Consider the following 42,524-nt stretch of genomic DNA (forward strand, 5'->3'; position numbering starts at 1 on the left):
ACAGTTGAAATGATCGATGAGAGAATAGTAACAACAACTACTACGACCTCAACAACAACGACCACAACAACTACAACAACGACTACCACCACAACAACTACTACCACGACTACAACTACAACATCTACAACAAGCAAGACAACTACGACAACAACATCAACAACTACTGCATCGACAACTACAACAGTTATAACAACAGCTGTTGTAAAGATCGACAAGCAGGATATCCTTGGTGAAGAAGTCGAAGGTGCTGAGCTTACACTTACAGGTGTTGACAAGGACGGTCATAAGGTAGAATTCGATGAAGGCGTTATTACAGCCGGACAGGGTGCTAAGGTTGAAAAGTCTCACGGCGATTCACTCGTTTGGATCTCAGGACAGACAGCCACAAAGGTAACTCTTGAGGACGGTCAGTACGTACTTCACGAAGTAGCTGCTCCTACAGGCTACGAAGTAGCAACAGATATGAAGTTCACAGTTACTGACGGTAAGCTTGTATCTGTTGACGGAGTTGAGACAGATTCAGATACAGTTGTAATGATCGATGAGAAGATAGTTACTACAACTACAACAACGACTACAACTACTACGGCAACAACAACTACTACAACAAATCCGAGCGATGTAATGGGTCAGGAAGTATCAAATACGACCAGTGTTACACAGGGAGGTATCGAGTTCTCAGTAACTTCAACTTCCACAACAACAACTACTACATCGACCACTTCCACAACTACAACATCTGAGACTACTACAACAGATGTTACTACCACAACAGCAGAAGAGACAACAACAACAACTACAACTGCTGCTGTAACAGGTAAGACAACAGCAAAAACAACTACTAAGGCTAAGAGCACAACAACTAAGAAGACAACTGATGCACCTAAGACAGGTGTTGAGGGAGCAGGAGCAGCGTTAGCAATACTTGGTATTGCAGCAGTTTGCGCTTTCGCAGCTCGTTCAAGAAAGAAGAACGATGATCAGTAAGGCTTTCAAAGATGAATAAGTGATCGAAGCACAAAGAGCTGTCGGACAATTGTCCGGCAGCTCTTTTTTTCAAAAAAATACTTGTAATCGGTGTTGAAATTTGGTATAATAAAGTTATATCTTGATTATGGAGGTGCATTATGAGTTCTGACCCTTATGGGAATTTGAATAATATTCCATGCTTCGGCAGACGATAATAATGCTCTCGTCCTTTTGCCGAAGTTAATCTCGGCGAAAGGAGCAAGGCTTTTCCGCTATGGAACAGCCGAAATGATATGATAAACTTTTACTGCTATGAAAACGGTATCCTGAAACAGTGCGATGCTCCGAAAGCAGGCTGCTGGGTATCGGTGGTAGACCCGACTCCCCAGGAGGTCAGGGAGCTTATAGAGGATTACGGTCTTGACAGCGGATTTGTAAAGTCCGCCATAGATGAGGAGGAGTCATCACGTATCGAGCGCGAGGACGACCAGACTCTCGTTATCATAGATACTCCTGTATCTGCAATTGACGATGACAAGACCAAGAACTTCTACACTCTTCCAATGGGCATCATCGTTACGGACGAATACGTTTTCACTATCTCTATCAGAGAAACACAGATACTCAACGAAGCCGCAAGAGGCGGCATACGCAATCTAAGGCCTGATTTCAAGACAAGATTTGTGCTCCAGCTTCTTCTCAGGATCGCAGCACTCTTCCTTACCTATCTGAAACAGATAGATAAGATATCATCTGCTGCCGAGCAGGAGCTCCACGACGCTATGAAGAACGAGCTTCTCATGCAGCTGCTTGCTCTTGAAAAGTCACTGGTATACTTTTCCACTTCGCTCAAAGCCAACGAAGCCACTATCGAGAAGATATTCCGCGGCAGAGTAATAAAGCTCTACGATGAAGATCAGGATCTTCTTGAGGACGTTCTTATCGAGATGAAGCAGGCGATCGAGATGTCGAGTATATACACGGGTATCCTGTCCAGTATGATGGACGGCTTCTCATCAATAATCTCGAATAATCTGAACCTTGTAATGTGGAGACTTACTATCGTCACCATAGTTCTTCAGATTCCGAACATCATGTTTGCTTTTTACGGTATCAATACAGGAGATATACCGTTCAACTATACATGGGTCGCGCTTGCACTTACGGGATTTCTTACGATAGTAACAGCGTTCGCGCTGCTTAAATGGAAGAAAAAATAAAAAAAGCCATGAACGTTATTTCGTTCATGGCTTTTCTGTTTTATCCGATTATATCCTTGCTGAAAAGGCGCATTACATCGAGTTTCAGCGGTCTGTTCTGCGGCTTTTCCAGGAGCGGATCATCGGCAAGGAGCTCCTTTGCGCAGGTCTGAGCGCGGTTCATAAGCTCCATATTGCAGGCGATATCCGCTATTTTCAGCGGCGGCAGACCGTGCTGAGCATTGCCGAAGAAGTCGCCGGGACCTCGCATTTTCAGGTCCTCTTCCGATATTTTAAATCCGTCAGTAGTCGAGGACATTATCTTCATGCGCTTTACGCAGTCCTCGGTGGTATTGTCGGTTATGAGTATACAGCTGCTCTCGAAGCTGCCTCGTCCCACACGACCGCGGAGCTGATGAAGCTGAGAAAGTCCGAAACGCTCGGCGTTCTCGATGACCATGACTGCCGCATTGGGCACGTCAACTCCGACTTCAACAACAGTAGTGCAGATAAGCACCTGTATCTCTCCGCTGCGGAATTTCTCCATTACCTTGTCCTTTTCGGCAGCCCTCATCTTACCGTGAAGAAGTGCGGTGGAATAGCCTTTGAGGTCACCCTTTGCAGCCTCATCGGCGTAGGTCTTTACGGCAAAAAGCTCGCTTTCGCTGTCCTCTATCATGGGGCATACAACGTAAGCCTGCCTGCCCTCGTCAAGCCGCTGACGAACAAAGCCGAATGCACGGCTGCGGAGTTTTCCCGTGACCGCGTAGGTCTTTACGGGCTTTCGGCCTTTAGGGAGCTGAGTTATGGCAGATATATCAAGGTCTCCGTAGATGATAAGTGCCAGTGTACGGGGGATAGGAGTTGCGGACATTACAAGTTTATGGGGAGCATCGCCTTTTTCGGCGAGAGCAGCTCGCTGAGCCACACCGAAGCGGTGCTGCTCGTCGGTAATGACCAGTCCGAGAGACTTATACTCCACATCTTTCTGTATTATGGCATGAGTACCGACAATGACATCAATTTCACCTGCTGCTATCTGTTCGCGTATAGCAGCCTTTTGCTTTGCGGTAGTTGAACCTGTCAGCAGGCACACCTTTACGCCGAAAGGTTCAAGGAAGCTGCTGAGGGTATTGAAATGCTGAGAAGCAAGTATTTCCGTAGGAGCCATAAGCGCGGACTGCACACCGTTCTGCGCAGAAAAATAGCAGGCTGCGGCTGCAACAGCAGTCTTGCCGCTTCCCACATCGCCCTGCAAAAGCCTGTTCATGGGGACATTTCTGCAAAGGTCACCGACTATCTCTGAAACAGCCTTTTTCTGGTCGTCAGTGAGTTCAAATGGCAGTCCTTCCGTGAACGCGCTCACATCAACGCTGCTGTCCATTTGAAACGCCGTATTTCTGCGGCTTCGGGACTTCATAACAGACATACCTATCTGTAGTTTGAGAAGCTCATCAAAGGCGAGTCTGCGCCTTGCAGTTTCGGCAGCAAGCTCACTTTCGGGGAAGTGTATATTTTCAAGTGCCCACATAAGGGGACAAAGGTCGTATTTCCGCAAAATATCGTCAGAAAGTGTCTCAAAGGGCTCATTGCGCATGAGTTCAAGAGCCTGCCGCATATTGGTGCGCACCATATTTACGGACAGCCCCTGAGTTAGGTGGTATTTAGGCTGAATGAGCACCTTTTCATCGGCGCGGATATAAACAGGGGAGCTTATCTCCTTGCGCATGAACGAACCTGCCACCTTGCCGTACATATAGTAAGTCTCGCCCTCTTTGAGAGCCTGAAAATAATACACGTTGTTATATACAACTATCAGTATATCGTTCAGTCCGTCGGTAGCAGCGGCTTTGCATATGACAAGTCCGCCTTTTATGCGCTGTGGCGGCATTTTCTTGTATACCGTCAGTTTCAGCACATTGTAGTCTCCGAGGACAGCCTGAGCAACAGGCACATGAGTGCGGAAGTCGAGGTAGTCACGGGGAATGTGGTATATAAGCTCATAGGGCGAATTTATGCCAAGTTTGCGGTACTTTTCGCCGCGAGCCTTTCCGACGCCCTTTAAGTATTCGATTTCGCTGAAAAGAGTAGTGGGCATAAGCTGCTCCTTAGAAAGAATTATAGTAAATGACAAAAATACAAACAGAAAGGGCGGACATAAAGTCCGCCCGATGATCCAAACCAATTATCTCTGCTCACAGATAAGCTTGATAGCGGTTCTCTCTTCGCCGTCGATCTGGATATTAGCAAATGCAGGAATGCAAATGAGATCAATACCAATTGGTGCAAGATATCCCCTTGCTATAGCTATAGCCTTGATCGCCTGATTTGCTGCACCCGCACCTACTGCCTGAACTTCGACAGCCTTCTGTTCTCTGATAACACCGGCAATAGCTCCGGCAACAGAATTAGGTGATGAGTGTGATGATACTTTCAGAATTTCCATTACAAAATAACCCTCCTGTTAAAAATATTTGTACGATAACTATGTCTTATATGCCTTAAGGCTATTCTATTGTACAATTGTATTATACCCTATAAATGGTAAAAAAGCAAGTACTTATTGCAAACTTTGTAGACTATCTTATAATTATTCTTTCTGTTTTGTGCGATTTGCCACTTTTTTCATCAAATTCGGTTATTGTTCCACAAAGAAAGCACGGAGCGTCCGCCTCGATGAAGCGCACAGGCATACGAAAGCGGAACATATTGATAACTGAGGCGAAATCCACACCGAGACAGGAGTGCTCGGGACCTGTCATGCCCACATCGGTAATATATGCGGTATGACCGCCCAATATACACTCATCGGCGGTCTGTACGTGGGTATGAGTGCCGAAAACGCCGCTTACCCTTTCGGTAAGATAATGACCCATAGCCTTTTTCTCGGAAGTAGCCTCAGCATGGAAGTCCACAAAGATGTTCGGGGTATCTATTTTACTAAGTATCTCGTCTATCTTGGTGAACGGATTATCCAGCGGATCCATAAGGGCAGTACCCATCATATTGATAACGGCTACAGAGTACGCTCCCATGTCGAGTATGCGGTATCCGCTTCCAACGCAGCCGCCCTCGGGATAATTTGCAGGTCGCACCATATATTCCTCGTCAAAGAGTTCAAGGGCTTCCTTGCGGCGGAAAGCGTGATTTCCCGTAGTTATGATATCCGCACCTGCTCTTATTATCATTTCCGCAGATGAACGGGTTATACCGTTGCCCTGCGCGGAGTTTTCGCCGTTTACGACAGTTATGTCGATATTGTTTTCATGTTTTATGCTGCTCAGCTTTGCCGAAAGGAACTCACAGCCTGCTTTTCCCACAACATCGCCGATAAAGAGTAGTTTCTTCATATTTCTCCCATTACTTCTTGCCTGTTTTCTTTTTGCCGCCGAGGTCGGTATCGTATGAGATACCCGTTCCCTGTAGGCTTACGGTAGCCTTTTTCTTATTGTTTACGGTAACTTTTACCTTTTTGCCTGCTATTTTCGGACCGTCAACGGATATGCTGCCGCCCTTCTTGTTTTTGTTGAACTTCAAAAAGCTGAATATCTTGAAGCTTTTTCTGAAATGAAACCCCATAGTAGACCTCCCTTTTTAGCTGTCAGCCCGACGGTCAATAGTGATGACCGCCGTAAATTCGCATTACATCTTTATTATAATACCACAAAACCCGCCTATAATCAATACAAATATTATATTTTTTTAATATGATAAGTATTTTTCCAAATATAATTTTTTATAGGTATTGTAAAAAGCAAAAAAGTGTGATATAATTGATTAGATATCGGTTAATATCAGACTTTATTTGCATTTTAACAAAAGGAGTGATGATCCATGGTAGGCTTTGAAAATCATATCGGAAAGATCACTATTTCTGAAAACTATCTCATTGAGATCGTAAAACACGCAGTCGTTGACTGTTTTGGTGTTGCAGGCGTATGCAGCGTGACTACGTTCCGTTCGGCAGTATCTGCACTTACAGCAGGCAAGGCGTTCAGAAAGAACAAGGGTATACTGCTCCGCACCGACAAGGACGGCGGACTTATCATAGATCTCCATATCAAAGTGACCTACGGCACCAATATCAATGCCGCTGTAAAGAGCATCACTCATAAAGTCAGCTTCGCAGTTGAAGAAGCTGCAGGTATAGATGTACACAAGGTCAACGTATTCGTTGATGACATGAACGCATAAGCGAGCAGTTACTACTGCATACAGAATTGGAGGACTTTACTGTGATACACGGTTCTTTACTCAGAGACGCTGTTATCTCCGCTGCGATAACTATCAATAACAGAAAGCGCGAAGTCGATGAGCTTAATGTTTATCCTGTTCCAGACGGCGATACAGGTACAAATATGTCCATGACAATAGGCAATTCCGTTGCCGAACTCAAGAGACTTGACTCAAAGGCTCCCGTATCTGAGGTAGCTTCCACAGCGGCTTCGGCATTTCTGAGAGGCGCAAGAGGAAACTCGGGCGTTATACTTTCACTTATATTCAGAGGCTTTTCAAAGGGGCTTTCAGGCTGCACAGAGGCAGGCTGCGAGAATTTCGCAGACGCTCTGCAATTCGGTGTAGATGCAGCATACAAGGCTGTAATGAAGCCTGTTGAGGGTACTATCCTCACTGTCGTAAAGGCAGCAGCTGCAAAGGCAAGAGAGATAGCAGCCGAGACTAATGACGAAGTCACTTTCTGGCAGGAGGTCTGCAAGGAAGCTGAGGCTATGCTGGAAAAGACTACGGATATGCTGCCACAGCTCAAAAAAGCAGGCGTTGTGGACGCAGGCGGCAAGGGACTCTGCATTATTTTCAGAGCTATGACAGACGTATTCGCAGGGGGCAAGATAGCCGAGCCTGCTGAGTCGGCAGCTCCACAGGACAGCTCCAATGACTCTTTCAGAACAGCTGTAAGCGAGTATGATGACGATATAACATATACTTACTGTACTGAGTTCATGCTGGAAAAGAACGATAACTGTCCCGATGTATCGAAACTCCGTGCATATCTTGAAACTATCGGCGACTGCGTGGTAGTCGTTGACGATGAAAAGATAATAAAGGTACACGTTCACACCGATAATCCGGGCAATGCTCTCCAGAAGGGACTTGAATTCGGCTATTTTATCAACGATCCTCGTCCAAAGATAGAGAATATGCGTATCCAGCACGAAAACAAGGTCAAGGACGCTCAGGCAGCACAGGAGGGACTTACTCCTGCCGAGCCCGAAAAGGAATTCGGCTTCGTTGCAGTTGCAGCAGGTCACGGTCTTGAAGCTATGTTCATGGATCTCGGTGCAGATGTAGTCGTAAAGGGCGGACAGACAATGAACCCGTCCACAGACGATATACTCCGCGCAATACTGAAAACACCTGCAAATACAGTATTCGTGCTTCCTAATAACAAGAATATCATCATGGCAGCAGAGCAGGCTGTAAAGCTCACAGACAGAAAGGTATGCGTACTCCAGACAAGGACCATACCTCAGGGTATCGCTGCTATGCTGGCATTTGACGAGAGCCGTTCTCTCAACGAGAACCGCATAGATATGACAAAGGCGTTCGAGAAAGTCTCAACAGGTCTTATCACATTTGCGGCAAGAGACTCCGAGTTTGAGGGACATCAGATCAAGGAAGGCGAGATACTGGCACTTGACAACGGCAAGCTCTCATTCACAGAGCGTGATATAAACAAGGCTACATACAAGCTTGTAAAGAAGCTTGCAAAGGGCGATGTAAGCTACGTTACCCTTATCCACGGCGCAGATGTGCCCGAGGAGAACGCAGAGGAGCTTCAGAAGTTCATACAGTCCAAGCTCAGCGACAAGATAGAGGTAATGCTCGTAAACGGCGGTCAGCCCGTATACTACTACATAATCTCAGTCGAATAATGAAAAGCTCACGTTAGTACGGCACAGATACAGAAGTTTTAAGCCATAGTATTTCCGATATTTTGTCGGACGTACTATGGCTTTTCTGCTGCCAAAGCAGAAGTGCTGTGCAATAATAATGCAAATTGCAATTTGCGTAGGGAGACAAAATGATAAAAGTACAATTTTATGATTATGGCTGCGGCGTATTGGATATTGAGAATGAACTTGGAATAACAGAAGATATAGAGGACTTTTTAATGAAAAATATCCCCGAACTTGAGCTTGAATGCAGCGACTGTATGTGCGATCTGGAAGATAATTTGATCTTATGGTTTACAGCGAAAGACGAAGAGAAATGTATGCAAAAAATACATGATCTTATAAAGCCCTGTATTTCGAGCCTGTCACATATGCAGTATTCGGTCAAACTAACTTCTGATTATTCATGGTATGATTGACACAATGCCCCTGAGTGTTTTGCAACTCTCAGGGGCAAAACTTTTTTACTGAGCGTTGTTTTCTGTCTGGATTTGCAGGTATTATACGATTATATTAACAGTGAGGCGATCGGTTAAAAACTGCTGTTTTTTGTTCAATGATCATTATTTGCTGAATACAAAACATAAGGTAATTCTCTGCCTGTGAATATTGATTTATTGACCTTTATATGTTATAATAATGGTGTAAAGATTTTCTGGTAAAGGATGGTCTTGTATCATGTCTAAAAATTATGATGTTATTATAGCAGGCTGCGGAGCAGCAGGACTCTATGCGGCTATCAATCTGCCCAAGGAGATGAATATACTCATACTCTGCAAGCGTGATCTTCCGCTGTGCAATTCCTCACTTGCTCAGGGCGGTATCGCAGGTGTATATAATTCTCCTTCGGATAATATCCAGTATCATCAGAATGATACTCTTATCGCAGGAAGCTTCAAGAACAACGTGGACGCTGTTCATACCCTTGTAAGCGAAGCTGCACAGGATATCGAGCGTATCATCGAGCTTGGCGTTGAGTTCGACAAAAATCCCGACGGTACTTACCACCGTACTCTTGAGGGCGGTCACAGCCACCACAGGATATTCCACCATGCCGATGCTACAGGTAAGGAGATAACTTCCACACTCCTTGAAAATGTTCAGAAGCTCAGCAATGTGACCATAATGGAAAACACAATTATGTGCGGTGTGAAGCAGACGAAAACAGGCTATTCCGCATTTCTCAGGCTGCCTGATGATTCATATGAGACCTGCAACTGCCACTTTATGATACTTGCAACAGGAGGTATCGGCAGAGTTTACCAGTTTACGACCAATTCTGCTATCGCAACAGGTGACGGCATCACCTTTGCATACGAAATGGGTGCTAAGATAAAGAACCTCAGCTATGTGCAGTTCCACCCGACAGCTTTCAACAACCGCGCTACACGCGAATGTTTCCTCATTTCCGAGGCTGTACGCGGTGAGGGAGCATACCTGCTGAACTGCAAAAAAGAGCGTTTCATGCATAACTATGACGAGCGTCTGGAGCTTGCTCCGAGAGATGTTGTATCTCACGCCATCATACTTGAATCGCGCAAACAGAATTCAACGGATTTCTATCTTGATATAAGCTATAAGGACAGCGAGTTCCTCAAGAACAGATTTCCGATGATATATAAAAACCTTCTGGAGCAGGGCTATGACCTTACAAAAGAGCCTGTTCCCATATTCCCGTGTCAGCACTACCTCATGGGCGGTATTGATGTTGACAACAATTCCGAAACAAGCCTACCCAATCTCTATGCCTGCGGCGAGTGTTCGCATACAGGAGTTCACGGAAGCAACAGACTTGCAAGCAATTCACTGCTTGAAGCACTTGTATTCTCACGCCATGCTGCAAACAGCATAGCATCAAGAGCTGCGAACGCACCAAGGGACTTTGAAGAGGCAGAGTTTGATCCGCATCAGGGAAGTCCGCGCATACCCAAGGGAGTGCGTACAGAGACAAGAAAGATACTCCAGAACTGCTATTTTGTCATTCCTGATAAAAAGGCAGCAGCAGAGGGCTTCAAGCGTGTAAAGGAGATACGCGAGGATCTTGTGAACGGCGGCTATTTCGTAGATGCTGATTACGTGCTTGCGAAGTCTATCGTTACTGTTGCTTATATCATACTTGGTGAGGTAATGCAGTAAAAAAATAAATATAGCAATATCAATGGGGGTGATATTATGAAAAAACTGAGAGTTTTTGAAGCAGCTGTTGTTTCGGCTGCTGTAATGGCATCAAATTCTGCGGCTTTTCATACTGAAGCTGCGACAGCTCTTATTCGCGGGGATCTTAACCGTGACGACAGGACTTCTGTAAGCGATATGGTGATACTTAAAAATCACCTCCTCGGACGGTACGGTCTTAACGATACACAGCGGATAGCTGCTGATATCAACGGCGACTGTACTGTGGATTCGCTCGATCTCTCAGCACTTCAGGATATCATTCTCTCAAATAAGACCTTGCTGCCGAAAGGCACATGGATAGCCGACCGTGCAGGCTCAAAGCGATATTTCAGCTTTGGTGAGGGCACAGGTACGGTGATATATCCAAACGGCAGCAGCGAGGATTTCACTATCGGCTCGGAAGAGGATATCCTTGCGATAAAAATGAGCAGATCGGGCAAAGAGGATAACGCATTTATCACATGGCAGAACGACAACGCCTTTGTACTCAAATGGGACGACGGTACAGCGGAGACATTCAGATTTTTCAGCTATAATGCAGTAAATGCAAGTGAGATGCTCAGCGGCAAGTGGGTGACCAGTGCAGGCAGGAACTTCGAGATAAGCGGACTCAGCGGAAAGGTCACTGACAAGAGCGGAAATATAAACCGTTTTGAGTATGCTCCCGACGGAAATAACATCGTTTTCCACATAGGTAGTACCGATAATAATACCGAGGGAACTATAGTTCATACCGATTCCATGCACTTTACTGTAACATGGGCAGACGGCACGAAAGAGACCTTTACACGCCGTGAGATAGAGGTAAAGAACGGAATTACCTATGTAAACGGCATACTTATCGCAAACAAGACCTATTCTCTGCCGTCAACATACGATCCGGGGAAGATACTTCCCGAAGCACAGTCTGCTTTCGATGCAATGGCTGCCGATGCGAAAAAGGCAGGATATAGTTTAAGTATCTGTTCGGGCTATCGCTCATATTCGTATCAGAATCAGCTGTATAACGGTTATGTTGCCCGTGACGGCAAGGCTGCTGCGGACACTTATTCCGCAAGAGCAGGACATTCCGAGCACCAGACAGGTCTGGCTATGGATATAAACAATGCAAGCTCATCATTCAACGGTACTCCTCAGGCTAAATGGATAGCAGCAAATTGTTATAAGTACGGATTTATTATCCGCTATCCCGAGGGCAAGGAGAATATAACAGGCTATATGTACGAGTCATGGCACGTTCGCTACCTCGGCAAGCAGCTTGCAAAAGAGGTCTACGATTCGGGACTTACTTTAGAAGAGTTCCTGTGTATAGACTCTAAATACAAATCATAATTTTGCTTTGATGGATCATGATTTAGTTGAGAGTTAAGAATTGAGAGTTGAAAGTTATGGAGTCGCCTGCGGCGACATAATTTAAATAATGTGAGCAAAGCGAACACATAAACTCTCAACTCTACACTCTCAACTCTCAACTTTTTTCATTTTTAGAAAAAACGAAAGGACTTTACATATGAAGCTTTTACAATGCTATGTTGACAATATAATCACAACTGCACTTATGGAGGACATAAACTACATCGACGCTGCTGCGGATAACCTTATACCGCCTGAGCACAGAAGCTCCGCTTACTACGTTGCAAAGGATTCGGGAGTTGTCTGTGGTATCGAGGTGGCTAAGAGAGTTTTCGACCTTGCAGGCGGAGATGTTGATTTCAAGATACTTCTCAATGACGGCACAAAGGTACAGAAGGGCGATATCATTGCAGAGTTGGAGGGAAGTACACTTACTCTGCTGAAAGGTGAGAGAACAGCTCTCAACCTCTTACAGCATATGTCGGGTATCGCTACTGCCACAAATAAGTGCGTGGAGCTGGTAAAGGGCACAAAGGCTGCTGTTACCGATACAAGAAAGACTCTCCCGGGACTTCGTGCGCTTCAGAAGTACGCAGTAACTGTTGGCGGCGGAAAGAACCACCGCTTCAATCTCTCCGATGCAGCTATGCTCAAGGACAACCACATCGACGCTTACGGCGGTATTACAGCGGCTGTTAACGCGCTCCGCGAGAAGATAGGCCATACTGTCAAGATAGAGGTGGAAGTCCGTACACTTGACGAGCTCCGCGAGGCTCTTGAAACAAAAGTCGAGATAATCATGCTGGACAATATGAGCTGCAACGAGATGAAAGAAGCTGTTGCAATTGCAGACGGACGCGCTCTCCTTGAAGCTTCGGGCAATGTTACTGCCGAGAATATCCGCTCAGTCGCTGAGACAGGCGTGGATATAATCTCACTTGGTGCGCTTACTCATTCAGTCAAGTGCTTTGATATATCCATGAAGATCAAGAAATGATAAACGACATGGGGCGATGTGGGCATCGCCCCCTACTTTTTAACAGGTGAACTTTATGAAAAAGCTTATACTTACCGACCTTGACCACACATTACTGAAAACAGACGGAACTATTTCACACAGAACACTTGAAGTTTTGCGGAAGTGCAGAGAAAAAGGAGTCTTTTTTGCTATAGCAACAGCAAGATACTGGATAGGCGCGGAGCGGTATACAGAGCTTCTGAAGCCTGACTATGAGATCACTACAGACGGTACTCTGATACACTCGGGTGAGAGATGTATTTACAGCTGCGAACTTACGGCAGATGTGACTAATGGTATCGTAGAGGAGATTCTGAAAATTGTTCCGACAGCTGAGATAACTGTTGCCAACGGAAAGACGGTCTACTGGAACAGCAAGCATATCGCGGAGTCGAAAAAGCTTCACAAGGCTGTGTATTTCGAGTACGACAGACCTTTGCGGTGCAGTGGGAACAAGATAGTCGCGGAGCTGCCCGATGAGAGTATTGCACGGGATATCGCAGATAAGTTCGGCTGCAAGCTGCAATGCTACCGCGGCGAGAACTGGTACGGATTTCTGCCAAGCGGAGCAGGAAAGACAGCGGCTATCAATGCTCTTGCCGAGAAATGCGGCATATCGCTTGCTGAAACAGTTTCTTTCGGTGACGACAAGAACGATATTGATATGCTGAAAATGTGCGGTACTGGAGTTGCAGTTGCCAATGCAGTGCAGGAAGTGCTTGACATTGCCGATGAAGTAACGGCTTCAAATGACGAGGACGGAGTTGCACTTTGGCTGGAAAAGAATTTTTTAGCGTAGAAAGGAGCGTTTTATAATGGACAGAGTGGTCTGGCTCATGCTTACGATACCCATAGGCATATTTTTCATCTGTTTTGGAATATACGCATGGAAACGTAAAAAGCCAATGTGGTTCTGGTCGGGGAAAGAGGTCAAAGAAAGTGAGATCTCGGATATCCCAGCCTACAACAGAGCAAACGGTATCATGTGGCTTTGTTTTTCTGCAATTTTCTGGCTGGCTGCTGTTCTGGGAGCTCTGAACTCAGAGGCAGCAGGGATAGTGATCGTTATCGGTTCGGTTGCAGGTATACCTTTGCTGTACCTTGTTTATCGGAAGATTTATTCCAAATATAAAAGTAAATAAAAGATATCGCCTGCATTTGTGGATATTCACAGTGCAGGCGGTTTTGTTGTAGGTGCGTGTACATCGCCACATTTAGTCGTTCGATATTTCGGGGCGGATACTATCCGCCCCTACAAGCGGCGCAGCCGCTTTGCGGAACGCCGAGGGTAACTCCACACAGTGTGGGGAGATGTCGCAATACGACAAAGGGCGCGGTGCCTGTTGGGCAGCGTTCCCTACAAAAGGCTAACGGCTAAATGTGCATATTCGTGTAAGCCTTGCACATAATACCGCTGAGGTGAGATGTATGGAAAAAGGAGGACTGCTTCCGTCACTTGACGACAGCATCAAGGAGATACGCCGTATTTCGGGCGGCTCGTCGGACTTGCTCATAAATCGTTTCGTTACAGGCGGCATACACTGCGCACTGCTCTGCTGTGAGGGCATGGTGTCCACATCGGTCATAACCGAGCTCATATTCGAGCCAATAACCGATATACCGCAGCAAAAGGACTCCCACGGACTGTTCCACTATATAAACGAGCAGCTTCTGCTGTCCACGGACAGACCGCAGGTCAAAGACTATGATACCCTTTTTAAGCTTGTTAATTCGGGATTTGCGGTGCTTATCGCCGAGGGTGTTGACTTCGGACTTGCTTTCGGAGTGCAGGGCTATAATTCACGCGGAGTGCAGGAGCCATCAGGCGAGGGGAATATCATGGGAGCCCATGAGGGCTTCACGGAGACTATCCGCACAAATATGTCGCAGATACGGCGTAGACTGAAAAGTCCCGAGCTGGTCATGGAGCTGTTCACCAAAGGTGAAAAGAGCCGCACCGACCTTTGCTTCTGCTATATGAAAGACCGTGTGCCGAAATCGCTCATGGAAAAGGTCCGCCGCTCACTTGATGATGTTGAGCTCGAAGCCATACTGACAACGGGATATCTGCGCCCTTTTGTTGAAAACGGCAGCTTCGAGATATTCGACTCCACAGGTACTACCGAACGTCCCGATGTGCTGTGTTCAAAGCTTATCGAGGGCAGGGTAGCCCTGCTTGTGGACGGAGTCCCCTATGCAATAGTTATACCGCGGCTGTTCTGCGAGAGCTTTCAGACACTTGATGATTACGCCTATAAGCCGTACTACGCGGTATTTATCCGTTGGCTGAAATATGCGGCGTTTCTTGCGGCAGTACTGCTGCCGTCCTTTTATGTGGCGATAGTGATGTATCACCCCGAATTACTGAACAGTACGCTGTTCATGCTCCTTGTTGAAGCCGAGAAAAAAGCACCGCTGTCCATTTTGACAGAGACACTTTTCGTTCTGCTCATGTATGAGATAATAAGAGAGGCAGGAGTAAGGCTGCCTAAGCCCGTGGGCGGAGCAGTCAGCATAATAAGCGGACTTATCATCGGTGATGCGGCAGTTAATTCGGGACTTGTCAGCACTCCTCTGCTTACCATGACTGCACTTTCTGTGCTTGGCGGACTTGTAGTGCCCGAGTTTAATCCGCAGGTGACGGTGCTGAGGTTCATCTTTGTGATAGTCGGCGGAATACTGGGACTTTTCGGCATAAGTCTCCTTGCCTGTGCGGTGCTTGTGAATATATGTGCAACTGAGGATTACGGCTTCCCGTATACAGCTCCGCTGTCACCGTTCAAAAGAAAAGGCATGGGTGACACAGCTGTGCGTATGGGTATGAAGAAAATGCAAAGCCGCGGCTTTACTGTGGAGGAATACCATGAATAGCATCTCAAAAAGCCAGCTGGCTGCACTTCTGCTCATAGCGGATATGTTCGAGCTCTTCTGCTTCAGCGGCAATATGTCTCTTCAAACATTATACGGAGTTCTTGCAGGCATAGCCTTGCAGCTGCTTGCTGCACTGGTCCTTGCGGCAAAGGGGACGGAACTGAAAAAATGTGCTGCTGTTTTTTATCTGGCATATACGGTATTTTTCGGCGGCACACTGTTTTCTGCACTCTGGCGGACAAGCGGTGCTGTATATATACCGTCCGAAAGTGGCAGCGGAGTCAGTGGACGGCTTTTAACAGCAGGACTTATCGCGCTTGTGTGTCTTTACAGCTCGTCAACGGGGATAAAGCCTGTTGCGAGAGCCGCGGTGATCGCAGCAGCGGCAGGAATACTCTGTCTGGGGATAGATTTTATAAGTGCGGTATTAAATGCCGAATGGGGAAATATAACTGTTCCCGAAAAGAGAGGCTTATTTTACGAAATAGCAAGAGGAGCAGCTCTCAGCGGAAGCCTCGGAAGTCTTGTGGTACTTTCGGGAGCTGTAAAAGGGGAGCGTTCAAAGGCTTTTGTGTGGTATTTTGCTGCAAAAGCGATAGTATCGGCTGTATTGATACTGACTGTGCTTGCGGTGTCAGGCGGAATAATGTCCGTAACGCCTTTTCCTGTTATAACTGCGGCACAGCTCTCGCAGCCTTTTGACGCACAGCGCATAGACGCGCTGTTTCTTGTGATATTTGCGGTGTTTGCAGTCTTTTCTGCGGCATTGCAGGTAATGACAGGTGCATATCTCATCAAGCAGATTTTTCCGCGGTTTGTGCGGTGGAGGAGCAGCATGGTCATCGTGTTTATCATAGGTGCTGCACTGATGATATCGGGACGGGAGCTTCTTCCCGTACGCGCCTGCGCGGCAGCTGCCGCGCTGATCTTCGCGCCTCTTGGCGCGAAAAAATCCGCTGCATAAAGCAGCGGACAGGCGCGTATCAATTGCGTTTTTTTTTAATTCTGAGATGTCGGAAGAAATCCGAAAGGATATCGGCACATTCCTTTTCCATTATGCCCCCTGTGACTTCGGGGCGGTAATTGTACGGAAGCTCAAACATTTTCTGTACAGATACGGCAGAGCCGCTTTTAACATCGTATGCACCGAAGTAAACATTATCTATCCTTGAGTTGATGATAGCTCCGCAGCACATGGGACAGGGTTCGAGAGTAACGTAGATAGCACAGTCGGGGAGCCGCCAGCCGCCAAGCTTTTTGCAGGCAGCGTCGATAGCGATGATCTCCGCATGAGCAAGGGCGTTCTTTGCGGTCTCACGCATATTTCTGCCCTCGCCGACTATTTCTCCCGTAGTCTTTTTGACTACCACAGCTCCTACGGGGACTTCGCCCTCATCAAAAGCCATTTGAGCGAGTTCAAGTGCTCGCTGCATATATTTTTCCATTAGATCCACCTAAAAGAACATTTTTATAAGAGCCGCCAGCAGACAAAGGCATATGATAGCAGGCAGGGGGAAGCTCTTGCAGGCTATGGCAAGACGCTGAGTGACGGAATATTTTGACGTGAATTCAGCGATATGATGCTCATGCTTTTTGCGCTTGAAAAGATATATCAGCATGATGCCTGCTGCTCCTATAACGAATACAACGAGCATGAAGGTATTGCGCTTGAGGAATATCTTATCAGGAGAGCTGTCCTCCAGCAGTACAAGTGCGAGCCTGTACATCTTGAAGCATATCTGCACGAAAATGGCTGTTATGATAGTTCCGCTTCGGAGCATACCTACAGATGCTATTGCTGAGATGAGAATAGCGGCAGGAAGCTCGCGGAAATCCTGTACAAGAAGTCCCGACATAGCTGATGTTATAACGATAGCGAATATATCTCCGAATTGCCTCAGAGCGTTGAAAACAGCTCCGCGGAAGAAAAGTTCGTATATCACGGATATGATAACGATATCAAAGATGATATACACTATGAACTGGTTCTGGTTCCACACATTTACATCAGCGTTTATTGAGCGGAAATAGTTGAATACCAGCATCGTTCGGTTGGTGTAAATATTTGGCAGACAGCTTACCGTACTTACTGCCATTGTCATACAGATAGTACCCAGCATATCAGATGCGTGGTTAAGTGTGCTCATATATTCGAGCCGCGGCGGCATCCTGAGCTTTTTATGGATATACATTGCAGGGACAAATACTTTGACAAAGGATATGACGATAAGAGCAGTTATTACCTGTACGCTTCCGCCGTAAAGTCCTGAACTGAAAAAGGAAGTGTGCAGGTCAAAGCCGAGAAGATCAATAACCGATATGACGAGTTTACTGATGATATTATCTATAAGTATCCACATCAGCATAGCAATGCCGATGATGTTCATTACTCTGCCTATGCAGTCGCGCTCTGCTTTGGAAGCGGATCTGTTTTCAAATCCTTTTCCTTCAACAAAAACACTTTCCCTGCGGTCAAGTTCAAAATTGAAGGCATATGGATTATCTTTATCTTTTCGCCATTTTTTAAAATTATCGTTATAGGTCTGATTTTGTGTAGAATAGTCAAATTGATCGACAACACTTATTATGGTATTACCTGAGGTGTCAGTGAGTTTCATTGGCTCACCTCCTACAATTTCTCATTATAATAGTATCATATTTCAGCAGAGACAGTGTTGATATTTTAGATTGATAATTTAAACAATCTATGAATAAGGAGAGAAAATGAAGAAACCTATTTTGCTTTTGCCAGCGTTATTATTCGTTTTTTTAACAGGTTGTGCATCGGGGAAGATACACGAGAAGAGCTATCTCAGAGCAGCTGCTGTATCAGGAGAAAACGGACGGGATCTTGTGCTCGCTTTCTTTGACGATGATACAGCTGTCGAAGCGTCAGGCGGGGATATGCGTGACGCTTTGAAAGCTGCCGCATTTAAGACAGGAAAGCCTGTTTTTACGGGATATACCGAGCTTATAATAACAGACGGTTCAGAGAGCAGGGAAAGACTCGTTCATATACTGAACGATTGGAAAGTATCGCCGTCATGTCTGGTCGTATATTGTGGCAATGGTGGAGAACTGCTGAAAGAAAGGGATACTGAAAAACTTATCGGTGCTGCGAAGCAGGCTGTAGAGCAGGGGGATGCTCCCGAATGTGATATTATCACAGTACTTGGAAAGCTCTGCATCGGTCATACCGCTGAGATCGCCGAGCTGTATCCTGACGGCACAGCAGGCAGTCATATTATATATTAGTTCTGATGTCTTACTACGCCGTACTCATCATCGAGACGGTAGTAGGGACATGAGTAATTAGTGCCCTGTAAGAAGCGATACATCTCGTCCTCATCGAGATTTATCATACAAACGTAGCAGTCATAGTCATCATCGTAGACATAGTTTGTACAGGTCTCACAGTTGGTAGCTTTTTTCTTCTTTTCCATGTTTTATATATCCTCCATGGAAAGAGTAGCTATGGCATTGAGGCTTTCGTCTGCGGTTATTCCTGCAAGCAGGTTGTAGCTGCCCTGACAGGCTATCATCGCACCGTTATCGCCGCAGAGCTTTTTCTCGGGCATATAGAACTCAAAGCCACGTTCTGCACAGGCTTCCGACAGTGCTGCACGTACTCCCGTATTTGCGGAAACACCGCCGGCAAGAGCCACTTTTTTATATCCAAGGGCTTCTGCCGCATGGATAGTCTTGTCTGTGAGTATTTCGGAAATAGTCTTTTGCAGACTTGCGGCAAGGTCATCACGATTTATTTCCGTACCTTTCTGCTCAGCGTTGTGGAGCAGATTGATGACGTTTGTCTTTAGTCCCGAAAAGCTGAAATCAAACTCACTTCCAGCAACAGCAGGGTGAGGGAGTTTGAATGAAGCAGAGTCGCCGTTTTTTGCGGCGTTGTCTATGTGTACTCCGCCCGGATAAGGAAATCCCATAGCTCTTGCGCACTTATCGAAACATTCTCCTGCTGCATCATCGTGAGTCCTGCCGACTACGCGGAATTTGGTATAGCTGAGGACTTCAATGATGTGGCTGTGTCCGCCGCTTGCCACAAGGCAGAGATAAGGTGGTTCAAGGTCGGGGAATGTAAGATAATTCGTAGCGATATGACCTGCAATGTGATGCACGGGGATAAGCGGCTTTCCGCAGGACATAGCCAGAGCCTTTGCAAAGCTAACTCCCACAAGGAGTGCGCCTATAAGTCCGGGGGCATATGTAACTGCGATACCGTCAAGGTCGTCAAGACTGACATTTGCATCATCAAGAGACTTTCGGACCACTCCGAGGATATTCTCGCAGTGCCGTCGTGAGGCTATCTCGGGGACTACTCCGCCGTACTTCTTGTGCTCCTCTATCTGTGTGGATATGACAGAGGAGAGTATCTCGCGGCAGTCCCTGACTACGCTTGCGGCGGTCTCGTCGCAGGAGCTTTCAATTCCAAGTATAAGCATACTATATCTTCTTTCATTTATTAATACGGCATTTGCCGTTAAATATGTGCTTTTTGCGGAACGCCGAGGCAGCGTTCCCTGCATTGCGTCATTATAGTCCGTCAATGATCGTAAAACTCTAAATGACGTTCTGTAGTGGAGCCCGCCCTCGGGCTCCCGATCGCTGTAATATTGTCTTTTTTGCAAGACGTATGGAACCATATACGGAACGTCGAGGACGCCGTCCCCTGCTTAGCTCTTAGTTCTAAGCTCTGTTTAGCACCATAACGTCCGCGTCCTCAACGGGATCGTGGTAAAACCTTTTTCTTACGCCTGCCTTTACAAAGCCGAAGCTTTCGTACAAAGAGATCGCGGCGATATTTGAGCATCTCACCTCAAGGGCTATATTCTCAACATCTTCGGGGATCATAGCTAAAAAAGTTTCCATCAGCATACGTGCAACGCCCATGCGGCGGTATTCCGGAGCAGTAGCCACTGTGAGTATCTCGCCCGTATCTGCGGCAGTGAAGCCTGCTATAAGACCTGCAATGCAGTCGCCGTCATATGCGGCAAGTACAATGCCGCCCGACTTGGCAGCTTCCGAACGGAAGTCCTCGGCAGACCAGCCCTCCGAACCTACACACAGCTTGTCAAGAGCGGAAAGCTCATCGTAATTTAATTGAAAATTGAGAATTGAGAATTGAGAATTATTCATCGGTTCTCACCTTTTTATGTATATTCTTTATTGCGGACGAATAACATTCGTTCGGCAATATCTGAAAAATTACAAATGACCAATTGTAGGGGCTGCCTTTGGCGGCCCGTCTTAATTTCATAGGAACCTGCGGACGCCCAAAGGGCGCCCCTACAGCGAGTTTGCTATATTTGCATCGTGATCTGCGGACTGCCAAAGGCAGCCCCTACAGGCTAATGGCTAAAGGCTAAGGGCTCAGCTCTTGGCATCATACCATGAATGTCCCTGATGAACGTCGACTGCAAGCGGTACTCTCATATCGTAAACGCCCTGCATTTCCTCTTTGAGAAGCTCTGCACATTTATCCGCGCATGATATATCGGACTCGATGATAAGTTCATCGTGTACCTGCAATATGAGCTTCGCGTCAAGCTTTTCAGCTTTCAGGCGGTTGTATACGTTTATCATTGCTATTTTGATAAGGTCGGCGGCAGTTCCCTGCACGGGAGTGTTCATAGCTATGCGCTTGCCTGCTGCCTGCAGCATCTTATTTGACGATGAAAGCTCGGGGATACGTCGTTTTCTGCCGAACATAGTCGTTACATAGCCGTTCTTGAAGGCATCGTCAACGGTAGTTTCCATGAACTGGTTTACCTTAGGGTACTTCGCAAGGTAATCATTGATATATTTCTTTGCCTTTGCAACAGAAGTGCCGATATCCTTTGCAAGGGAGAAAGCTCCGATACCGTAGATGATACCGAAGTTTACTGCCTTTGCGGCACTTCTCATCTCGGGAGTCACCATGAACAGCGGCATATCGAAAACCTGCGCCGCAGTGGAGGTGTGTATATCCTCTCCCGAAGTAAATGCTTCGGTCATATTTTCATCGCCGCAGAGATGCGCCATTACTCTCAGCTCGATCTGGCTGTAGTCGGCATCAATGAGTGTCCTGCCCTCAGCGGCTGTGAAGAATTTTCTCATTTTCGCGCCAAGCTCGGTACGGACAGGGATATTCTGCATATTAGGCTCTGTTGAGCTTATACGTCCTGTACGTGTCTCGGTCTGTCTGAACCATGTGTGGATACGTCCGTCAGGAGCGACTTTGTCAAGAAGTCCTGCTACATAAGTGGAGTTGAGCTTTGTGTACTGACGGTATTTCAGCACATTGTCAACGATAGGAGCATAATTGCGCAGCTCTTCAAGCACTTCTGCATTTGTGGAGTATCCGCTCTTTGTCTTTTTCTTTGCAGGCAGTCCCATTTCCTCGAAAAGAACTGTTCCCAGCTGCTTCGGTGAGGAGATGTTGAACTCGTGACCTGCCTCGTCATATACCATCTGCTGAGTCTCTTCTATCATTTCCGACAGATATACTCCGAATTCTTTAACGCCCTGCTGGTCGATGAGTATGCCGCAGTCCTCCATAGAAGCAAGGACTTCCGTAAGGGGCAGCTCTACCTTTTCGAGAAGCTCTGTCATGCCCTCCTTATCTATCTCGGCGCGGAGCTTCTTTACAAGTCCGTTCAGCGAGAGAAGCTCGGCAAGGTCGCCGTTTTCGCTGTAGTAGTGAACGCCGTACTCGGCGCAGAGCTTGTCAACAGCGTAATCTGAAGCAGATGTATTCAGCAGATATCCGCAGATAGCTGCATCGTTCTTTATATTTTTCAGCTCGCCGCCGTGAGCCATAGCCCAGCGGTAGTGTGCTTTTGCATCATCGGTAGATTTATCACATTCCGAAGCGAAGAAAGCGGAAATAAGCTTTTCGTCCTCGGCAGTATATACATTGTCTCCGCTGCGTACAGATAGCTTATCATCGCGGAAAAGGTACTCACATTCGGTGAGCTTGGCAATGATATCCTCGGTGAGCTCGCTTACCTGCGCATTGATGACAGGTGCTTCCTCTGCCTTGACTTCGGGAGCGGAGTTAGTGCCCTCAGTAGCACTTATGCCCAGCTTGTCAAGGAGCTTGAACATCTCAAGGTCTGAAAGCATACGGCTCACAGCCGCTGTGTCGGTCTCGCCGATTTTGTAGCTTTCAAGGTCTGTATCTATGGGAGCGTCGCGGACTATAGTTGCCAGCCATTTGCTCTCCTTTGCGGAGTCAGCTCCTGCGGCAAGCTTTGCCTTTACGCCCTTTGTCAGAGATGAGTCCTCATATTTTTCGTAGAGAGTCTCAATGCAGCCGTATTCCTTTATAAGTGAGGAGGCTGTCTTTTCGCCTATGCCTGCAACTCCGGGGATATTGTCGGAGCTGTCGCCCATAAGTGCTTTCAGGTCAATGAGCTTTATAGGCTCGAAGCCGTAATCCTCGTTGAACTTTTCGGGAGTATAGTAAATATTCTCCTTATTTGTAGCGAGTATGACAGTGACCTTGTCATCTATGAGCTGCAAGCTGTCGCGGTCGCCTGTGAGTACATAGCATTCATTCCCACTGTCGGAGCAGAGCTTTGACAGTGTACCCAGTACGTCATCAGCCTCATAACCCTCACATTCCACTACCTTTACGCCCATAAGCCCGAGAAGCTCTTTTACTCTCGGCAGCTGCTCAGCAAGCTCGGGGGGCATACCCTTGCGGTTAGCCTTGTAGTAGGATACAGCCTTGTGTCGGAATGTGGGAGTGCGCAGATCAAAAGCAACAGCCACCGCATCAGGTCTTACATCGCTTATGTTGCGCATATATATATTCATAAAGCCGAATATGGCGTTGGTGAATTCACCTTTTTTGTTTGAAAGCAGCTTTATACCGTAAAATGCACGGTTAAGGATACTGTTTCCGTCTATAGCGAGAAGTTTCATGGCAAGCTCCTTTTTAAGCTGTCAGCCGTCATTTTTTTGACTAAGAGGATAAGACCGACAGTTCTATACATATAGCACTCTTTATTATATCACACATTTATAATTAAATCAATGACTATGAAAAAGATTTTGCATTTTTTTGCGAAAAATCGGAAAAGTGTGCAAAAATTGCTGTTGCAGAGCGGATATGAGACGGAGAAAGCGTATCAGCTGCCTGTAAAAACTGACAAAAATATAACAAAGTTCCTTTTTTTATATATCACAGCAACGGTTTGCCGCCGATTTCGGCTCTCAGAGCAAAAAATGCAATAACTTTAGGTAATATTGCTATTCTGAAAAAATACCGTCAAAATGTGGCTTATGTCTATTGACACATTGACAAAAAACAGATATAATAGTATTAGAGGAACGTTTGGTTTTTGCCAATCGTTCTGTTTTAGCGGTATGCGAACCGCTTATTTATGATAAACTTTAGGAGGTAATATACAATGTCACTGACAAAAAATCCCAATGTATTAAAGTGGGTTGACGAGATGGTTGCTCTCTGCCAGCCTGATAAGGTAGTTTGGATCGACGGCTCACAGGAGCAGATCGATGCTCTCATCGAAGAGGTCACTTCACTTCCTGATGACAGCTGGGACAAAATGTACAAGCTCAATCCTGAGAAGTACCCAAATTGTCTCTACCACAGAACACGCGCTAACGACGTTGCTCGTGTAGAGGACAGAACATTCATCTGCTCAAAGGAAAAGAAGGGTGCAGGTCCTACAAATAACTGGATGGCTCCTGATGAGATGAAGGCGCTCCTTACACCTATGTACAACGGAGTTATGAAGGGCAGAACAATGTATGTTATCCCTTATTCAATGGGACCTATCGGTTCACCTCTTGCTAAGGTAGGTGTTGAGGTTACTGATTCTATCTATGTTGTTCTCAACATGAACATAATGACAAGAATGGGTAAGCAGGCATTTGAGAACCTCGGCGATACTTCTGACGATTTCGTAAGAGGTCTCCACTCAAAGGCTGACGTTGATCCTGAGAAGAGATATATCGTTCAGTTCCCAGAAGAGAACACTATCTGGTCTATCAACTCTGCATACGGCGGAAACGTTCTCCTCGGCAAGAAGTGCTTCGCACTCCGTATTGCTTCATTCCAGGGTAAGAACGAGGCTTGGATGGCTGAGCATATGCTTATCCTCGGCGTTAAGAAGCCTAACGGCGATGTTAAGTACATCACAGCTGCATTCCCGTCAGCTTGCGGTAAGACAAACCTGGCTATGCTTATCCCACCAGAGGGATACAAGAAGGACGGCTATGAAGTATTCACAGTCGGCGACGATATCGCTTGGATGAAGCCGGGCAAGGACGGCAGACTCTACGCTATCAACCCTGAGAACGGCTTCTTCGGCGTTGCTCCGGGTACAAACGCTAAGTCTAACTACAATGCTCTTGCTTGTACAAAGAACGGTGCTATCTTCACAAACGTTGCTCTCGACAACAGCGACAACACAGTTTGGTGGGAGAAGCTCACCGAAAATCCGCCTAAGGATGCAACTGAGTGGACAGGTATCAAGTGCGACGGTGAAGCTTGGGTAGCTGAGGGCAAGAAGCTTGCTCATCCAAACTCAAGATTTACAGCTCCTGCTAAGAACTGCCCATGCATTTCTCCTGAGTTCAACAATCCTGAGGGCGTTCCGATCTCTGCTATCATCTTCGGCGGCAGAAGAGCTACAACTGCTCCTCTCGTATATCAGTCATTCGACTGGACACACGGTACATACCTCGGATCAGCTGTATCTTCTGAGACAACAGCTGCTGCTACAGGTGCTGTAGGCGTACTCCGTCACGATCCTATGGCTATGAAGCCATTCATCGGCTACAATGTTGGTGACTACTGGGCACACTGGCTCGAAATGGGCGCAAGACTCGGCAGCAAGGCTCCTAAGATCTTCAACGTTAACTGGTTCAGAACTGACGAAGAGGGCAACTTCCTCTGGCCGGGCTTCGGCGACAACATGAGAGTTCTCGACTGGATCATCAAGAGAGTTGAGGGCGAAGTTGACGCTGTTGAGACTCCTATCGGATACCTTCCAAAGGCTGAGGATATCAACCTCAAGGGCATCGAGGACGAAGTTCCTGCATCTGCTCTCCAGAAGCTCCTCACAGTAGATAAGGAAGAGTGGAAGAAGGAGATCGCTGAGATGAGAAGATACTATGACGAGGACATCAAGGCTAAGGGCGGTAATATCCCACAGGCACTTTACGATGAGCTCGACATGATCGAAGCAAATCTCAACAAGTAATCAAAGTGATAATAAAAAAGGCGTGATATTCTTATCACGCCTTTTTATTTTACAAATATAAACTGATTATAATCACCATATTTTTTTGTCAAGAAAAGAAGTGTTTTTCTCTTCGCTTTCATGTTTTTTCCATTCATTCTCCATTTCTTGAAAAAATCTGTCTAATGGCAGCTGACGCATATAATCTCTGCGCTTTTTCTTGGTTTCATAATTATTTTTTAGACGGCTATATTTTATCGCAACAAAAGGAAGCGCATATACACCGAAGCCTATCAAACATAACCACAAGCAAGTATGGAGATTTTTCTTGCATTGAACTAAGGCACATTCTTCATTAAATTGTTCTGTATCCCAGCGTCCAATAATTTCAAGGCGTTGTGTTTGAAGCGCTGTTAATTTTAAATTTTCTTGCTCAATTTCTGCTTTTCTGAGTTGCGCTTCATCAATAATACGTTTAGTCATACGAAAATCATCTAACATAATTTTGGTTCCGCAAAACTCACAGAAAGCATAATCGCGTTTAATGTCTTCGAGTGATAAATTTGCACCACACTTTGGACAAACACATGCTCTCATATCTTCACCATCCTTTACGGAATTATGCTATTTAGAGATAATATAGCATAAGGCTGTCGAAGTCATAGTTATTGTTGACAGATGTATTAGAAATTAAAAGATTTGAGGTTTTATCTTGTAATTATTATATCATATAGTGGTATATAATTGCAATAATAATACAATATAAAATTATTGCAAAATGGTTGTATAAAATCACTATAAAATATTAGATAATGATTATAAGGAGTGTGAGATCATGTTTAAACTGCAAAAAGGGTACGAGGAATACGTTACGAAAACATTCAGACTTCCAAAGGAGTTTGTCGATGAGCTTGAAAAACTTGCATTTGAAAACAACCTCTCGCTCAATCAGCTTGTAATACAGTGTCTGAAATATTCAATTGATAACCTTGATACATCGTCTGAGGAAAAATCATAAAAATAAAGCTCCCTTTACGGGAGCTTTAGTGTTTATAACTTACTGTAAGCCGTTCTTCTTGTCGATACCATTCATGCTGAGACCTGCTGAAACAGTGCTGCTGAGCTTGCTCTTTACAGTCTTTATGCTCTGGAGATTTCTTGAGTAGTAATTCTCGGTATCGTTGAGCATCTTAGCAACTGATGTAGCAGCGTTCTGCTGGAGGTTCTTTGCAGCTGTCTGTGCCTTTGTGAGCATATCCAGTGCCTTTTTCTTAGCCTCTGTAACGATAGCCTCGCGTGAAACTATCTGAGCAGCGCGCTCCTCAGCCTTGCGTATGATAGACTCGGCATTGAGCTTAGCCTCATTGAGTATACGCTGGCAGTCGAATTCGATCTTCTTAGCCTCTTTGAGTTCGTGAGGCATATTAAGGCGAACATCATTTATAAGCTCACGCATACGCTCGCCGTCGATCACTTTCTTATGTGATACGAATGGGACAGAGGACGCCTTGTCAAGAAGTTCGTCCATTTCTTCTAAAATCTCATCAATGCTCATAATGATTACCTCTCCTTAATAAGTCTTTGTTTTATATCTTCAAGTATATCCTCGGGAACAAAGTGGCTGATATCTCCGCCGAAATAAGCGATCTGTTTTACCAGACTCGAGCTGAGATACATATTCTCGGTAGCTGTGGTCAGGAACACTGTTTCAGCTCCTGCGTAAAGCTTTTTATTGGCAAGTGCCATCTGGAATTCGTATTCAAAGTCGCTGACAGCGCGGAGACCCTTTACGATAGCCACAGCACCTACATTTCTTACGTAATCCGCAAGAAGTCCGTCAAGTATATCTATTACTACGTTATCAAGGTCGCGTGTGACCTGTTCTATCATCAGCATACGCTCGGTAGCTGTAAAGCTTGGCTGTGCCTTGCCTGCATTTCGGGATATGAGGACTATTACCTTATCAAAAAGCTTGGAAGCTCTTGTTATGATATCAAGATGACCAAGTGTAACAGGGTCGAAGCTTCCCGGACAAACGGCTATTCTTCTCATTCTTCAGCCACCTCCTCGGACGGTTTGCAGAAAATAGAGACATTGATCTTGCCGTAGCGGTAGGTCTTTCTTAGAACTAATCCCTCGGGAGCCGCAGGCTCATCTGCTTCACATTCATACTCACATATAATAAGTCCTCCATCGCGGAGCTTTTTAGCCGCAAAGGGGAGTATATTTGCTATGTGGCTGTGTCTGTATGGCGGATCGAGGATAATTACATCAAAGGTCTGGGCGGTGAGCTTTATATAATCGTAGCTGTCGCGGTTGATGACCTCTGACTGCCGTTCAAAGCCTGTATTGCGCAGATTTTCATTTACGCATCTGATAGAGCGGAGTGAGCTGTCGATAAATACAGCGTGGTCAGCTCCGCGGCTGAGTGCTTCGATACCCATCTGACCGCTTCCTGCGAAGAGATCGAGTACACGCGCACCTTCCAGCTCAAACTGAACGGCGGAAAAAATACCTTCCTTGACCTTGTCGGCTGTAGGTCTTACATCAAGACCTTCGGGCGCAACAAGTTTACGGCCTCTTGCAATGCCTGTGATAACTCTCATGTTTTAGTGCTCCGAAGCCGCAGCGGTAAAACTGCGGTTTCCGCATTTACGGCATACGGATACCGAATTATATATACATCTTATTATATATTATTTTTTCCGTCTTGTCTATATTATTTTTTTAAAATAGGCAATTTTGACTAAAAAACGATGTTTTCATTTGTTTATCATATACACTTAGCCTTTAGCTTTAGCCTGTAGAGGCGGCGTTCAGCCGCCCGAAATGTTAGCGAGCCATGATCCTTTGATACTTGCGAGCAGATAATATTCTACCCTGCATCGGCGATATTACATAAATAATGTGAGCGCAGCGAACACATTAACTGTCAACTCTCAACTCTGAACTCTCAACTTTAAAAATTGCCCTGCATTTTTTCGGAAAGGGTATTGACAAGTGTGTATATAAATGATATAATGTGTATAACGTATATATACAATATTGAGGTGGACTATGGATATTATTATCAGCAATTCATCGGGTGAGCCCATATATCAGCAGATCTCCGACCAGATAAAGGGACTTATCCTTAACGGTACACTGAAAGCAGGGGACGCTCTGCCTTCTATGCGTACACTTGCACAGCAGCTCCGCATAAGTGTTATCACTACGAAACGCGCTTATGAGGATTTGGAACGTGACGGCTTCATCGAGTCGTACACAGGTAAGGGCAGCTTCGTCAAGGGGCAGAATACAGAGCTTCTGCGCGAGGAGTATCTCCGCCAGACAGAGGCTCTTCTCACACAGGTCTGCGATAAGGCAAGACAATGCGATATCGGTCTTGACGAACTGAAAGAAATGCTTGAACTAATTTACGGAGGGGCAGAAAATGAATGATTATGAAAATGCTATTGAGATCAAGGGGCTTACAAAGAGATATGACGGCTTTACTCTCGACAATGTGAGCTTCAACGTGCCTAAGGGCAGTATAATGGGATTTATAGGACAGAACGGCGCAGGCAAGACCACTACTATAAATGCGCTGCTCAACATAGTTAAAAAGGACGAGGGCGAGATACGTCTGCTCGGATATGACAGTGTAAAGGACGAATACGAGGCTAAAAAGCGGATAGCAGCCGTATTTGACGAGCTGCCCTTCGATGACAGAATGAACGCATTAGTTCTGGACAAGGTGCTCCGCGAGATATTCGAGGAGTGGAGCACGGATACATTTTTCGGCTATCTTGACCGCTTTGCACTGCCGAGAAAGAAGAAGTTCGGCAAGTTCTCGAAAGGTATGAAAATGAAGCTGCAAATAGCTTCCGCACTTTCTCACAATGCAAAGCTTCTCATAATGGACGAGGCTACCACAGGTCTTGATCCCGTTGTAAGAAACGAGATACTGGACATATTCCTCGAATACCTACAGAACGAGGATCACTCTATATTAATGTCATCACATATCACGTCCGACCTTGACAAAATAGCCGACAGCGTTACCTTTATCGACAAGGGCAAGCTGCTCATAAGCGGCTATAAGGACGATATCCTTGAAAGTCACGGCATACTCAAATGCACTAAGAACGACTACAAGGACATCGCTCCCGAGGACATCGTAAGTGCGAGATTATCCGATTTCGGTGCAGAGGTAATGGTTTCCGACAAGGCGGCTTGCAGCCGCAAATACTCTGGCGCGGTCATAGATAATGCGTCCCTTGAGGACATAATGCTTTACTATGTCAACCGCAGCAAAAAGGAGTGGAGATGAATGAAAGGTCTTATTTACCGTGAATTTTATCTTATGAGAAAGAATTTTGCTCTGACTTTGGCGGTGTTTTTGGGATTTCTGTTTATGATATCTCTTGTATTCATAAGCACCTATGCAGGCAATCTTGCAAAGGGCGAAGAAAATAATCAGATGATAGCTTCATTTTATCCGCAGGCTTACCTCTATACAGGCGCAATGGCTTTATTAGGCTTTTCAGCAGCTCAGAACGGCGTTGTGTATGACGATTACAAGTCACGCTGGAGACTATACACATATACACTTCCCGTTGACGAAAAGAAAATGGCTTCTTCTATGCTCGTATCACGCATCATACTGCTTGTTGTCAGCTTTTTATTTGCTGTTGTGGGAGAAGTGGTGCTGGGCTTGGCTGCCAAAAAGGGCGTAAGCCTGGAGCATATAAAGAATTTAGCTGTTATGGCGGCGATCGTATCGGTCACATTTATTACTCTGCCCTCAGCATTGCGACACAAGGAAGTTTCAAAGACAATAACAACATATATCGCATACGGAATTATCCCTTTTGCAGCTTTGGTATTCGGAATTGTAAAGTTTATCATATACTGCATCAAGGAAGCAGAGGTACGCTATCCCAACTTAAAGGGTGAGGAAGCAATAAGAAAGGTATCTGAGCCTTATCAGGAGAAGCTTGTGGAGATAGCTGCCATAGCTGCGCCTTTTATTATAGTTGGCAGTCTTGTGCTGTGCTATTTCCGTACCGTGAAGGAACTGGAAAGGAGGCGTTACTGATGACAGGTCTGCTTTATAAGGAACTGAAGCTCAACTCAAGGAAGCTCATATTAAACCTGTTGGGCGCAATGATATATCCGCTGCTTATTATATTTGTTATCAAGGTTTGCGATGCAGATGCAAAGAAGGGGGTTGATGATGAAATTAATCAGCAGATGCTGACAAATGTTATGAGCATAATATGGCTATCAGCCTGCTGTATTGCATATTTTTTCACAGCCGTAATACAGAACGGACTTATCCCACAGGACGAGCGCAAGAAATGGGCGTATTATGTCACATCTACGCCTACAGGCATAAAAGGCTTTGTTGGCGTAAAGTATCTTTGTTCCTTATTTATAGGAATGGTCACAGTTACAATACTTATGTTCATACAGAGCCTTGCTGCTGATATGGGCGCTCTGAAAGTTGACGCAACTACTATTATCGTTGGTGCATTCTATATGCAGATTTTCATGCGAGCCATAGAATTTCCGCTGATATTCCGTTTCAGCTCTAAGGTAGGATATATGGTCAAGTCGTGTATCGTTGTACTTATATGTATAGTGCTGTTTGTGTATTTTCTGTTTGGTGATACTTCCATGTTTGCGAATTTGGAAACATTCTGGGAAAGATTTTTCAAATTTGTAAATGATCCCGAACAGATGAAAAAGGTATATCTCTGGATAGGCATAATAGCTGTGGCTGTAATGCCGCTGTATTACCTGTCCTACAGACTTTCCGTAAAGTGGTATCTGAAAGGAGTTGAGAATTATGCAAAATAAGAAGATAGCTCTGCTCCGTATCGCTGTATATTTAGTTCTTGCATATCTGCCTGTGTATATTCTCGGCTTTGTCTTTTCGGACAAAAAGGGCGGACTTACAAGTGCTGTGGCAGGCATACTGCTCATGCTCTTTCCTGCCATAGCTGTAGTTATCACAAGAATTGTAACAAAAGAGGGCTTCCGTGACGCATTTCTCGGCTTCGGCAAAAGAAAAAGCGGAAAGTATTACGGAGCAGCCGTGATATATCCCATAGTTCTTCCGTTTGTCAGTGCTGTGATACTTCATCTGTTAATAGTGAAGAACGGCAGCATATGGGACAGCGGATTTTTCGCAGACAGCACCATGACCGCAGCAAATCTGTTGATAGCATTTGCGTCAGGTGTCGCAATGGCTTTGCACGGTCTCGGCGAGGAGCTGGGCTGGAGAGCCTATCTTACGCCAAAGCTTGAGGAGCTCATGCCTACATCTGCGGCGGTAGTGGTCACGGGTATCATATGGGCACTGTGGCACGGACCGCTTCTTGTTTACGGCTACGACTTCGGCAGGGACTATGATCTCTTCCCTTACGGCGGCTTTATGGCAATGATAGTGATGTGCATATTCATGTCGGCTTTCTACACATGGCTGACCAAGCGGACGAACTCGGTATATCCTGCGGCACTTTCCCACATGATACTTGATATGTTTCTGACTTCTGTATTCAGTATGTTCACCGTAAATGCTGACGGTAACAAATTCGAGTACAGGACAAATGAGTTCTGGATGATGATAATATCGGTATTTCCGATGATGATCATATGCGGTATCATCTGCATGGTGCTGATGTGCAGAAAGAAAAAAGCGTGATATAAATTACATAATGATATAGAAGTATAGCCCCGATGCACTTGAACTGCATTGGGGCGACATTTTTTTATGAGCAATAAATAATATTTATGTCACGTTTTTGCGCTGCTGTTCGTTTGTATATGGTGGATGAGGTGATACATTTTGCACGAAAATGTCAGCATTCTGCAAAAAATTGCATGAAATGACTTGCAATTGCTTTCATAAACTGCTATTATATATAAGCATTGTATTTTTGAAAGGATAGTTGAAATGGAGAAATTCATAAAGTGGTGTGTTTCCATATTGCCGAAGCCGCTCCAGAATATATATTATAAATATGAAGAGAAATGGCTTTATCTTGTTTTCGGAGGACTTACAACAGTCGTATCCATAGTTACAAAGCTGCTGCTTTTCAAGTTCGTTCCCGGTGAACCGAAGTGGGAGAGCACGGCAGGCGTTGTATTCTCATGGATATGTGCGGTGACTTTTGCGTTCTTCACCAACAAGAAGTATGTTTTCAAGAACGAGACAAAAACATCGAAGGAATTCTGGAAGGTATTCGCTTCGTTTTATGGCGCAAGACTTGCCACACTGGGAATGGAAGAGGTCATATTCCTCGTATGCTGTGACTGGCTCGGCATGAGCAAGACACTTATCACATTCCTCAGTCAGATACTGATATTTATTGCAAATTATATACTCAGCAAGGTCTTTGTTTTCAAGAACAAGGACAATACTGCTTCGGAGAGTGCGCATGAGTGATACATTAAAAATAGGCAATGTCGAGATAGCGCGTACAGCTGCACTTGCACCTATGGCAGGGGTAGCAGATCGTGCGTACAGGCTCATGTGCAAGAAATACGGAGCAGCTTATGTGGTCAGCGAAATGGTGTCCGCAAAGGGCATATGCTACAGCGACCGCAAAACAGCAGAGCTGTGTACTGTTACGGACGAGGAACGTCCTATGGCGATACAGCTCTTCGGCAGCGAGCCTGAGTTCATGGCTGAGGCTGTAAAGATAGTCCTTGATTATCACCCCGATATCATAGATATCAATATGGGCTGTCCTGTCCCTAAGGTAGTCGGCACAGGTGCAGGTTCTGCACTTATGAAAGATATAAAGCTGGCTGCGGCAGTGACAGAGGCTGCTGTAAAGGCGGCAGGAGATACTCCCGTAACGGTAAAGATACGCAGCGGCTGGAGCAGTGACAGCATAAATGCTACTTATCTGGCATGGGCACTGGAAGCAGTGGGAGCTGCGGCGATAACCGTTCACGGACGTACAAGAGATATGTATTACAGCGGAAGCTCTGACAACAGTGTTATAAAAGCTGTCAAAAGCGCAGTAAGCATACCCGTTATAGGCAACGGAGATGTAACTGACTTTAAATCGTGCAGGGAGATGTATGAGCAGACGGGCTGCGACCTCGTCATGATAGGACGCGGAAGCTATGGCAACCCGTTTTTGTTTCGAGAGATAGAAGCGGGAATGAAAGGGACAGCTTACACTCCTCCCACACTTGAAGAAAAAATGCAGGTAATGCTCGAACATATTCGACTGATACTTGAGCTCAGCGAGAAATGTGAGGAGCTTGCCATGCACGAAGCCCGCAAACACGCGGCGTGGTATATGAACGGATATTATGGATCTGCAAAATTCCGCGGACGCTGTTATCAGCTTTCATCTTATGCTGAAGCAGAAGCTTTGGCGGAAGAGTTTATAGAATTGCAGAGATCACGTGAAATTAACATAATGTAATTTTTTGTATACGTAGTGGACAAAAAACAGTTTTATTGACAAATCTTACAAAATTTTACAAAAAACTTTGTATGAATGAACAAATATCGGTCAAAAATAAAGTAGTGCCTTAGGATTTGCCGAAAATACGTTGTTCCGAGCTGAAATTTAATCTCTTTGTCAATAAAACCCATGGTAAATTCATTTAAGTTTGATACAATTTGTAATTGCCAAATAAAAAATAATGTGATATAATAAGGGAGAAAACAGTATTTGTCTTTATGATATTTGCTGTTTTATAAAGGAGAATCTTATGAAATTAAGAAAAGGACGTGCTGTTGGTGCAGCTGCTTTCCTTGCGGCTATCATAGTCGGCGGAGCAGGCTGCGGTGTTGTCGGAAAGTCAAATCCCGAGGCAGCAACTTCTGCGGCAGTAACAACGACTGATGTACCCGCGGAAACAACAGAAGAGCCTACTACCGAAGTACCTGATAAGGTCGTTCATGTTATAGCGGCAGGCGATAATCTCATACACCATTCGGTGAATGTGAATGCACAAAATCTCGCAGGCGGCGACGGATACGATTTCAAGCCAATGTATTCCGAGGTAAAATATCTTATCGAGGGTGCTGATGTGGCTATACTTAATCAGGAAACTGTTATATCTGAAAGTAATGAGGTGCGAGGCGCAGAGGGCGGAGTACTTTTGTTCAATTCACCGCCTGAGGTCGCAGATGCTGTGATAGATCTGGGTTTCGACGTAATTACTATGGCAAACAACCACCTGCTCGATATGGGCACTGACGGACTTGAAGAGTCTATAAACTTCTGGAACAGGAAGGCTAAGGAAAACAACCTTACAGTTCTCGGTGCTTATCTTAATGAGGAGGACGCAAATAATATCAGAGTCCGCGAGGTTAACGGCGTAAAGATCGCTTTTCTTGCGTATGCGCACCATATCAACGGCTTTGATGATCTGCTTAATGATGTTCCGCTCAGAGTTGTCAAGAACGAAGAGGAGGACGTTATCGAACGCCAGATAAAGGAAGCAAAACAAAAGGCAGATGTTGTCATTGTTTCTGCTCACTGGGGCGAAGATGATACCACCGTCGTTACCGAGGACAGAATTGAGCTTGCAAACAAAATGGTAGGCTGGGGTGCCGATGTGATACTCGGCTGCCACACACATACCGCAGAGACCATGGAATGGATAGAGCGCGACGACGGTACACGAGGATTTGTATATTACTCAATGGGTAATTTCATCTGTGCTCAGACCGACAACTTCAACGTTGTAGGAGAGCTTCCCGATTTTGATATCGTTGTTGATGGTGAGACCAATGAAGTCTCACTTGAAAATGTCGGCTGTATACCGACTATAGTCCACTACGAGGACGGGTTTTCAAATATGAAAGTCTATCCCTACAGCAAGTATTCGGAAGAGCTTGCAGAGCGTCACGGACTCCCGTATGCGATACCTCAGGGTACTTATACAGAGTTCGGCTGGGGCGTTATAAACCGCATAATCGAGGAGCAAATTCCTGCTGAATTCCGCAAACTCGACAAATAATTTGATAAATTCATTTCTTGTTCAAAAAACAGCTTTAACGGTGGTTTTTTGAGGAAAATATCATTGTGCAAACCGTGCAAAAATCAGATTTACTGTTTAGGTAAAATACCAAAAACAGTATGAACCTATTTACTTTTTTTTAGACCTGATATATAATGAAATCATGAATAAATATAGTTATGGGATTAGAATCTCATCACGGCAGTGTGATGCGTCTTACGACAAAACCGCTGCTTGCAGAGCAATGATCTCAGTCAGAGGGCTGACAGCGGAGGAACTCTTCGGCGAGCGTGTACATACGTCTTGGTGAAGAAAAAAATCCCTCGTCTGTTCGAGTTCGTATGACTGGCAGCGGCTCAGAGCCGACCGCTTTGCACTCAGGTCTCATTCGTATATCGGTGAAACGGTTTTGCAGAGAGGCGGAACGATGTATCCGCTGCATTCAAGACAAGATATAATTAAAGGGGCACCCCGTTCCTTTGTTATATAACATTTTCGAAGAAGGAGGAAAAAATAATGAAGACAAAAAAGGTAGTCGTCGGAGCTATCGCTGCTACGATGCTTTCACTTTCAGTCTGCTCACTTGCACCTGTTGCAGCTGCCGGCGAAACAGTGCAGATATCCGTTGGCAAAACAAGCGCAGAGGTGGGTAGCAAATTCTCAGTGGATGTATCTTTAGCTGATATCCCATCGTCCGGCATTCAGGCACTCGATTTTGCTATTACTTATGATAGCAGTGCTCTCACAATTGATTCCGTAGAAGCAGGAGCTCTTATTAATAAGGGCGTAGATAAGGCTGATCTCTCAGCTTCACTTTCACCATGCTTTGAAAGCTCGATCAATAAGACAGAGGGTTACGTGAGCCTGATCTGGTCAACTGCTACTGATGATGCTTCTTATTGGCTCAAGGGTAACGGTGTATACTGTACTATTAACGGTACTGTTGCAAGCGGTGCTAAAAATGGTACATATGACCTCAAGATCACCCCTATTGAACGTGAGACTTTCTACGGTTCAAAGAAGTCCAATGCTACTATCGGCTGCGGATATGAGTCAAACGGCAAGCCCGTAAAGCTTGACGTCAAGACATCAGATGGTTCTGTTACAGTTGGTAAGATTGAAACAACTACAACTACTATTGTAACACAGGGCCCAACCGCTACAAAGCGCGGAGACGCAAACTGTGACGGCGAAGTTGATATGTCGGATATCGTTCTCATTATGCAGAGCCTTGCTAATCCAAATAAGTATGGCGTAAATGGTAGTGATGCACACCACATCACAGCAGTAGGCGAAGCTAATGCTGACGTAGATTCAAGCTCTAAGGGCGTTACTAACGGTGACGCTGCTAAGATTCAGAAGTGGCTCCTCAAGAGCATCTCTGAACTCTGATCCGAGATTATCTGATTTGTCCCCCTTACAAAGGAATAAAAACCCAATTTATGTTTTATTAATAGGCTTAAAAACCTAGAGAAAGGAATTATTACAAATGAAAAAGTTACTTTCTGCAATCACAGCTGCAGCTATGGTTGCATCAATGGTATCTGTGGTTACTCCAGTAGCTGTAAGTGCCGCAGACACTACTAAGGGATTTTCTATTAAAACATATGATCCTCAGAATCCTTCTGCTGCTTCAGGTAAGAATACAATCAAAATCGATAAGAAAGATATCGGTGCTGATGGTTATGTAATTCCTACAGCTGTATACTACTCAGAAGGTACTGTTAATACAACAGATTCACTTCTTGTTTCTCTTACAACAGATTCAAAGGACATCTCCTTCAAGTACTATGATCCGGGCCTTGATTCATATTTTGATGAGGCTAAGACATACACACTTGGCGGCGTTGAATTCAAGACAGACCGTTATATCTCATGGGCTGGTTTCTGCAAGAGCGCAAGAGCTGGTTACAAGCCTGCAGGTGAGTACGTATTCGGTCTTGACTCATCACAGTCAGCAGCTAAGACAGATAATTACTTCCTCGGCTGCTCATGGATGAACAAGGGCGTTGATTATGCATGGGCTGGCGATAGCTCAGATGCTTACCCGTTCTATGTATTTGAGACAAAGCTTTCACCTAACATCAAGGCTGGTACTTACAAGGTTACATACTGTGATTATAACACAGATGCTTCAGGCGTAAACGACAACCCATGCCCAATGGTTGAAGGCGACGGTACAAGATACACTCTCGCAGCTAAGAACGGCGATAAGCAGCTCAAGACCGAAGAGTTCACAATCGTTGTTACAGACGGTGACACACCTGAGCCAACTACAACACAGGCTCCTACAACACAGACTCCTGTAACACAGGCTTCTACAACAACTGCAACTCCTACAGTTACAGATGTTCCTGTAAGCGGCGATGTTAAGTTCACATTCGTTGACGATAAGGGCAACAACACTGTAAAGGTTGCATCAGGTAAGGCTGCATCGATCGATGTTGACGTAAACATCGATGCAGGCACAAATCCTGTATCAGCTCTTGACGTTCAGTTCAAGACATCAAACGGTCTCAAGGTTACTGATATCCTTGACAGCACAAACGCATTCGCAGGCAAGACAGTTTCTACAAACATTGCTGAGCTCCGTGCTAACTACGCTACACTTAAGGGTGATACACCTCTTACAGCTGATAACGGTAAGGCAGCATTCATGCTCACAGTAGAAGTTCCTGCTGGTACACCTGACGGTACTTACACTGTAGACTTTGCTCAGTGCAAGATCTTCAAGGACAATACAAAGTTCAACTACGAAGTAGGCGTAAATCCGCTCAAGATCGTTGTTGGTGACGGCGGTGCAGTTGTTGACCCAGGTACAACACCTGTAGTAACAACAGCTCCTATAACAACAAAGGCTCCTACTACAGCAACAACAGTTGCTAATCCAAACGCACCTGTTAAGTTTGCTTTTGTTGATACAGATGGAAAGAGCTCAATCAAGCTCGATAAGGGCGTAGCTAAGTCAATCGACCTCGATGTAAACATCGAAGCAGGCACAAATCCAATCTCAGCTCTGGACGTTCAGTTCAAGCTTTCAAACGGTCTTAAGATGACTGAGATCCTTGATAGCTCAAACGCATTCTCAGGCAAGACAGTTTCTACAAACCTTTCAGAGCTCCGCGCTAACTACGCTACACTTAAGGGCGATACACCTCTTACAGCTGATAACGGCAAGGCAGCATTCATGATCACAATTGATGTTCCTGCTACATTAGCTGAGGGCACATACACAGTTGATTTTGCTCAGTGCAAGATCTTCAAGGACAATACAAAGTTCAATTATGAGACAGGCGTAACACCTTACACAATCACAATTGGTAACGGTGGCACATCTGATGTTACAACACCTGCTGTAACAACATCTGCTACAACAACAAAGACTACATCAGTAGTTACTCAGCCTACAGTTGGCGATGTAAACTTCAAGTTCGTTGACGCAAACGGCAACAGCACAGCAAATGTTGAGTCAGGTAAGGGCGGCTCATTCGATATCGACGTAAATATCGAGGCAGGCACAAATCCGATCTCAGCTCTCGACGTTCAGTTCAAGCTTACAAGCGGTCTTAAGATGACAGAGATCCTTGACAGCACAAACGCATTCTCAGGCAAGACAGTTTCTACAAACCTTTCAGAGCTCCGTGCTAACTACGCTACACTTAAGGGTGATACACCTCTTACAGCTGATAACGGCAAGGCAGCATTCATGATCACAGTAGAAGTTCCTGCTGGTACACCTGATGGTACTTACACTGTAGACTTTAGCCAGTGCAAGATCTTCAAGGACAATACAAAGTTCAACTACGCAGTAGGCGTAACTCCATTTACAATCACTGTTGGTAACAAGACAACAACATCTAAGGAAACAGTAACAACAACAACAACTAAGGAAACCACAACTGCTAAGACAACTACAACTGTTACAGAGACAACACCTGTTACAACAACAGATGTTACACCTGGCGCAAAGCTCAACGTAACTCTCTGGGGCGATACAAACTGCAACGGCGAAGTTAACGTAGCTGACGTAGTAGTTCTTAACAGACTCCTTAACGATCCTTCATACGTTGTTAAGCACCCAACAACAAAGGCTGACGTAACAGCTCAGGGTAAGGTTAACGCTGACGTAGTTGCTCCACAGAGCAAGGACGGCAAGGGCATCGATCCTAAGACAGTTAAGCTTACAGCTGCTGATTCAGAAGCTATAGCAATGTACATCCTCGAAAAGGGTTCACTTCCAACAGACTGATCCCTTAAACCCACTAAGTTAATAGAGCGATAATGCTCGGAAAGGAAATGCACTGATGAAAAAACTGCTTTCAGCAGTTACATCCGCTGCCATGACTGTATCAGTCATGGCAAGTGCATTTGCTTCGTTACCAGTTAGTGCTGCGGGCAGTTTATCTGTTTCGCAGCCTAACTTTAGTATGGGCGAAGTATTGGATGTTTCTGCTAATAAAACCGCTTCTGACGGTTCAGTTGAATGGCTGATCCCGACAGTAACTGCAGCACCAGGTCAGACGGTAACAATACCCGTTGTGGCAAAGAATTCCTCACTTGCGGTTGCAGGCGCACAGTTCAACGTTGATGCTGCATCACCTCTTAAATATAAGTCCGTAACAGGCGGAGATGCATATGCATCAAATATCGGCGACAATGGTAAGGGAACAAAGTTCCTCTTCGATGACAGCAATGGAATCGAGAAGGTTGCTGCTGAAGGTGCAACAGTATTTACTCTTGCATATACAATCCCTGAGGATTGTGCAGAAGGCACATATGCTATCAAGTGGGCTAACGGAAGCGTTAGTGACACTGATGGTTATGATATCACAAGCAAAGTTAAATTTACAGACGGTGCTGTAAAAGTTGTAAAGGATTCAGGCGAAGGAAAGATCGACTGGGTACTTGATACTGTTACCGGTTATCCCGGAGAGACAGTAACTGTCAAAGCATACGTTAAAAACAAGGACAATGCAGCCGTTGCTGTAGCAGGCGCACAGTACAAGATCGACGTTGACGCTGAGTCAAAGATCAAGTATAAGTCATTTACTACAGGCGGAGCATATGTTAAGGAAATCAGCACAAACGAGACTAAGAATTCATTCTTATTCGATAACAATGTAGGTGCTGGTATAGTTGCAGGCGATAATGCAACAATCATGACTCTCACTTACACAATTCCTGAGGATTGTAAGCCGGGCGAATACCCTGTTACATGGTCCAAGCAGTTTGTAAGTGATACAGACGGATTTGACCTCACTTCAAGAGTAAACTTTGTTGACGGTCTCATCAAGGTCACAAATGATGTTCCTTCAAACGGTCAGGTATCATGGGTACTCGACAATGTTAAGGGCGAGGCTGGAAAGTCTGTAACAGTCAAGGCAGTAGTCAGCGATCCTAAGAGCAGCGCACTGGCAGTTGCAGGTGCTCAGTTCAAGGTAAAGACTGACTCTACATTCACAAACTCAAGCTTTGAAGCTGGTAAGGCTTATCCTTCTGATATGTCAAATAATGACAAGACAGGCAAGTTCATGTTCAGAACAAGCACAGGTAAGGCTGTATCAGCAGCAAACGGTTCAACTATCCTTGCTATCACATACGATATTCCGGCAGGTACACCTGACGGCGTATACCCTGTATCATGGTCTGATATGTTCGTAAGTGATGCTGACGGTTACGATCTTACAAATAACGTGATCTTCAAGGACGGTTCTATCACTATAGGTGATGTTAATACTGACGGCTCAGTATCATGGGTAATTCCTAATGTTGCCGGTGAGAAGGGCAAGGACGTTACTCTGAATGTTAAGGTTCAGGGCAAGGGTGATCTTCCTGTAGCAGGTGCTCAGTTCGAGATCGCAGGTACAACTCCTCCGACTTACAAGTCAGCAACAGGTACACCTTATGGTGAGGACCTCAGAACAAACGACAAGCAGAAGTTCACATTCTACACTGCAAGTGGAAACGGCAAGACAGCTAAGGCTGGTGATGACCTCTTCACACTTACATTCCATGTTCCTGAGGATTGTCCTGACGGCGTTTACCCTGTATCATGGGCTAAGCAGTTCGTAAGCGACAAGGACGGATTTGATATCACCAAGAACGTTAAGTTCGTTGACGGTGCTATCTATATCAATAAAGAGATCCCTGATCCAACAACTACAACAACTACAACACAGAACCCAACTATAACAACTACAACTACTGTAGTTAACCCAATTCCTGAGGGCGGTATCGGTTGGCAGATCGGTTCAACTCAGGTTGTAGCCGGAAAGGCTCAGACAGTAACACTTGATATTACTGTTCTCGATCCTAAGGGTTCTAAGCTCGGCGTTGGCGGTGCTCAGTTCATCATCGAAAACGCAAAGGGCGTAAACTATGAGTCAGTAAATGAGAAATCAGCTGCTTATGGCGATTCTGCGATCTCATCTAACGATGCTATCCAGAAATTCTTATTCAAGAGCGCAACCGGTAAGAATATCGTCGCTGCTGACGGTTCAAAGGTAGCAACTCTTACTTTCACAGTTCCTGCTGATGCAAAGCCGGGCAAATATGATGTAAACTTTGCAGACGGAACTCTCAAGGTATTTGACGAAGACGGTTATGATATTTCTAAGCTTGTTGAAGGCTATAACGGCTGGATCGAGGTTATTGATCCTACTACAACAACATTAGCTCCTAACCCGTCAACACAGTCAACTACAAGCACATCAACCACAAAGGTTAATGTTTCAACAAGTGCTGATGGTTCAACAAGCACAACAAGCGGTAACGGTACAACACCAGTTAGCACAACAAGTGGTAACGGTACAACACCTGTTAGCACAACAAG

The 42,524-nt window shown here is 45.3% G+C and carries 40 protein-coding genes; 26 read left to right on the forward strand and 14 right to left on the reverse strand.

The window, feature by feature from the left end; genetic code table 11:
• Positions 1 to 990, forward strand: a 990-nt coding sequence (locus BLW60_RS16670) for a SpaA isopeptide-forming pilin-related protein (protein ID WP_207645904.1), incomplete at its 5' end; no start/stop codon positions are given.
• A gap of 275 nt (positions 991 to 1,265) precedes the next feature.
• Positions 1,266 to 2,192 (forward strand): magnesium transporter CorA family protein, encoded by a 927-nt coding sequence (locus BLW60_RS03225; RefSeq protein ID WP_074714463.1) that lies wholly within the window; start codon positions 1,266 to 1,268, stop codon positions 2,190 to 2,192.
• Positions 2,193 to 2,232: 40 nt separating this feature from the next.
• Here the strand turns inward: BLW60_RS03225 and recG are convergent, their stop codons facing one another.
• The 4 genes from recG to BLW60_RS03245 all read right to left on the reverse strand — a co-directional run bounded on the left by recG (position 2,233) and on the right by BLW60_RS03245 (position 5,750).
• Complete coding sequence (gene recG, locus BLW60_RS03230; protein WP_074714464.1) at positions 2,233 to 4,269, reverse strand: ATP-dependent DNA helicase RecG; 2,037 nt, start codon at positions 4,267 to 4,269, stop codon at positions 2,233 to 2,235.
• Positions 4,270 to 4,356: 87 nt separating this feature from the next.
• A complete protein-coding gene (locus BLW60_RS03235; RefSeq protein ID WP_009984312.1) occupies positions 4,357 to 4,617 on the reverse strand; it encodes a stage V sporulation protein S in 261 nt (86 codons plus the stop codon).
• A gap of 133 nt (positions 4,618 to 4,750) precedes the next feature.
• A complete protein-coding gene (locus BLW60_RS03240) occupies positions 4,751 to 5,521 on the reverse strand; it encodes a TIGR00282 family metallophosphoesterase (RefSeq protein WP_074714465.1) in 771 nt (256 codons plus the stop codon).
• Positions 5,522 to 5,531: 10 nt separating this feature from the next.
• On the reverse strand, positions 5,532 to 5,750 hold the full coding sequence (locus BLW60_RS03245) for a DUF4236 domain-containing protein (RefSeq protein ID WP_074714466.1): 219 nt from the start codon (positions 5,748 to 5,750) through the stop codon (positions 5,532 to 5,534).
• A gap of 255 nt (positions 5,751 to 6,005) precedes the next feature.
• Between BLW60_RS03245 and BLW60_RS03250 the strand changes: the two genes are divergently transcribed.
• The 10 genes from BLW60_RS03250 to BLW60_RS03295 all read left to right on the forward strand — a co-directional run bounded on the left by BLW60_RS03250 (position 6,006) and on the right by BLW60_RS03295 (position 16,467).
• A complete protein-coding gene (locus BLW60_RS03250; protein ID WP_074714467.1) occupies positions 6,006 to 6,365 on the forward strand; it encodes an Asp23/Gls24 family envelope stress response protein in 360 nt (119 codons plus the stop codon).
• Between the two features lie 41 nt (positions 6,366 to 6,406).
• On the forward strand, positions 6,407 to 8,062 hold the full coding sequence (locus tag BLW60_RS03255; RefSeq protein ID WP_074714468.1) for a DAK2 domain-containing protein: 1,656 nt from the start codon (positions 6,407 to 6,409) through the stop codon (positions 8,060 to 8,062).
• Between the two features lie 149 nt (positions 8,063 to 8,211).
• Positions 8,212 to 8,502, forward strand: a complete 291-nt coding sequence (locus BLW60_RS03260; protein ID WP_074714469.1) for a hypothetical protein — start codon at positions 8,212 to 8,214, stop codon at positions 8,500 to 8,502.
• Between the two features lie 259 nt (positions 8,503 to 8,761).
• Positions 8,762 to 10,219 carry an L-aspartate oxidase gene (locus BLW60_RS03265; RefSeq protein WP_074714470.1) on the forward strand — a complete coding sequence of 486 codons (1,458 nt, stop codon included), beginning with the start codon at positions 8,762 to 8,764 and terminating at the stop codon, positions 10,217 to 10,219.
• A 36-nt stretch (positions 10,220 to 10,255) separates the two neighbouring features.
• Positions 10,256 to 11,593, forward strand: a complete 1,338-nt coding sequence (locus BLW60_RS16675; RefSeq protein ID WP_074714471.1) for a D-alanyl-D-alanine carboxypeptidase family protein — start codon at positions 10,256 to 10,258, stop codon at positions 11,591 to 11,593.
• A 178-nt stretch (positions 11,594 to 11,771) separates the two neighbouring features.
• Positions 11,772 to 12,611 (forward strand): carboxylating nicotinate-nucleotide diphosphorylase, encoded by an 840-nt coding sequence (gene nadC / locus BLW60_RS03275; RefSeq protein ID WP_074714472.1) that lies wholly within the window; start codon positions 11,772 to 11,774, stop codon positions 12,609 to 12,611.
• 55 nt (positions 12,612 to 12,666) lie between these two features.
• Positions 12,667 to 13,431, forward strand: a complete 765-nt coding sequence (locus BLW60_RS03280; RefSeq protein WP_081348105.1) for an HAD family hydrolase — start codon at positions 12,667 to 12,669, stop codon at positions 13,429 to 13,431.
• A gap of 16 nt (positions 13,432 to 13,447) precedes the next feature.
• On the forward strand, positions 13,448 to 13,774 hold the full coding sequence (locus tag BLW60_RS03285) for a DUF3784 domain-containing protein (RefSeq protein WP_074714474.1): 327 nt from the start codon (positions 13,448 to 13,450) through the stop codon (positions 13,772 to 13,774).
• A 286-nt stretch (positions 13,775 to 14,060) separates the two neighbouring features.
• Positions 14,061 to 15,503 carry a spore germination protein gene (locus BLW60_RS03290; protein WP_074714475.1) on the forward strand — a complete coding sequence of 481 codons (1,443 nt, stop codon included), beginning with the start codon at positions 14,061 to 14,063 and terminating at the stop codon, positions 15,501 to 15,503.
• Positions 15,496 to 16,467, forward strand: coding sequence for a hypothetical protein (locus BLW60_RS03295; protein ID WP_074714476.1), 972 nt, complete (start codon positions 15,496 to 15,498; stop codon positions 16,465 to 16,467). Before BLW60_RS03290 ends, BLW60_RS03295 begins: the two co-directional genes overlap by 8 nt.
• A gap of 19 nt (positions 16,468 to 16,486) precedes the next feature.
• Here the strand turns inward: BLW60_RS03295 and BLW60_RS03300 are convergent, their stop codons facing one another.
• Together BLW60_RS03300 and BLW60_RS03305 are read right to left on the reverse strand one after the other, a co-directional pair.
• The gene (locus BLW60_RS03300; protein ID WP_074714477.1) at positions 16,487 to 16,948 is read right to left on the reverse strand and encodes a nucleoside deaminase; all 462 of its coding nucleotides are present in this window, start codon (positions 16,946 to 16,948) and stop codon (positions 16,487 to 16,489) included.
• A 9-nt stretch (positions 16,949 to 16,957) separates the two neighbouring features.
• Complete coding sequence (locus tag BLW60_RS03305; protein WP_074714478.1) at positions 16,958 to 18,121, reverse strand: CPBP family intramembrane glutamic endopeptidase; 1,164 nt, start codon at positions 18,119 to 18,121, stop codon at positions 16,958 to 16,960.
• Between the two features lie 106 nt (positions 18,122 to 18,227).
• Between BLW60_RS03305 and BLW60_RS03310 the strand changes: the two genes are divergently transcribed.
• Complete coding sequence (locus BLW60_RS03310; protein ID WP_074714479.1) at positions 18,228 to 18,758, forward strand: Ger(x)C family spore germination protein; 531 nt, start codon at positions 18,228 to 18,230, stop codon at positions 18,756 to 18,758.
• On the opposite strand, the gene BLW60_RS03315 is transcribed toward BLW60_RS03310, so the two are convergent.
• The 4 genes from BLW60_RS03315 to polA form a co-directional block, all read right to left on the reverse strand.
• Positions 18,755 to 18,946, reverse strand: coding sequence for a DUF6472 family protein (locus BLW60_RS03315; RefSeq protein WP_074714480.1), 192 nt, complete (start codon positions 18,944 to 18,946; stop codon positions 18,755 to 18,757). The genes BLW60_RS03310 and BLW60_RS03315 overlap by 4 nt on opposite strands.
• Before the next feature lie 3 nt (positions 18,947 to 18,949).
• Positions 18,950 to 19,960: a tRNA (adenosine(37)-N6)-threonylcarbamoyltransferase complex transferase subunit TsaD gene (gene tsaD / locus BLW60_RS03320; protein WP_074714481.1), complete on the reverse strand. Its 1,011-nt coding sequence runs from the start codon at positions 19,958 to 19,960 to the stop codon at positions 18,950 to 18,952.
• Between the two features lie 244 nt (positions 19,961 to 20,204).
• Complete coding sequence (gene rimI / locus BLW60_RS03325; protein ID WP_074714482.1) at positions 20,205 to 20,654, reverse strand: ribosomal protein S18-alanine N-acetyltransferase; 450 nt, start codon at positions 20,652 to 20,654, stop codon at positions 20,205 to 20,207.
• A gap of 234 nt (positions 20,655 to 20,888) precedes the next feature.
• Entirely contained in the window at positions 20,889 to 23,426 is a 2,538-nt protein-coding gene (gene polA, locus BLW60_RS03330; RefSeq protein ID WP_074714483.1) for a DNA polymerase I, read from the reverse strand.
• A gap of 488 nt (positions 23,427 to 23,914) precedes the next feature.
• Here polA and BLW60_RS03335 point away from each other — a divergent pair, with 488 nt between their 5' ends.
• A complete protein-coding gene (locus BLW60_RS03335) occupies positions 23,915 to 25,732 on the forward strand; it encodes a phosphoenolpyruvate carboxykinase (GTP) (RefSeq protein WP_207645905.1) in 1,818 nt (605 codons plus the stop codon).
• 72 nt (positions 25,733 to 25,804) lie between these two features.
• Here BLW60_RS03335 and BLW60_RS03340 read toward each other — a convergent pair whose 3' ends face one another.
• A complete protein-coding gene (locus tag BLW60_RS03340; RefSeq protein ID WP_074714484.1) occupies positions 25,805 to 26,308 on the reverse strand; it encodes a hypothetical protein in 504 nt (167 codons plus the stop codon).
• A gap of 238 nt (positions 26,309 to 26,546) precedes the next feature.
• Between BLW60_RS03340 and BLW60_RS03345 the strand changes: the two genes are divergently transcribed.
• A complete protein-coding gene (locus tag BLW60_RS03345; RefSeq protein WP_074714485.1) occupies positions 26,547 to 26,729 on the forward strand; it encodes a hypothetical protein in 183 nt (60 codons plus the stop codon).
• Positions 26,730 to 26,768: 39 nt separating this feature from the next.
• On the opposite strand, the gene BLW60_RS03350 is transcribed toward BLW60_RS03345, so the two are convergent.
• From BLW60_RS03350 to rsmD, 3 genes are read right to left on the reverse strand one after another with little or no spacing between them, the layout of a single operon-like run.
• Positions 26,769 to 27,266, reverse strand: coding sequence for an ATP synthase subunit B family protein (locus tag BLW60_RS03350; protein WP_074714486.1), 498 nt, complete (start codon positions 27,264 to 27,266; stop codon positions 26,769 to 26,771).
• 5 nt (positions 27,267 to 27,271) lie between these two features.
• Complete coding sequence (gene coaD / locus BLW60_RS03355) at positions 27,272 to 27,763, reverse strand: pantetheine-phosphate adenylyltransferase (protein ID WP_028518567.1); 492 nt, start codon at positions 27,761 to 27,763, stop codon at positions 27,272 to 27,274.
• On the reverse strand, positions 27,760 to 28,317 hold the full coding sequence (rsmD, locus tag BLW60_RS03360) for a 16S rRNA (guanine(966)-N(2))-methyltransferase RsmD (protein WP_074714487.1): 558 nt from the start codon (positions 28,315 to 28,317) through the stop codon (positions 27,760 to 27,762). Before rsmD ends, coaD begins: the two co-directional genes overlap by 4 nt.
• A 451-nt stretch (positions 28,318 to 28,768) precedes the next feature.
• Between rsmD and BLW60_RS03365 the strand changes: the two genes are divergently transcribed.
• The 11 genes from BLW60_RS03365 to BLW60_RS03415 form a co-directional block, all read left to right on the forward strand.
• The gene (locus tag BLW60_RS03365; protein ID WP_074714488.1) at positions 28,769 to 29,152 is read left to right on the forward strand and encodes a GntR family transcriptional regulator; all 384 of its coding nucleotides are present in this window, start codon (positions 28,769 to 28,771) and stop codon (positions 29,150 to 29,152) included.
• A complete protein-coding gene (locus tag BLW60_RS03370) occupies positions 29,145 to 30,023 on the forward strand; it encodes an ABC transporter ATP-binding protein (protein ID WP_074714489.1) in 879 nt (292 codons plus the stop codon). The genes BLW60_RS03365 and BLW60_RS03370 overlap by 8 nt, the downstream gene beginning before the upstream one ends.
• Positions 30,024 to 30,791: an ABC-2 transporter permease gene (locus BLW60_RS03375; RefSeq protein ID WP_074714490.1), complete on the forward strand. Its 768-nt coding sequence runs from the start codon at positions 30,024 to 30,026 to the stop codon at positions 30,789 to 30,791.
• The gene (locus BLW60_RS03380; RefSeq protein WP_074714491.1) at positions 30,791 to 31,555 is read left to right on the forward strand and encodes an ABC-2 transporter permease; all 765 of its coding nucleotides are present in this window, start codon (positions 30,791 to 30,793) and stop codon (positions 31,553 to 31,555) included. The genes BLW60_RS03375 and BLW60_RS03380 overlap by 1 nt, the downstream gene beginning before the upstream one ends.
• Positions 31,545 to 32,402, forward strand: a complete 858-nt coding sequence (locus BLW60_RS03385; protein ID WP_074714492.1) for a CPBP family intramembrane glutamic endopeptidase — start codon at positions 31,545 to 31,547, stop codon at positions 32,400 to 32,402. The genes BLW60_RS03380 and BLW60_RS03385 overlap by 11 nt, the downstream gene beginning before the upstream one ends.
• 252 nt (positions 32,403 to 32,654) lie before the next feature.
• Positions 32,655 to 33,146, forward strand: coding sequence for a GtrA family protein (locus BLW60_RS03390; protein ID WP_074714493.1), 492 nt, complete (start codon positions 32,655 to 32,657; stop codon positions 33,144 to 33,146).
• Positions 33,139 to 34,143, forward strand: a complete 1,005-nt coding sequence (gene dusB / locus BLW60_RS03395) for a tRNA dihydrouridine synthase DusB (RefSeq protein WP_074714494.1) — start codon at positions 33,139 to 33,141, stop codon at positions 34,141 to 34,143. The genes BLW60_RS03390 and dusB overlap by 8 nt, the downstream gene beginning before the upstream one ends.
• Before the next feature lie 292 nt (positions 34,144 to 34,435).
• Positions 34,436 to 35,692, forward strand: a complete 1,257-nt coding sequence (locus BLW60_RS03400; RefSeq protein ID WP_074714495.1) for a CapA family protein — start codon at positions 34,436 to 34,438, stop codon at positions 35,690 to 35,692.
• Between the two features lie 516 nt (positions 35,693 to 36,208).
• Positions 36,209 to 37,084 (forward strand): cohesin domain-containing protein, encoded by an 876-nt coding sequence (locus BLW60_RS03405; RefSeq protein WP_074714496.1) that lies wholly within the window; start codon positions 36,209 to 36,211, stop codon positions 37,082 to 37,084.
• Between the two features lie 97 nt (positions 37,085 to 37,181).
• Positions 37,182 to 39,941: a dockerin type I domain-containing protein gene (locus BLW60_RS03410; protein WP_074714497.1), complete on the forward strand. Its 2,760-nt coding sequence runs from the start codon at positions 37,182 to 37,184 to the stop codon at positions 39,939 to 39,941.
• Positions 39,942 to 39,996: 55 nt separating this feature from the next.
• A partial coding sequence (locus BLW60_RS03415; protein ID WP_242872820.1) for a cohesin domain-containing protein occupies positions 39,997 to 42,524 on the forward strand: 2,528 nt, incomplete at its 3' end.

This window comes from Ruminococcus flavefaciens (assembly GCF_900108555.1).
Lineage (GTDB): Bacteria > Bacillota > Clostridia > Oscillospirales > Ruminococcaceae > Ruminococcus > Ruminococcus flavefaciens_P.

Coding starts and splice junctions, on each gene's coding strand:
- BLW60_RS03240 (WP_074714465.1), bottom strand. CDS start 5,521: ATGAAGAAACTACTCTTTATCGGCGATGTTGTGGGAAAAGCAGGCTGT.
- BLW60_RS03365 (WP_074714488.1), top strand. CDS start 28,769: ATGGATATTATTATCAGCAATTCATCGGGTGAGCCCATATATCAGCAG.
- tsaD (WP_074714481.1), bottom strand. CDS start 19,960: ATGCTTATACTTGGAATTGAAAGCTCCTGCGACGAGACCGCCGCAAGC.
- BLW60_RS03225 (WP_074714463.1), top strand. CDS start 1,266: ATGATAAACTTTTACTGCTATGAAAACGGTATCCTGAAACAGTGCGAT.
- BLW60_RS03380 (WP_074714491.1), top strand. CDS start 30,791: ATGACAGGTCTGCTTTATAAGGAACTGAAGCTCAACTCAAGGAAGCTC.
- dusB (WP_074714494.1), top strand. CDS start 33,139: ATGAGTGATACATTAAAAATAGGCAATGTCGAGATAGCGCGTACAGCT.
- BLW60_RS03385 (WP_074714492.1), top strand. CDS start 31,545: ATGCAAAATAAGAAGATAGCTCTGCTCCGTATCGCTGTATATTTAGTT.
- BLW60_RS03245 (WP_074714466.1), bottom strand. CDS start 5,750: ATGGGGTTTCATTTCAGAAAAAGCTTCAAGATATTCAGCTTTTTGAAG.
- BLW60_RS03295 (WP_074714476.1), top strand. CDS start 15,496: ATGAATAGCATCTCAAAAAGCCAGCTGGCTGCACTTCTGCTCATAGCG.
- BLW60_RS03285 (WP_074714474.1), top strand. CDS start 13,448: ATGGACAGAGTGGTCTGGCTCATGCTTACGATACCCATAGGCATATTT.
- BLW60_RS03250 (WP_074714467.1), top strand. CDS start 6,006: ATGGTAGGCTTTGAAAATCATATCGGAAAGATCACTATTTCTGAAAAC.
- BLW60_RS03370 (WP_074714489.1), top strand. CDS start 29,145: ATGAATGATTATGAAAATGCTATTGAGATCAAGGGGCTTACAAAGAGA.
- rsmD (WP_074714487.1), bottom strand. CDS start 28,317: ATGAGAGTTATCACAGGCATTGCAAGAGGCCGTAAACTTGTTGCGCCC.
- BLW60_RS03310 (WP_074714479.1), top strand. CDS start 18,228: ATGAAGAAACCTATTTTGCTTTTGCCAGCGTTATTATTCGTTTTTTTA.
- BLW60_RS03345 (WP_074714485.1), top strand. CDS start 26,547: ATGTTTAAACTGCAAAAAGGGTACGAGGAATACGTTACGAAAACATTC.
- BLW60_RS03390 (WP_074714493.1), top strand. CDS start 32,655: ATGGAGAAATTCATAAAGTGGTGTGTTTCCATATTGCCGAAGCCGCTC.
- BLW60_RS03290 (WP_074714475.1), top strand. CDS start 14,061: ATGGAAAAAGGAGGACTGCTTCCGTCACTTGACGACAGCATCAAGGAG.
- BLW60_RS03375 (WP_074714490.1), top strand. CDS start 30,024: ATGAAAGGTCTTATTTACCGTGAATTTTATCTTATGAGAAAGAATTTT.
- BLW60_RS03350 (WP_074714486.1), bottom strand. CDS start 27,266: ATGAGCATTGATGAGATTTTAGAAGAAATGGACGAACTTCTTGACAAG.
- BLW60_RS03405 (WP_074714496.1), top strand. CDS start 36,209: ATGAAGACAAAAAAGGTAGTCGTCGGAGCTATCGCTGCTACGATGCTT.
- BLW60_RS03280 (WP_081348105.1), top strand. CDS start 12,667: ATGAAAAAGCTTATACTTACCGACCTTGACCACACATTACTGAAAACA.
- BLW60_RS03300 (WP_074714477.1), bottom strand. CDS start 16,948: ATGGAAAAATATATGCAGCGAGCACTTGAACTCGCTCAAATGGCTTTT.
- nadC (WP_074714472.1), top strand. CDS start 11,772: ATGAAGCTTTTACAATGCTATGTTGACAATATAATCACAACTGCACTT.
- BLW60_RS03340 (WP_074714484.1), bottom strand. CDS start 26,308: ATGAGAGCATGTGTTTGTCCAAAGTGTGGTGCAAATTTATCACTCGAA.
- BLW60_RS03410 (WP_074714497.1), top strand. CDS start 37,182: ATGAAAAAGTTACTTTCTGCAATCACAGCTGCAGCTATGGTTGCATCA.
- BLW60_RS16675 (WP_074714471.1), top strand. CDS start 10,256: ATGAAAAAACTGAGAGTTTTTGAAGCAGCTGTTGTTTCGGCTGCTGTA.
- coaD (WP_028518567.1), bottom strand. CDS start 27,763: ATGAGAAGAATAGCCGTTTGTCCGGGAAGCTTCGACCCTGTTACACTT.
- BLW60_RS03335 (WP_207645905.1), top strand. CDS start 23,915: ATGTCACTGACAAAAAATCCCAATGTATTAAAGTGGGTTGACGAGATG.
- BLW60_RS03235 (WP_009984312.1), bottom strand. CDS start 4,617: ATGGAAATTCTGAAAGTATCATCACACTCATCACCTAATTCTGTTGCC.
- BLW60_RS03265 (WP_074714470.1), top strand. CDS start 8,762: ATGTCTAAAAATTATGATGTTATTATAGCAGGCTGCGGAGCAGCAGGA.
- BLW60_RS03315 (WP_074714480.1), bottom strand. CDS start 18,946: ATGGAAAAGAAGAAAAAAGCTACCAACTGTGAGACCTGTACAAACTAT.
- BLW60_RS03305 (WP_074714478.1), bottom strand. CDS start 18,121: ATGAAACTCACTGACACCTCAGGTAATACCATAATAAGTGTTGTCGAT.
- BLW60_RS03260 (WP_074714469.1), top strand. CDS start 8,212: ATGATAAAAGTACAATTTTATGATTATGGCTGCGGCGTATTGGATATT.
- rimI (WP_074714482.1), bottom strand. CDS start 20,654: ATGAATAATTCTCAATTCTCAATTCTCAATTTTCAATTAAATTACGAT.
- polA (WP_074714483.1), bottom strand. CDS start 23,426: ATGAAACTTCTCGCTATAGACGGAAACAGTATCCTTAACCGTGCATTT.
- BLW60_RS03400 (WP_074714495.1), top strand. CDS start 34,436: ATGAAATTAAGAAAAGGACGTGCTGTTGGTGCAGCTGCTTTCCTTGCG.
- recG (WP_074714464.1), bottom strand. CDS start 4,269: ATGCCCACTACTCTTTTCAGCGAAATCGAATACTTAAAGGGCGTCGGA.